Genomic DNA, 57,255 nt, shown 5'->3' on the forward strand with positions numbered 1-57,255 from the left:
CTCCGCATAATTTGGTTATTTATAGGGAGTACAATGACTTAATACAAGTTCATTTTAATGCGTAAGCCCTGGAAGCAAGCGGGCCTTTTCAGGCCCGTTTTTTTATGGGTAAAGCCAGTAAAAATAATGTCTTTTGCCCAATTAATCACCAGAGTGGTTATAAGCCAGACAAATGGACGCTCTCACGCCTTTTTCTCCAAAAAAGGTGTTGACGCAAAACGGTCATATACGCATAATGCGCCCCGCAACGCCGATGAAGGTAGCGCGAAAAAAGAGGGCTACGTAGCTCAGTTGGTTAGAGCACATCACTCATAATGATGGGGTCACAGGTTCGAATCCCGTCGTAGCCACCATCTTTTTTGCGGGAGTGGCGAAATTGGTAGACGCACTAGATTTAGGTTCTAGCGCCGCAAGGTGTGCGAGTTCAAGTCTCGCCTCCCGCACCATTTCATCGAGTCGGCAGCACAGTTGGGGTATCGCCAAGCGGTAAGGCACTGGTTTTTGATACCAGCATTCCCAGGTTCGAATCCTGGTACCCCAGCCATTTTCTTACCTTCGCATCTCTGATGTGAATGTGAGAAAAAACCAATTTGAAGAAGTTGTACTGTTGGGGTATCGCCAAGCGGTAAGGCACTGGTTTTTGATACCAGCATACCCTGGTTCGAATCCAGGTACCCCAGCCATACTTCTTTCTGTATAATTGGTAAGCACTTGAAATTTATTATTAAGTTAGTTAAATTAGTGCTTGAAGTTTTGAAGTAAGTCAGTAGAATTTGGCTACGTAGCTCAGCTGGTTAGAGCACATCACTCATAATGATGGGGTCACAGGTTCAAATCCCGTCGTAGCCACCATTTTACTTGCAGTGCACTGCTCAAAAGGTAGTGAGTTTTAAAATTGGGGTGTCGCCAAGCGGTAAGGCTCTGGTTTCTGATACCAGCATACCCAGGTTCGAATCCTGGCACCCCAGCCACATTAAGAAAGCCCGCCTCGTGCGGGCTTTTTGCTATCTGCCGGTTGAGTCAGACTCAAAAAAAGGGCAAGCCGACATTCATCCGGCCAGCCCCTCTCTCACTTCATTAAATGCCTAATGCGTATTTCAGCGCTTTGGTTTTCAGTGCGCCTGCACGCTGTGCCGTCATCAGTGCCAGATTTCTCAATGCTTTGACGGGCGCCAGATCGTTACTGAACGCGGTATAGAACAAATCCATACCGCTTTGCATCAGCAGATTATCCAGGCGACGCTGACGCTGATAGCGCAGCAGCACTTTCTCGCTGCTCCACGCTTCATCGTGGTCACGCGCTTTTTCCAGCACCGAAAGCAATGCTTCTACGTCGCGATAACCCAGATTCACGCCCTGCCCGGCCAGCGGATTGATCGTATGCGCTGCATCGCCCACCAGCGCCAGCCCCGGCAGGACATAACGCTGCGCATGGCGGCGAACCAGCGGGAACGCGCCCGCTGCTGTTGCATTGATTTTTCCAAGGCGTGGTGGGAAGGCCTGCATAATCTCCGCCGTCAGCTGTTTCATGTTCAGCGTTTTCAGATAACGGATGCGCTGCGGGCTGTCGTACCACACCAGCGATGCCTGATTGCCAAACAACGGCAGAAATGCGCGCGGGCCGGAAGGGAAAAACTGCTGCCAGGTGACATCCTGATCCGGCGTTTCGGTTTCAACGTTAATCAGCATACAGTGCTGGCGATATTCCCAACCATCAACGCCGATGCCCGCCAGCTGGCGTACCAGAGAATTCGCTCCGTCGGCGGCGACGACCAGTTTTGTACGCAGCAGTTCACCGGTGGTCAGCTGAAGTGACCAGGTTTTATCGTCATGTTGCAGAAGATGGCGCAGTTTCGCCGGGCAGAAGCGGGTCAGATTGGAGAAAGCATCAAACTGCTGCCAGAGCGCCAGCTGAAGCACGCGGTTTTCAACCATGAATCCCAGCTCCGGTAATCCGAGTGATTGCGCATCGAATTTGACGTCGGAACCGTCAACTTCCCAGGTTTCCAGGCGGCGATACGGCACCGAGCGCATTTTTTCAACAGCAGGCCACGCCTCTAATTTTTGCAAGAACCGCACCGAAGCGCAGCCAATCGCAGAAATTCGCAGGTCTGCTGCCGCTGATGCGTCAAATTCAGCCGGCTCTTCATTTTCGATCAATGCAACCTGAAGCCCCTGACGGGCCAGCCCGAGAGCTGCCGCAGCGCCTACCATCCCACCACCGACGATCACTGCATCAAATGACTTCTCTGAATTATTCATTTTATTCCAGCTTTCTATTTCAGTTCATTATGCGAAGTGTACCGGATTTTTGTGTCTGCATCAGGGCCTAAGCTGCTTTCCCGCACTGGTCAGCGCTAAGGTGAGGGTTTACAATACCGCCCCTGAACAACGCTATGCACTGCGGCACTGCCGATCTAACGTTCCCCGTACTGAGTACTGACACGCTGATGACTAAAAAACTGCACATAAAAACCTGGGGCTGCCAGATGAATGAATATGATTCATCCAAAATGGCCGATCTTCTCGATAGCACCCACGGTTACCAGCTGACGGATAACGCTGAAGAAGCAGACATTCTGCTGCTGAATACCTGTTCAATCCGGGAAAAAGCCCAGGAGAAAGTGTTCAGCCTGCTGGGACACTGGAAATTATTAAAAAAGAAAAACCCGGATATTATTATCGGCGTCGGCGGCTGTGTGGCATCTCAGGAAGGGGAATTGCTGCGTAAGCGTGCGCCCTGCGTTGATATCGTTTTTGGCCCGCAAACCCTGCATCGCCTGCCAGAAATGGTCAACCATGTTCGCGGCACCAAAAGCCCGGTCGTGGATATCAGCTTCCCGGAAATTGAGAAATTTGACCGTCTGCCGGAACCACGCGCGGATGGCCCGACCGCATTTGTCTCCATCATGGAAGGTTGCAACAAATATTGCAGCTTCTGCGTGGTGCCTTACACGCGCGGCGAAGAAGTCAGCCGCCCGTGTGATGACGTCCTGTTCGAAGTCGCTCAGCTTGCCGCTCAGGGCGTGCGTGAAGTTAACCTGCTGGGGCAAAACGTCAACGCCTACCGCGGCGATTCCGTTGACGGTGGCATCTGCACGTTTGCAGAATTACTGCGTCTGGTGGCGGCCATCGACGGTATTGACCGCATCCGCTTTACCACCAGCCATCCGGTAGAATTTACTGACGATATTATCGAGGTCTATAAAGACACGCCTGAAGTGGTCAGTTTCCTGCATCTGCCTATTCAGAGCGGTTCTGATCGCATTCTGACTATGATGAAGCGCCCTCACACGGTGCTGGAATACAAATCGACTATCCGTAAATTGCGGGCTGCGCGTCCGGATATCCATTTCAGTTCTGACTTCATCATCGGCTTCCCGGGCGAATCCAACGATGATTTCGAACGCACTATGGATTTAATTGCACAGGTCAATTACGACGTCAGCTTCAGTTTTATCTACTCTCCACGCCCGGGAACACCTGCGGCAGACATGGTCGATGACGTCAGCATGGACGAGAAGAAACAGCGTCTGGCGCTGTTACAGGACCGGATCACGCAACAGGTGATGCGGTTTAGCCGCGCCACGCTGGGCACCGTTCAGCGCATTCTGGTGGAAGGGACGTCCCGTAAAGACATTATGGAACTGACCGGACGTACAGAATGCAACCGTGTGGTCAATTTTGAAGGTACGCCTGACATGATTGGCAAATTCGTGGATGTCGAAATTGTCGATGTCTATGCCAACTCCCTGCGTGGCGTAGTCATCCGCACAGAAGAACAAATGGCGCTGCGTCTGCACGAGTCACCACAATCTGTTATTGCCCGCACACGCAAAGAAAATGAATTGGGCGTTGGGCTCTATCAGCCGTAAATCATTGAAGCGAAGAATGACAGAACCTACAGGGCGCTCCGGCGTCCTGTTTCTTTTGAGAATTCAGACGCAACACCGGCTTCCAGGGGTTAATTTTCCAGGAAAGGCCGCATATCCGGATGCAGGTTCATGTAACTGCCTGCAAGCCGCAGCATATTTTGCCAAGGGCATGTATTATTAACTCAGGTATGGTTGACGGCTGAAAGCAGTTTACGGCCGTATGTCTCACTGAACGTACCCTGAAGTATGCAGGGTAAACTGGTCCAGAGTGGCCCAAAGGATAAGTTTGAACGTTGTAACACAAGAGATTTTACTGGAGCCCGAAGACAATCAGCGTCTGCTGAGCCTGTGCGGGCCGTTTGATGACAATATCAAACAACTGGAACGCCGGTTGGGCGTTGAAATCAACCGTCGTGATAACGCATTTAAGCTTGTTGGAAAGAGCCTGCCGGTTGCGGCAGCCGCTGATATTCTGCGCGACTTATACGTAGACACCGCGCCGCTGCGTGGCGAGATTCAGGATATCGACCCTGAAAAAATCCATCTGGCGATTAAAGAAAGCCGCGTTCTTGAGCAAACGGCTGAAAGCGTGCCTGATTTTGGCAAAGCGGTCATCATCAAAACCAAGCGTGGCGTGATCAAACCGCGAACTAAGAATCAGGCGCAGTACGTTGCCAATATTCTGGATCACGACGTCACGTTTGGTATCGGCCCTGCCGGTACGGGTAAAACCTATCTGGCCGTTGCCGCTGCCGTTGATGCGCTGGAACGTCAGGAAGTACGCCGTATTCTGCTGACGCGCCCTGCCGTTGAAGCCGGTGAAAAGCTGGGCTTCCTGCCGGGTGACCTGAGTCAGAAGGTTGATCCGTATCTGCGCCCGCTGTATGACGCGCTGTTCGAAATGCTGGGCTTTGAGAAGGTTGAAAAACTGATTGAGCGCAACGTTATTGAAGTGGCTCCTCTGGCGTATATGCGCGGGCGTACGCTCAATGACGCCTTCATTATTCTCGATGAAAGCCAGAATACTTCCATTGAACAGATGAAGATGTTCCTGACCCGTATTGGTTTTAACTCCAAAGCGGTGATCACCGGTGACGTCACGCAAATCGACTTGCCGCGCCATCAGAAATCAGGCCTGCGCCACGCCATTGAAGTATTGTCTTCGGTTGAAGAACTGAGCTTTAACTTCTTCCACAGCGAGGACGTCGTTCGTCATCCTGTTGTCGCACGAATTGTTGTAGCTTACGAAGCGTGGGAAGAAGAAGACCAGAAACGTCGTGATGCGATTGCCGCAGAGCGTAAACATGAACATCAAAACAGCGCATCCCAGCAGGTTAGTCAATGAACACGGTAATCCTCGATCTACAAATTGCTTGTGAAGAAAACGCAGGCTTACCGTCTGAAAATGACTTTCAAAAATGGCTGGAGGCGGTTCTTCCGCAGTTTCAGGAAGAATCGGAAGTAACGATCCGTCTGGTCGATATTCCCGAAAGCCATGAACTGAATATGACGTATCGTGGCATGGATAAACCGACCAACGTGTTATCCTTCCCGTTCGAAGCTCCTCCGGGCATGGAAATGCCACTGCTCGGCGACCTGATTATTTGTCGTCAGGTGGTTGAGAAGGAAGCCAAAGAGCAGGAAAAAGAACTTTGGGCTCACTGGGCACATATGGTGATTCACGGCAGTTTGCATTTGCTGGGCTATGACCATATCGTTGACGAAGAAGCCGAAGAAATGGAATCAATTGAAACTGAAATCATGCTGGATCTGGGTTATCCGGATCCTTATATTTCAGAGAAAGAAGACGACTGAATTTATCAGTAAACTTGCGCAGCGCCTGCCCGGTGAAGGTTTTTCATCCGCAGGCGTTTCGCCTAATTTTCACTAACACGAGTAAAACAAACCAAACGCCATGAGCGATGACCATTCACAAAATAGTGACAGCCCCAGTCCCAAGAAGGGCTTCTTTTCCCTTATCCTTAACCAGCTCTTTCACGGTGAACCCAAAAACCGTGGCGATTTGGTTGAGCTGATTCGTGACTCAGAACAAAACGATCTGATCGACCCCGATACCCGTGACATGCTGGAAGGCGTGATGGATATCGCCGAGCAGCGCGTCCGGGACATCATGATCCCACGTTCTCAGATGATCACGCTAAAACGCAATCAACCGCTGGAAGAGTGTCTTGATGTCATCATCGAATCCGCACACTCCCGCTTCCCGGTGATCAGCGAAGATAAGGATCACATTGAAGGCATCCTGATGGCCAAAGACTTGCTGCCGTTTATGCGCACAGAGTCCGAACCATTCAGCATTGATAAAGTGCTGAGAACCGCCGTGGTGGTTCCCGAAAGCAAACGTGTTGACCGCATGCTGAAGGAGTTCCGCTCCCAGCGTTACCATATGGCGATTGTTGTCGATGAATTCGGCGGCGTATCAGGCCTGGTCACTATCGAAGATATTCTCGAACTGATTGTCGGCGAGATCGACGATGAGTATGACGAAGCAGAAGATCTGGATATCCGCCAGCTTAGCCGCCATACCTACACCGTCCGCGCGCTGGCACCGATTGAAGATTTTAACGAAGTCTTCCAGACCCATTACAGTGACGACGAAGTCGATACGATTGGCGGTCTGGTGATGCAGTCCTTCGGCCATTTGCCTGCACGAGGCGAAAGCATTGAAATTGACGGTTACCTGTTCAAGGTTGCGATGGCCGACAGCCGACGTATTATTCAGGTTCACGTAAAAATACCGGACGACGCGCCGCAACCGATACTGGAAGAATAATTACTCCATGGCAATTGCCTCTTTATACCAACGCCAGCGGGTTCGCGCCCTGCTGGCGCTCTTATTCGGTGCCTGTGGCACGCTCGCTTTTTCCCCCTATGATTTCTGGCCTGCAGCAATCGTCTCGCTCTGCGGTCTGCTGGCATTAACGCTGGATCGCCGTCCGGCGCAATCCGCGTGGATAGGTTTCTGCTGGGGATTTGGCCTGTTTGGAACAGGCGTCAACTGGGTTTACGTCAGTATCGCCACCTTTGGCGGCATGCCGGAAGCCATCAACCTGTTCCTGGTGATTTTGCTGGCGGCTTATTTGTCGCTGTACACCATGCTGTTTGCCGGTATTTTCAGCAAACTCTGGCCAAAAACCACCTGGTGGAAACTGGCAATTGCCGCGCCGGCGCTGTGGCAAGTTACTGAATTCCTTCGCGGTTGGGTGCTGACCGGCTTTCCGTGGCTTGAATTCGGTTACAGCCAGATCAATGGACCGCTGAAAGGCCTTGCGCCAATCACCGGTGTGAACGGCATTACGCTGTTACTGACTTCCCTGAGCGGTCTGCTGGTGTATGCCATTTACCAGCACCGGAAAGCCCCGGGTATTGTTGCGCTGGCAATGTTGCTGCTGCCATGGCCGCTGCGCTATATCCACTGGTATCAGGAACAGCCTGACAAAACTGTTGATGTTGCACTGGTTCAGGGCAATATTCCGCAGTCCATGAAATGGGATCCGAAGGCGCTGGAAAGCGCGCTGCAAACGTACCTGGATCTCAGCCGTCCCTATCTTGGCAAATCCAGCATGATCATCTGGCCGGAATCCGCGATTTCAGATATTGAGTCCGATCAGCAGGGTTTCCTGAGCATGGTGGATAATATTTACCGTTCTCACGGGACTCAACTGGTCACCGGGATTATCGATGCGCGCCGCAACGAAGAAGGCATGAAGGTGTACAACAGCGCCATTGTGCTGGGCGGTAAACAAACTTATCGTTACCCGGACGACAACCGTTTCAATAAACACCATCTGGTACCCTTTGGTGAATTTGTTCCTCTGGAAAGGCTGCTACGCCCTCTCGCGCCGTTCTTCGATTTGCCAATGTCGGGCCTGACCAGCGGCGATTATGTGCAGAAACCGTTGTTTGTCAGCGGACTCAATCTGACCACTGCCATTTGTTATGAAGTGGTCTTCGGTGAACAGGTGCGCGACAACCTGCGGCCGGACACCAATTTCCTGCTGACCATTTCCAACGATGCCTGGTTCGGCCACTCGATTGGCCCGTGGCAGCATTTCCAGATGGCGCGTATGCGTTCGCTGGAATTAGGCCGCCCGTTGCTGCGAAGCACCAACAACGGCATTACCGCCGTAGTGAATGCTCAGGGCGATGTGACCGCCCAAATTCCGCAGTTTACCCGTCAGGTTCTGAACGTGAACGTCACGCCGACAACCGGTATGACGCCGTATGCGCGCGTTGGCTGGTGGCCGGTGTGGATAGTAACGCTCATCATGGCTGTCGCGGCACTGTGGCTGGGTCGTCGCAAAAACTGAATTTTCGTATTTTCTCTTTAAATCAGGCGTCTTCGGGCGCCTGAACTGTTTTGTCGCATCTTCTTTTTAGCCCCCGTAATCTTTCCCCCCCTTTACCTGCTGCCGTTTGTTATAAACCCGGCATTAAGCGCTGATTATCTGACCGCTGATGAAGTTAAATCAGGCTTTCTGGCATGACTCTTGCTACATCTAATTGAAAGATATCTGATTAGTTACTTTTTATGACGTCGTGCATCATTTTGGAACAAAAAGGCTATTCCTCATGCACCTTCTAAGTGCATAGCCCGTTAATTGCTTTTAATTGGTGCGTGTCTCGTCTCAAAAAAGAAACAATGTGGTTTCATAAAATTCACATTCAGTTATTTTCTAGCTTCATATGACGAGGCATTAGCACTTTCTGATCCGTGATTTGGATCCCTAATGACAGCAAGGAGTTGGACATGCAATTGCGCAAATTGGCGTTATCCGTAGTGTTGGCAAGCGTTGCCGTAAGCAGCTTTGCTCACGCAGAAGAACTGACCGGCACCCTGAAAAAAATCAAAGACAATGGCGTTATCGTGGTAGGTCACCGCGAATCCTCAGTGCCATTCTCTTACTACAATAACGAACAGAAAGTCGTAGGTTATTCACAGGACTATTCCGACGCCATCGTTGACGCGGTTAAGAAAAAACTGAACCTGCCAAACCTGCAGGTCAAAATGATGCCAATCACCTCGCAGAACCGTATTCCGTTGCTGCAAAACGGCACCTATGATTTTGAGTGTGGTTCTACCACCAACAACCTCGAGCGCCAGCAGCAAGCCGCTTTCTCCGACACCATCTTTGTTATCGGCACCCGTCTGTTAGTGAAGAAAGGGTCGGAGATTAAAGACTTCGCTGATCTGAAAGGCAAAACCGTTGTGGTGACTTCCGGGACAACCTCTGAAGTGCTGCTTAATAAGCTGAACGAAGAGAAAAAACTGGATCTGCGCATCATCAGCGCGAAAGACCACGGTGACTCGTTCCGTACTCTGGAAACCGGTCGTGCCGTTGCCTTCATGATGGATGATGCCCTGTTAGCCGGTGAACGTGCGAAAGCCAAAAAACCAGACAACTGGGAAATCATCGGAACTCCACAGTCCAAAGAAGCATATGGCTGCATGATGCGTAAAGATGATGCCGACTTCAAAAAACTGGTCGATGACACCATCGTGAAAGCACAGACTTCCGGTGAGGCGACTAAGTGGTTTGAAACCTGGTTCAAAAAACCGATTCCTCCGAAGAATCTGAACATGAACTTTGAACTGTCTGACGACATGAAAGCCCTGTTCAAAGCGCCAAACGATAAAGCACTGTAAGAAATACCAGACAGACGGGTATAACCAAGAGAAGTGTAATTAAAGAATAAGGCTGGACCACCAGCCTGTGATGATGCAGACCGGATGCGGGGTGGTCGTTCCCCACCCCGCATATCCTCCCAGTCATTTTTCACGCGGACCACGTCATCACTCAGATGGGTAGTTCATTACCCGGTTTACGGAGTTTTTATGTCAATAGATTGGAACTGGGGCATATTTTTGCAACAAGCCCCCTTTGGGAATACCACCTACCTGGGCTGGATTTGGAATGGATTTCAGGTCACTGTCGCACTGTCGGTTTGCGCCTGGATTATCGCGTTCTTCGTCGGTTCACTTTTCGGGATACTGCGTACCGTTCCCAACCGGATCCTTTCCGGTATCGGCACCTGTTACGTTGAACTCTTCCGTAACGTGCCACTCATTGTGCAATTCTTTATCTGGTATCTGGTTGTGCCTGAACTGCTGCCCGAAAATATCGGTATGTGGTTTAAATCAGAGCTGGCGCCAAATGTGCAATTCTTCTCCTCGTCAGTAATCTGTCTCGGTCTGTTCACCGCTGCCCGCGTATGCGAGCAGGTGCGTGCGGCCATTCAGTCACTGCCAAGCGGCCAGCGTAATGCCGGTCTGGCAATGGGCCTGACGCTGCCTCAGACCTATCGTTATGTTCTGTTGCCCAACGCGTACCGCGTGATCGTGCCACCGATGACATCCGAAATGGTTAACCTGGTGAAAAACTCGGCTATTGCCTCCACCATCGGCCTGGTCGATATGGCGGCGCAAGCCGGCAAGCTGCTTGATTACTCCGCACATGCGTATGAATCATTTACTGCGATTACCGTTGCCTACGTCTTTATCAATGCCATCATCATGTTCCTGATGCATTTTGTAGAACGTAAAGTCCGCCTGCCGGGCAACATGGGGGGTAAATAAGAATGCATGAATTTGACTGGAGTTCTATCGGTCCCGGCCTGCCGTACTTGTGGCAGGGCATGGTCGTCACCCTGAAAATCACCTCGCTGGCGATTGTTGTCGGTATCCTCTGGGGTACGCTGCTGGCGGTCATGCGTTTATCGTCTTTCAAACCGGTCAGCTGGTTTGCCTCGGCTTATGTCAACCTGTTCCGCGCCGTGCCGCTGGTGATGGTGTTGTTGTGGTTCTATCTGATTGTGCCCGGCTTCCTGCAAAAAGTGCTCGGTTTATCCCCTAAAACGGATATCCGCCTGATTTCTGCGATGGTGGCGTTCGCCTTGTTTGAAGCAGCCTACTATTCCGAAATCATTCGCGCAGGGATTATCAGTATTGCCCGCGGGCAATCTTCCGCCGCGCTGGCGCTGGGCATGACCCAATGGCAGTCCATGCAACTGGTGATTTTGCCGCAGGCGTTCCGCGCGATGGTGCCGCTGCTGCTGACGCAGGCGATTGTCTTATTCCAGGATACCTCGCTCGTGTATGTTCTGGGCCTCGCCGACTTCTTCCGCAGCGCATCCAACATTGGCGACCGCGACGGTACGCTGGTTGAGATGGTGCTGTTTGCAGGACTTATTTACTTTGTTATCAGCCTTTGTGCTTCCTTGCTGGTGCGTTATTTGAAGAAAAGGACCGTTTCATGATTTCACTGAAGAATGTTTCTAAATGGTACGGGCACTTTCAGGTGCTGACCGGGTGCAGCACCGAAGTTAAAAAAGGTGAAGTTGTGGTGGTTTGCGGGCCTTCCGGGTCGGGTAAATCGACGCTGATCAAAACCGTTAACGGACTTGAGCCGATTCAGAAAGGTGAAATCCTGGTTAACGGCACGCCGGTCAATGACAAAAAAACCAATCTGGCTCAGTTGCGTGCGAAAGTTGGCATGGTGTTCCAGCATTTTGAGCTGTTCCCGCATTTGTCGATCATCGACAACCTGACGCTTGCTCAGGTAAAAGTGCTGAAACGCGATAAAGCAGCTTCGAAAGAAAAAGGCCTGAAACTGCTGGATCGCGTGGGCTTATCTGCTCACGCCAACAAATTCCCCGGTCAGCTTTCCGGCGGGCAACAGCAGCGTGTCGCTATCGCCCGCGCATTATGTATGGATCCTATTGCCATGCTGTTTGATGAACCGACCTCAGCGCTTGATCCGGAAATGATCAACGAAGTGCTGGACGTAATGGTTGAGCTGGCAAATGAAGGCATGACAATGATGGTGGTCACCCACGAAATGGGCTTTGCACGTAAAGTGGCGAACCGCGTGATTTTCATGGATGAAGGTAAAATTGTTGAAGACCGTAATAAAGACGACTTCTTCAATAATCCGGAATCTGATCGTGCCCGCGATTTCCTGGCGAAAATTCTGCACTAAAACCTGAATTGCCTGCTTCCGGATCAGACCGGAAGCAGGCAATTAAACATCACGGTTCAAACGGGCGACGGCTGAATTCGGTATTTCCACATTTAGGACATCGGCTCAGAATCTCTGGCGTGTATACCGCCAGATGGAAATGACAGTTTTCACAGACCAGATTCCCGAGCCCCACCACTTCCCCGCTGTGATAGATGCCATGATGGCTGACGTCTTTAAACACTTCTTTCCATTCCAGCTGCGTTTTGTCGGTCATATCGGCCAGTTCTTTCCACAGGCTTTCTTTAATCACACGCAAAAACACGCTGTCAGTTCCGTCGTCTTCTGCCACCGCACGCTGACTCTCGCCGTAACTGCGCGCGAACTCATGCAGGTCGCGCCTGACGGCAGAGGTTAACTGTTCAATCTGAATTTCTGACAACTTGCCTTCATTTTGCAGACGGACACGGGCATCCTGCACCAGTGCGCTGATATCACGTTCGCCATTTTTTAACCGCTCAGTCAGCGAAGACACTAACTGGCGGTAAGATTGCGTAATATTGCTCATAACTTCCTCTCCTTGAACTGACATGACCGTTTGCCCGGCGGGAGCGTATTGTCTTTATTTTAGACGTAAATCCCTGATACGGCGCGCAGATTATCCCGGGCTAACTCGCAGATTATGAATAATGCGTCAGAAGAAGGCAGAAATCCCCGTTAGCCCTTCAGCGGGTGTTGTTGCACCCTCCGCTTATCGGCTATGCTATGCGGATCTTTTGATTAAAACTTTTTGAGCTACAGGCGTAGCTGTTTTCACTCACAGGACCACCGGCCGCCATGCAAGAGCAATACCGTCCAGAAGACATTGAGTCACACGTTCAGCTTCACTGGCAAGAGAAGCAAACCTTCAAAGTTACCGAACAGCCTGGTAAGGAGAAATATTATTGTCTCTCCATGTTGCCTTATCCGTCAGGTCGCCTCCACATGGGACACGTGCGCAACTACACCATTGGTGACGTGATTTCCCGTTATCAGCGTATGCTCGGCAAAAACGTTCTGCAGCCAATTGGCTGGGATGCTTTCGGCCTGCCTGCTGAAGGTGCTGCGGTAAAAAACAACACTGCGCCTGCGCCGTGGACTTACGGAAACATCGAATATATGAAGAACCAGCTGAAACTGCTGGGCTTCGGCTATGACTGGGATCGCGAAATCGCGACCTGCAAACCGGATTACTACCGTTGGGAACAATGGTTCTTCACCAAGCTGTACGAAAAAGGCATGGTTTATAAGAAGACTTCGGCAGTGAACTGGTGCCCGCATGATCTGACCGTTCTGGCGAACGAACAGGTTATCGACGGCTGCTGCTGGCGTTGTGATACCAAAGTAGAACGCAAAGAAATTCCACAATGGTTCATCAAAATCACCGATTACGCCGATCAGCTGCTTAACGATCTGGATACGCTGGAAAGCTGGCCTGAGCAGGTCAAAACCATGCAGCGTAACTGGATTGGCCGTTCCGAAGGCGTGGAAATCACTTTTGACGTGGCAGACAGCGACGAAAAAGTAACGGTGTACACTACCCGCCCTGACACCTTTATGGGTGCGACCTATGTGGCTGTCGCCGCCGGTCATCCGCTGGCGCAGCTGGGTGCGCAAAATAATCCTACACTGAACGATTTCATCGACGAATGCCGTAACACCAAAGTTGCCGAAGCAGAAATGGCAACGATGGAGAAAAAAGGCATGGCAACCGGTCTGTTTGCTGTTCATCCGCTGTCTGGTGAAAAACTGCCAATCTGGGTCGCTAACTTCGTTCTGATGGAATACGGTACCGGCGCGGTCATGGCCGTTCCAGGTCACGACCAGCGTGACTGGGAATTCGCCACTAAATATAACCTGCAGATCAAACCGGTTATCCTGAACGTTGATGGCAGCCATCCTGAAGTCACCGCAGAAGCGATGACCGAGAAAGGTACGCTGTTTAATTCCGGCGAATTCGATGGTCTGAATCACGAAGAAGGCTTCAACGCTATTGCCGACAAACTGGTTGCTCAGGGTGTTGGTCAGCGAAAAGTTAACTACCGTCTGCGTGACTGGGGTGTTTCCCGTCAGCGTTACTGGGGTGCGCCAATCCCGATGATCACACTGGAAGACGGTACCGTTATTCCTACGCCAGAAGATCAGCTGCCGGTTATCCTGCCGGAAGACGTCGTGATGGATGGGATCACCAGCCCGATCAAAGCCGATCCTGAGTGGGCGAAAACCACTGTGAATGGCATTCCTGGTCTGCGTGAAACCGACACCTTCGATACCTTCATGGAATCTTCCTGGTATTACGCGCGTTATACCTGCCCGCAATATGACGAAGGTATGCTGGATCCGGCTGCGGCCAATTACTGGCTGCCGGTTGATCAGTATGTCGGTGGTATCGAACACGCCATCATGCACCTGATGTATTTCCGCTTCTTCCACAAACTGATGCGTGACGCAGGTCTGGTCGATTCCGACGAACCGGCAAAACGCCTGCTGTGTCAGGGTATGGTGCTGGCTGACGCCTTCTACCACACCGGCAGCAACGGCGAACGTATCTGGGTTTCCCCGACAGATGCCACGGTTGAGCGTGACGAAAAAGGCCGTATTACTAAAGCGACCGATCCGCAAGGTCGCGAGCTGGTTTACGCCGGCATGAGCAAGATGTCCAAGTCCAAAAACAACGGCATCGACCCGCAGGTGATGGTAGACAAATACGGCGCAGACACCGTGCGTCTGTTTATGATGTTCGCTTCTCCGGCAGAAATGACGCTGGAATGGCAGGAGTCTGGCGTTGAAGGCGCAAACCGCTTCCTGAAGCGCGTCTGGAAACTGGCCTACGAACATTCAGAAAAAGGCCTGACCGTTGCCCTTGATGCGGCTTCCCTGAACGAAGCGCAAAAAGATCTGCGTCGTGACCTGCATAAAACTATCGCCAAAGTCACCGACGATATTGGCCGTCGTCAGACCTTCAACACCGCAATCGCCGCGGTGATGGAGCTGATGAACAAGCTGGGCCGCGCACCTCAGGAAACTGAACAGGATCGCGCACTGCTGCAGGAAGCTCTGCTGGCCGTTGTCCGCATGCTTTATCCGTTTACTCCGCACGTTTGCTTCAGCCTCTGGCAGGCGCTGAACGGTGAAGGTGATGTGGATACCGCGCCGTGGCCAAAGGCTGATGAACAGGCCATGGTGGAAGATTCCAAACTGGTCGTTGTGCAGGTGAATGGTAAAGTACGTGCTAAAATCACCGTAGCCGCTGATGCTACCGAGCAACAAGTGCGCGAGCGTGCGGCAGAAGAACATTTGGTCGCAAAATATCTGGATGGGGTTACGGTCCGTAAAGTAATCTACGTCCCGGGCAAACTGCTTAACCTGGTTGTAGGTTGAGTCAAGGAGGATCTGTGCGACATCCTATAATGACGCTGCTGCTGGCCGCAGCAGTGCTGGTGACAGCAGGCTGTGGTTTCCACTTACGTGGAAAAACCAACGTTCCGGACGAACTGAGAACCATCGTTCTGGACAGTGGTGACCCGTATGGTCCGTTGACGCGTGATATCCGATCTCAGTTGCGTCTGAGCAACGTGACCATCGTTGATGATCCAACCAAAGAACAGCGTAAGGGCATCCCTTCGCTGCGCATTGGTGCAGAATCGACAGGCAGAAGTACTGCGTCAATCTTCCAGGACGGTAAAACGGCTGAGTACCAGATGCAACTGGACGTCAATGCAACGGTCCTGATGCCGGGCAAAGACTTGTATCCGATCCATGTGAGAGTGTTCCGTTCCTTCTTTGACAACCCGTTAACGGCGCTGGCGAAAGATAACGAGCAGGACATTATTTTGGAAGAGATGCGCCAGCAGGCGGCTCAGCAGCTGATTCGTAAGTTACTGGCGGTTCATGCGTCAGAACTGCGTAAAGCCGATGAAGTGAATGGTCAGGTAGAAGTGATTTCAACCCGGTCATCTGCCAGCAAGTCGTATGATACCTCTGAAGTATCGACCCCGGCTCCGGCCAGCACTTCCGCAAAATGATCCGAATTTACCCGGAACAACTTGCCGCGCAGCTTCGTGAGGGGCTGCGCGCCTGTTATCTGCTATGTGGTAACGATCCTCTGCTTTTGCAGGAGAGTCAGGACAGTATCCGTAAAACGGCTCAGCTTTCTGATTTTCAGGAACACTACACTTTTGCCCTCGACACCCACACCGAATGGGAGTCAATTTTCAGTATCTGTCAGGCGCTGAGCCTGTTCGCCAGCCGTCAGACCCTGATGCTGATCCTGCCTGATAATGGCCCGACTGCGCCGATGGCAGAACAATTACTCAAGCTGACTACCCTTTTGCATGACGACATCTTACTGTTGCTGCGCGGAACCAAACTGACCAAAGCGCAGGAAAACAGCGCATGGTTTAAAGCGCTGAGTGATAAAGGCGTGTTTGTCAGCTGTCAGACGCCGGAACAGGCGCAGCTTCCCCGCTGGGTCACCCGCCGCGCTCAGGCGTTATCGCTTGAACTGGATGAACCGGCAAACCAGCTTTTATGTTATTGCTATGAAGGCAATCTGCTGGCGTTAGCTCAGTCCCTCGAGCGGCTTTCCCTGCTTTATCCTGACGGAAAACTCACGCTGCCACGCGTTGAAACGGCCGTCAACGACGCCGCGCACTTTACGCCCTATCACTGGCTCGACGCACTGCTGGCAGGCAAAAGCAAACGTGCCTGGCACATCTTGCGTCAGCTACAGCAGGAAGACAGCGAACCGGTTATTTTGCTGCGAACCGTGCAACGCGAACTTCTGATGTTGCTTAACCTGAAGCGTAAAATGGATTCGACGCCATTGCGCACGCTCTTTGATCAGCAAAAGGTCTGGCAAAACCGCCGGACGCTGGTGACGCAGGCGTTACAACGTTTATCACTCGAACATCTGACGCAGGCTGTCCGTTTGCTGACTCAAATGGAAATCACCCTGAAACAGGATTATGGTCAGTCTGTCTGGTCAGAACTGGAAAGCCTTTCCATGTTATTGTGTGGAAAACCCCTGCCTGTTGATTACGTGGGTTCGGGTTCGTATTGAAGCAGGACACAAGTATGTCACTCACCACCTCACATTCTTCCTCACGCCCGGCACCCTTACTGGCTTTCTTCGGCGGAACCTTCGACCCGATTCATTACGGGCACCTGAAGCCCGTGACCAACCTGGCCGGACAGGCCGGATTTGATCAGGTCATTTTGTTGCCTAACAACGTGCCGCCTCATCGCCCGCAACCGGAAGCCAGCTCGCAACAGCGTCTGCACATGGTTGAACTGGCTGTTGCGGGTAACCCGTTGTTTTCCGTGGACTCACGTGAGCTGAATGTCGATACGCCGTCCTACACCATTGAGACACTTGCAACGTTACGTAAAGAACATGGCGATGATTGCCCGCTGGCGTTTATCATTGGCCAGGATTCATTGCTGACCTTGCACAAGTGGCACCGCTGGGAATCGCTGCTCGATTTTTGTCATCTGGTGGTGATGGCGCGTCCGGGATATCAGGAACAGCTCGATACGCCGGCGCTCCAGCGCTGGTACGACGCACACCGGGTGGTCGATGCGGAGAAACTCAAACAGAAACCCGCCGGATTCATTTATCAGGCCAATACACCGCTGATAGATATTTCAGCAACGGAAATCCGTGAACGGCGTCATGCGGGGCTTGATTGCTCAGATTTGCTGCCATCTGCCGTTGAGCGCTATATAGAATCACAGGGCTTGTACCGCGAGTAGCTAACGCGTGGTATACTGCGCCGCTTAATTTCGGCTCTCGATAACGCTGCGTGATTAACCAATACAATGTATTGATTGTTAAACGTTTTCAGTTGTTTTCCTGATAACCGCTATGTGTATCCATCATGAGACAGGCGTTTGCTTCGGTGATTCACCGGCGGCTGTCTTGTGAGGTCAATTGTTTCAAACATCCCCAGGGGGAACCTTTGCAAGGTAAAGCGCTCCAAGATTTTGTTGTCGATAAAGTCGACGACCTGAAAGCACAAGACATCATTGCCATTGATGTTAAAGGTAAATCCAGTATTACTGATTGCATGATTATTTGTACCGGTACATCCAGCCGCCATGTAGTGGCTATCGCCGGACATCTGGTTGAAGAAGTGAAAGCGGCCGGTATGGACGCGATGGGCGTGAAAGGCATCAACGAAGCCGACTGGGTTGTTGTCGATCTGGGCGAAGTCATCGTTCACGTCATGCAGGAAGAAAGCCGTCAGCTTTATGAGCTCGAGAAACTCTGGGGTTAATGCGTGAAACTGCAACTTGTCGCCGTCGGCACAAAAATGCCTGACTGGGTACAAACCGGTTTTAACGATTACCTGCACCGTTTTCCGAAAGATATGCCGTTTGAACTGACTGAAGTTCCGGCAGGGAAACGCGGTAAGAACGCTGATATCAAACGCATTCTTGAAAAAGAAGGCGAACAGATGCTGGCTGCTGTCGGTAAAGGTAATCGCATTGTGACCCTGGATATTCCGGGCACACCGTGGGAAACCCCGCAACTGGCACAACAACTGGAACGCTGGAAACAGGACGGACGAAATGTCAGCCTGTTAATCGGCGGCCCGGAAGGGTTGGCACCGGCCTGTAAAGCCGCAGCGGAACAGAGCTGGTCGCTCTCTCCGTTGACACTTCCTCACCCGCTGGTTCGGGTTCTGGTCGCGGAAAGCCTTTACCGCGCCTGGAGTATTACCACTAATCATCCATACCACCGCGAATAACGGGTGGTGAATGTCAGCAACATGAATTAAGTAGTGGGATGAAAATAGATCGTAACCCTTTTCGCGACTATACGGCTGAATCAGCCCTCTTTGTGCGCCGTGCACTGGTGGCGTTCATCGGCATTCTGCTACTTAGTGGTATCCTGGCTTTCAATTTGTATAACCTGCAGATTGTCCGTTTTCAGGATTATCAGACCCGTTCCAATGATAACCGTATCAAGCTGGTGCCGATTGCGCCAAGCCGCGGCATTATCTATGACCGCAACGGAACCCCGCTGGCGTTAAACCGCACTATTTATCAGCTCGAACTTGTGCCCGAAAAAGTCGATGATCTTCAGGCCACGCTCGAAGGGCTGAAACCTATCGTCGATTTAACCCCGGACGATATCGAGAACTTCAAAAAAGAGCGCCAGCGTTCGCGACGCTTTACGTCTATCGCAGTGAAAACGGCACTGACCGAAGTTCAGGTCGCGCGTTTCTCCGTGAACCAGTTCCATTTCCCCGGCGTTGAAGTCAAAGGCTATCAGCGCCGCTATTATCCGTATGGCTCAGCCCTCACGCATGTTATCGGCTACGTTTCGAAAATTAACGATCGTGACGTTGAGCGTCTGGATAAAGACGGCATTCTGGCAAACTACGCCGCAACGCACGATATTGGCAAACTCGGCATAGAACGCTTTTACGAAGACACGCTTCACGGCAAAACCGGCTATGAAGAAGTGGAAGTTAACAACCGTGGCCGCGTGATCCGTCAGTTGCATGAGGAGCCGCCTCAGGCCGGGAAAGATATTTATCTGACCATCGACCTGCCGCTTCAACAATATATTGAAGTCCTGCTGACCGGCAGCCGCGCCGCCGTGGTGGTCACTGATCCGCGTGATGGTGCAATCCGCGCGCTGGTGTCTAACCCAAGCTATGATCCGAATTTGTTCGTCGACGGGATTTCCAGCAAAGACTACAGTTCGTTGTTAAACGATCCGAACAAACCACTGATCAACCGTACCACGCAAGGCGTTTACCCGCCGGCGTCAACCGTGAAACCGTATATTTCCGTATCAGCGCTGACGACCGGTGTGATCAACAAAAACACCTCTCTGTTCGACCCCGGCTGGTGGCAGTTACCCGGCTCAGACAAGCGCTATCGTGACTGGAAACACTGGGGTCATGGCCGCCTGAATGTGACCAAAGCCCTTGAGGAATCCGCGGATACCTTCTTCTACCAGGTTGCGTACGATATGGGGATTGACCGTCTTTCTGAATGGATGGGGAAATTCGGCTATGGTCAGTACAGCGGTATCGACTTATCCGAAGAGCGCAGCGGCAATATGCCAAACCGCGACTGGAAATTTAAACGCTTTAAAAAACCGTGGTATCAGGGTGACACTATTCCTGTCGGTATAGGCCAGGGTTACTGGACCGCAACGCCGGTGCAAATCATGAAAGCCATGACCACGCTGATTAATGACGGCAATGTCAAAACGCCGCACCTGTTGCTGAGCACGAAAGTGGATGGCAAGCAGGTGCCGTATCAGCAGCAGGAAACCACGCAGATTGGCGATATCCATTCCGGCTATTGGGAAATTGCGAAAGACGGGATGTATGGTGTTGCCAACCGTCCGAACGGCACGGCCCGTAAATATTTCGCCGACGCGCCATACAAAGCGGCCGCAAAATCCGGGACAGCACAAGTTTACGGTTTGAAAGCCAATGAAATCTATAATGCGCATAAGATTGCTGAACATCTGCGTGACCACAAACTGATGACCTCTTTCGCGCCGTATGACAAACCAACCGTCGCCGTTGCTGTAGTGCTGGAAAACGGTGGTGCGGGCCCGGCGGTAGGGACAATTTCGCGGCAGATACTCGACCATATTTTACTGGGCGATAACACGACACAACTGCCGGCTGACGCACCCGCGCCACCGGGAACTGAAGGTGATTAACCGGCAATGACTGAGAACCAACAAAAAAGATCATTGTGGTCGAAAATGCACATCGACCTGACCATGTTGCTGATCATACTTGCGCTGCTGACGTACAGTGCGTTCGTGATGTGGAGCGCCAGCGGTCAGGACATGGGCATGATGGAACGTAAAATCGGCCAGATCCTGATGGGTCTGGTGATTATGCTGGTGATGGCACAAATCCCCCCGCGCGTTTATGAAAGCTGGGCACCTTATCTCTATATATTCTGCGTTTTCCTGCTGGTGCTGGTCGATGCATTTGGCAGTATCAGTAAAGGCGCGCAACGCTGGCTGGATTTAGGGATTATAAAATTCCAGCCGTCAGAGCTGGCGAAAATAGCCGTTCCGCTGATGGTCGCCCGCTTTATCAACCGCGACGTTTGCCCGCCGTCGTTGAAAAATACGGCGATTGCGCTGGCGCTGATTTTCATCCCTACCCTGCTGGTTGCTGCGCAGCCGGATCTGGGGACGTCAATTCTGATTGCCGCATCCGGCCTGTTTGTCCTGTTCCTGTCGGGCATGAGCTGGAAACTGATTGCGGTCGCCGCCATTCTGGTCGCCGCCTTTATTCCGATATTGTGGTTCTTCCTGATGCACGATTATCAGCGAGACCGCGTCATGATGCTGCTTGATCCGGAGAGCGATCCGCTCGGGGCGGGCTATCATATTATTCAGTCGAAGATTGCGATTGGCTCCGGCGGTCTCTCCGGCAAAGGCTGGTTGCACGGAACGCAGTCACAGCTGGAATTTTTGCCAGAGCGTCATACCGACTTTATCTTTGCCGTACTGGCCGAAGAACTGGGCCTTATCGGCGTGCTGGTTCTGCTCGGGCTTTACCTGTGCCTTATCATGCGCGGGCTGGTGATCGCGGCCAATGCACAGACCACATTTGGGCGCGTAATGTCCGGTGGTTTGATGTTGATTCTGTTCGTTTATGTGTTTGTTAACATCGGTATGGTCAGTGGTATTGTCCCGGTAGTTGGGGTACCTTTGCCTCTGGTCAGCTATGGCGGGTCGGCACTCATCGTGCTAATGGCAGGGTTTGGTATCGTCATGTCGATACATACTCATCGAAAAATGTTGTCAAAAAATTTATAGAGGTGAGCAATGCGTAAGGAGTGGCTTGGAGCTGTCATTATCGGTTTGCTGTTAAGTGGCTGCGCCACTGATGATACTCAGCAACAACAACCGGCACCGCAACAAGCCTACAACGGCCCTGTGGTGGAAATCGGCGGGGCTGATCCGCGTTACGAACCTTATAATCAGGGCACGATGCAGGATTATACCGTCAACGGTAAAACCTATAAAATCGTCAAAGATCCGTCAAACTTCTCACAAGTCGGTCAGGCAGCCTGGTACGGTCAGGAAAACGGCGGCAATACCACGGCAATTGGTGAAGAATTCGACCCGACAGCCATGACGGCGGCGCATCCTACCCTGCCAATTCCAAGCTATGTGCGCGTTACCAATATGGCAACCGGACGTATGCTGGTGGTGCGTGTAAATGACCGCGGCCCGTATGTTCCGGGCAAAATTATTGATTTGTCTCAGGCTGCGGCAGATCGTCTGAACCTGACTAACAGCACCAAAGTCCGCGTTGATTTCATTAACGTTGCGCCGGACGGTACGATGTCTGGCCCGGGCACCATCGGTACCACTGTGGCCAAGCAATCCTATGCCCTGCCATCGCGCCCGAGCCTGGGTGCCAGCAGCATGGGAACGCCGACGCTGTCCTCAGAACCGGTGAACACTTCTGATGTGCGCCCGATCAGCAACAGTACGCTGAGCAACCCGAACGCAGCACCGCTGACCAATGACGAAGACAGCAGCAACGCAAATGTGCCTGCTGCTACCACAATGTCCGGCAACAGCGGCGGTGGGGGTTTTCTGAGTGCGCCAACGCCATTGCGCGCGGGTGTACTTGAAGGCAGCGAACCTGTCGCGCCGGTGGTAACAGCCAGCGCAGCACCGGTTATCGCGGCCTCTGCCGCGCCGGTTGCCGCCGCACCAGCGCATACTACTGCCATTCCGAGTTCTGGTTATATGGTACAGGTCGGTGCGCTGAGTAATCCTCAGAATGCACAGTTATGGCAGAAAAGCCTGAGCCAGCGCTTCAACGTTCCGGGCAAAGTGCAGGCCAATGGCAGTACTTACCGCGTTCAGCTTGGGCCCTTCAGCACGCGCCAGCAGGCGGTTCAACTGCAACAGCGGCTCGCCAGCGAAGCCCAACAGCAATCTTTTGTCACTGCCAGCATGTAATACCCCTCCGGGGCTCAGGCCCCGGACTTATAAGTCCCTTTTCTTATAAGTAAAAGTCAGTAAGCGCCGGTAATCGAAGATGTCTGACTTATGACTCTTCTGCTATAGTGGCGCACGTTTATCACTTACCTCCACGGATGTTGTTGTCCCGATCATGAAACTTGTAAACACTTCACGTTTAGTCAAAAGCCTCGCATTTGGCACCGTTATCACTTTCAGTGCAGCGTCCGCCTATGCCGACGATGTTAATTTAAAAACAATGATCCCTGGCGTTCCGCAAATTGATGCAGAAGCCTACGTCCTGATCGACTACAACTCCGGCAAAGTTCTGGCGGAAATGAATGCTGATGCGCGCCGTGACCCCGCCAGCCTGACCAAAATGATGACCAGCTATGTCATCGGTCAGTCCATCAAAGCCGGCAAAATCTCTCCGACCGACATCGTCACCGTGGGGCCGGACGCCTGGGCAACCGGTAATCCGGTGTTCAAAGGTTCTTCCCTGATGTTCCTCAAACCCGGCGATCGCGTGCCAGTTTCTGAACTCAACCGCGGCATTATTCTGCAATCAGGCAACGATGCCTGTGTGGCAATGGCCGATCACGTCGCCGGAAGTCAGGATGCGTTCGTTGCCATCATGAACAACTACGTGAACGCGCTGGGCCTGAAAAACACCCATTTCGGTACCGTCCATGGTCTGGATGCCGCCGGTCAGTACAGTTCTGCTCGCGACATGGCGTTGATTGGTCAGGCGCTGATCCGCGATGTACCGGAAGAGTACGCAACCTATAAAGAAAAAGAATTCACCTTCAACAATATCCGCCAGATGAACCGTAACGGCTTGCTGTGGGATAACAGCCTGAACGTTGACGGCATCAAAACCGGCCATACCGATTCCGCGGGTTATAACCTGGTGGCATCCGCAACAGAAGGCCAGATGCGTCTGATTTCTGCTGTCATGGGCGGGCATACTTATAAAGGCCGTGAAGTTGAAAGCAAAAAACTGCTGACCTGGGGCTTCCGTTTCTTCGAAACTGTATCTCCGTTGAAAGCAGGTAAAGAATTCGCCTCTGAGCCAGTCTGGTTTGGTGATACCGATCGCGTTGCGCTGGGCGTTGAGAAAGATGCTTATCTGACCATCCCGCGTGGCCGCATGAAAGATTTGAAAGCCAGCTATGTGCTGAACACACCTGAACTGCACGCGCCATTGCAGAAAAATCAGGTCGTGGGTTCAATCAATTTCCAGCTTGATGGTAAAACCATTGATGAACGTCCGCTGGTCGTGATGAACGAAGTGAAAGAAGGCGGTTTCTTCGGCCGCATCGTCGATTATATCAAGCTGATGTTCCACCACTGGTTTGGCTAAGTTGCCCGCTTGAAAAAGTTTGAAACAATCCCCATATAATCGGTATAGATTATGGCTCCCGCTTCGGCGGGAGTTATACTTTCAGAGATAATACTTAATACGCTGGAGTGCACATGAAAACCAAACTGAACGAACTGCTCGAATTCCCTTGCTCCTTTACCTACAAAGTAATGGGCCTGGCACAACCCGAGCTGGTGGACCAGGTTGTGGAAGTCGTGCAACGCCATGCGCCTGGCGACTACAATCCTCAGGTAAAACCGAGCAGTAAAGGGAATTACCACTCCGTTTCAATTACGATCACCGCCACCCACATCGATCAGGTCGAAACCCTGTATTCTGAGTTGGGTAATATCGAAATTGTCCGCATGGTGCTGTAAGCCCTTTCTGACCGACCCGCGCGAGAGAAATTCTGTCGCGCGTTTCCCTCCTCCTACTGACGATAACTGCCGTGCAATCACATAATCCGCAAGAACGTATCGTACTGCGCCAGCTTGGCCTTCAGCCGTATGAGCCTGTCTCTCTGGCCATGCACCATTTCACTGAGCACCGGAACGCCGACTCGCTGGACGAAATCTGGCTGGTTCAGCATCCGCGCGTCTTCACTCAGGGTCAGGCAGGAAAGGCAGAGCATGTTTTAATGCCCGGCGATATTCCGGTGATCCAAAGCGATCGCGGCGGTCAGGTCACCTATCACGGACCGGGCCAGCAGGTGATGTATGTGATGGTCGATTTGAAACGGAAAAAACTGGGCGTCCGTCAGTTAGTCACGGCTATCGAACAAACCGTAGTGGATACACTGGCGCACTTTTCTATCGATGCCTACCCGCGTGCCGATGCGCCCGGCGTTTATGTCGATGGCAAAAAGATTTGTTCCCTCGGCCTGCGCATTCGAAAAGGATGTTCATTGCACGGTCTGGCATTGAATATTGATATGGATCTCGAGCCGTTTCACCGGATTAATCCGTGCGGGTATGCAGGTCTGGAAATGACGCAGGCCAGCCTGGAAAAACCGGGACTGACCGTTGACCAGGTTATGCCGGTTCTGGTGAAATCCTTTAATCATCGTCTTGATTATCAGCAAGTTGATTATCTGCCCTGGCAAATTGAGCAGTACGCGACTTCGCCGCTCTGATTCCTGTGCTTTACCATCAGACTTATCAACGTTTTAGCAGTTTTACTTCGCATTCTGGTTTACTATCACCCGCTGAACTTCTTAGCATTTTATCGCTTACGGATAAGCATACTTCCCGGCTAATAACCGGGACAGTCCTTCACACTGCCGGGAAATATTTATGGATGATAACGATATTAGTGCCAGCCTGAATAAGCTTCATAACCTTGATCTCAATTTGCTCACCGTTTTCGAAGCGGTATATCTGCATAAAGGCATTGTTCACGCCGCTAAAGCGCTGAACCTGACGCCTTCTTCAGTCAGCCAGTCCATTCAGAAATTACGCAATACCTTTCCCGATCCGCTGTTTATCCGTAACGGACAAGGTATCAGCCCGACGGCGTATGCCATTAATTTGCATCAGCACATCAGTCAGGGTTTGAGTTCGATTCTCACCGGTCTGGACTTTACGCACGATAACGACAAATCCCGCGTACTGACCATCAGTTGTTACCCGTATGTCGCACTACAAACGTTTCCGCTGATCCTCAAAGAGCTGATGAAAATCAACAGCAACTACACGCTGAAACACCTGCCGCTCAGCGATCCGGAAGATACGCTGATCCAACATCGTGCGGATTTAGTGATTGATACCAGCCCGCTGTTTAACAAGTCACTGAAAGGCATCCGGCTGATGTCAGATACCGCGGTATTTGTGTGCAGAAAGAATCACCCGACGCTGGATAAAACCATTACGCTCCAACAGGCTCTGGCCATGCCGCAGACCACCGTGGTGACAAACGCCAGCGATCTCAAGCGTATACAATTTGAAATCAGCGGTTTCCTGCCAGATCGCCCTATAGTGTTTACCAGTTATAACGCAATAAACTCTCTCTCGATGGTTTCCAACACCGATTTGCTGGGGATATTGCCGAGAAAAATGGTCGAACTGCTGCAAAAAAGTTTTCCGGTCGATATCCTCGAATCGGATATTCCAGCGGTGTCATTTGATATCATCATGTATTACAACAAAACGGCAAAAAGCGATAAAACGCTGAGCATGATTATTGATGCGATCAAACTGGCTTTCTCACAGGATGAATCGCTGACGTCTTCCGGCTAAATTTTCGGAATCGGCGAAAATATTTACACACCATTAACACCAGAAGAAGATCACGAGAGTCGCACTTAAAAAATTATATATATCAAAAAATTAAGTGATAAATAAGAATAGTTTTTTAAGGAAAAAATCTTCTTCAGGTTAAAAAAATGCAGCGTTTAGCACTTCAGGCTATGTGTAAAGGCTGAATCCGGTGATGCTTCAATGATATAATTTCCGCATTATTTCTACTTTTTTTGATGAATCAGCCAGTTCATTGAATGTCCTGAAAAAACTCGAGTTACGAGAGACGAACCTGGAAGCTGCAAGATTATGAGTAAACCGATTCAGATGGAACGCGGCGTCAAATACCGCGATGCAGATAAGATGGCGTTAATCCCGGTGAAAACCGTGGTCAGTGACCGGCAGGAAATGTTACGTAAGCCGGCATGGATGAAAATCAAGTTGCCTGCGGACTCAACGAAAATTCAGGGCATTAAATCCGCACTGCGCAAGAATGGCCTTCACTCCGTTTGTGAAGAGGCCGCATGCCCAAACCTTTCAGAGTGCTTTAACCACGGCACCGCGACCTTCATGATCCTCGGCGCAATTTGTACCCGCCGCTGCCCGTTCTGCGACGTGGCACACGGTCGTCCAACCGCGCCGGATACCAATGAGCCGGAAAAACTGGCACAAACCATCGCGGATATGGGATTGCGTTATGTCGTGATCACCTCGGTTGACCGTGATGATTTACGTGACGGCGGCGCGCAGCACTTTGCCGACTGTATCACGGCGATCCGCGCTAAAAACCCGACCATCAAAATCGAGACACTGGTACCCGATTTCCGTGGCCGTATGGATCGCGCTCTGGATATTCTCAACGCCAGCCCGCCGGATGTGTTTAACCACAACCTGGAAAACGTGCCGCGCGTTTACCGTCAGGTTCGTCCGGGCGCTAACTACGAATGGTCACTGACGCTGCTCCAACGTTTCAAAGAAGCGCATCCGGAAATCCCAACCAAATCAGGCCTGATGGTCGGTTTGGGTGAGACAAACGAAGAAATCATCGAAGTGATGCGTGACCTGCGCCGCCACGGCGTCACCATGCTGACGCTGGGTCAGTATCTGCAACCCAGCCGTCATCACCTGCCGGTGCAGCGTTACGTCAGCCCGGAAGAGTTTGACCAGATGAAAGAAGCGGCAATGGAAATGGGCTTCACGCACGCCGCCTGTGGCCCGTTCGTGCGTTCGTCTTATCACGCCGATCTGCAAGCCAAAGGGTTAGAAGTGAAGTAATATCTCGTTACTTCTTGATGCCCAAAACGCAAAAAAGGTTGTTCATAAGAACAACCTTTTTTAATGCCCGAAATTTGTAACCGGAATTAATTCCGTAAAAACTCAGTCTTTGTGTTCGACACGCTCGGCTGGTTTTTCTTCGGCAGTGGTTTTTTCAGCAGGCGCCGGATCATCATTCATGGCTTTCTTGAAGCCACGCAGTGCTGCACCCAGATCACCGCCCAGAGAACGCAGTTTGCTGGTACCGAACAACAGAACGATCAGCACGCCGACCACCAACAATTTAGTAATACTTAGACCTTCCATACATACCTTCTTTACACTGAGTGCTGGAATACAGCAGTGACAATTTGCCGTTATTAACGGCCATTCGCGACGTTAATACAACCCGAAAATGTAACAGAACGGATCCAGAACTGTGCGCATTGTGACCAGAGTAAGCTATTATGAGCTTGAATAGCACGCTCATAAAGTCTTTCAGTTTTTAAAATCTGTAAAACACCTTCAAATTTGATTTCGACCAGATTATTAACCCGGGTTAACTGACCCTGTAATGAGAACCGATGCCGAAAAAGCTTCATACGACTCTGGTTAACGATACTCATCATTCCGGAATACGTTTTGCCAAAAGGACTTATTTGCCCCGCATCGTCGGGCTGGGAACGGGCAGTTTTTGTGTCGGCTCGGTGATGATTGAGCACACAACGCCCGTCTGGCTCTGGCTGTTGCTGTTTTTAAACGGATTCATCTGGCCGCACATTGCCTACTGGAAAGCAAAGCGTTCGGCAAGCCCGTTTAACAGTGAAATCAATAACCTGAAAGCCGACGCCATTTTCGGCGGCATATGGATTGCAATGATGGGCTTCAACGCCCTGCCCTCTGCCACCATATTTGCCATGATGGGCATGAATAATATCTCCGCAGGCGGCCAGCGGTTATTCTTCCGGTGCGTTATCGCGCAAATCACGGTTGCCATTGCGCTACTGCTTGTCGCCGATATCCCCTTCATGCCCGAAACCACGCCGTTCCAGCTTTATCTCTGCCTGCCAATGATCATGATTTACCCGATTTTTCTCGGCAACGTCACCTACCGCACATCCCGAAAACTGGCCGAACATAAACAGGCCATCATGCAAATCAGTGTGCGCGACGGACTGACCGGGCTGTACAACCGTCGCCACTGGGAATCGCTGCTTAACACCGAGCTGGAAAGCTTCCGCCGCTACCGGCATAAAACCACGCTGGTGCTGATCGACATCGATCACTTTAAGGCCATCAACGACAATTACGGGCACAGCGTCGGTGATCAGGCCATTATTCTGCTGGCGCAGGACCTACAGCATACGATGCGCGCCGCCGATATTATCGGCCGGTTTGGGGGTGATGAGTTCGCCGCTATTTTGCCGCACAGCACGGAGCTACAGGCCCGGCGCGCGATAGAACGTTTGCAAAGCCGGCTGGATAACAGCCTGTTTCCGCAACATCCTGACCTGAGAATCCACATCAGCGCGGGTATTGCTGAATGTGATGACGTTCAGGAAACCGCGACACACTGGCTGAATGCCGCTGACCACGCATTGTATGAAGCCAAAAAAAACGGGCGGAACCGGGTGGAAACGGCAAGTTAATCTTGCCCGGTTCCCGGTTTCAGCCCGCATGGTTTTCCTGCTGTAAACGTCAAATAAAGCGACTGAGAAACGCCTGCGTACGCGGATGCTGCGGATTGACCAGCACTTCATCCGCAGCACCCTGCTCGACCACATAACCGCGATCCATAAAGACCACCCGGTCAGCCGCTTCTTTTGCAAACCCAATCTCATGCGTGACCACAATCATGGTCAGTCCTTGCTGCGCCAGATCACGCATCGTCGCCAGCACTTCACCCACCAGTTCAGGGTCGAGCGCCGATGTCGGCTCATCAAACAACATCAGTTTCGGTTTCACCGCCAGCGCGCGGGCAATCGCTACTCGTTGCTGCTGACCACCGGAAAGATGACGCGGATAAGCATCGGCTTTGTCGCTCAGCCCGACTTTCTGCAACAACTCACGGGCATATTTTTCGGCCTCATGGCGGCTCTCCTTATGCACACCGACCGGCGCTTCAATAATATTTTGCAAAACGGTCATGTGCGGATACAGGTTAAATTGCTGGAATACCATCCCGATATCACGGCGCTGGCGCGCAATCGCCCGTTCGGATAATTTATGCAACCTGTCGCCACGCAGCTCGTAACCGATTTGCTCGCCACCCACCATGATTGAGCCACGGTCGATATCTTCCAGATGGTTAATACAACGCAGGAACGTGGATTTCCCGGACCCGGAAGGCCCCAAAATCACCACCACCTCGCTGGGTTTGACATCCAGATCAATGCCTTTGAGCACTTCGTTATCGCCATAGCTTTTATGCACATTACGGGCTACAACCAGAGATGCCGTTTCGGATGACTGCGCGTCGGCAGAAAGTTGACTCATAAGTCCTCCTTGCGGGCCAGGCCCGGTGGATTCATAACAGGAACCCCTTTTTCTTCCGCATTTTCCTGACGACGCTTGGCGCTCGCCACCGTGCGACGTGTGCCACGGGAATAATAACGTTCAATCGCCGACTGGCCGAGGTTCAGCACTGAGGTGATCAGCAGATACCAGACCACCGCCACCATCAACATCGGCACCACTTCAAAGGTGCGGTTGTAAATGGTTTGCACCGAGTACAGTAAATCGCCCATTGCGATCACACTGACCAGCGATGTCGCTTTGATCATACTGATCAGCTGGTTACCTGTTGGCGGAATAATCGAACGCATCGCCTGTGGAATGATAATCCGGCGCAGCGCACGGCCACGGCTCATCCCGAAGGCCTGCGCCGTTTCGGCCTGACCATTATCAACCGACAGCAAACCGGCACGAATGATTTCCGCCATATACGCCGCTTCATTCAGCGCCAGACCGGCAATCGCCGCCGTCAGCGGGGTGATCAGATCATTGGTATTCCAGCTCATGTATTCCGGCCCAAACGGGATGCCGATCGCTACGCGGGGGAACAGCGTCGACATGTTGTACCAGAATAAAAGCTGTACCAGCAGCGGTGTGCCACGGAAAAACCATATGTATAAACCGGCCAGTTTGCGCAGCAACAGGCTGTCAGACAAACGGGCGATCGCCAGCATCAGGCCGATGAACACCCCGATCAACATGGACACCACGGTCAGGCCGAGCGTAACGCCCAGGCCTTTGATGATCGTCGCTTCTGTGAACCACTGCGCGACCACATGCCATTCGAAATTCGGGTTATGCGAAACGGCCCAAATCACATCGGCGGCAATCAGCAGCGCGACAATCCACGCAATCCAGCGGCCAATGTTGCGTGGCGCGTGGGAGAATTCAACGTTACGTCGTGGATCCTGCGTATAGTCGTCCTTGACTGCCGGCTTTGAACTATACGTTTTATCAGTCATTTAGGTTGTGCCTTTGCCAGATTGATCCCCGGCGCCTGGATCATGTTGCCTTCCAGACCCCATTTTTTCATGATGATGGCGTAAGTCCCGTTATCGAACAGTTTCTGATATCCCGCCAGAATAGCGTCACGTACAGGAGAATCCTTCGCGACCACCGTTCCCTGGAAAATATCGCCAAAACCGTTGGATTTGCCGGTGCCGGTCAGTTCCAGCTGGCCATTCGCTTTCTCAACGAAATAGGTCAGCGGTGCCTGAGAAGAGAAGAACGCGTCCGAACGGTTAGAACGCACGGCCAGAATCGAGGTGGGCTGGTCAGAGAAAGATTGCACGGTAACCGCCGGTTTACCGTCTTTCACGCACACTTCAGACTGCTTACGGATCACCTGTTCGGCAGATCCGCCCGCCATGACGGCGATGCGTTTACCGCAGGTATCATCCAGAGAATTGATGTTTTCCGGGTTGCCTTTACGCACGCCGAACACCACGAACTCCTTCACAAAATCAATAAAATCATTTTTCGCCTGACGATCCGGGTAATCACCAATCGGGCCGATACCCATCTGATAACGCCCTGCAGCCATTCCGCTGAGGATGCCGGATAAACCGCTTACGGAAGCGTGCTCAATTTTCACACCCAGCACTTCTGCCAGTGCATGCGCCAGATCCGCACTCGCGCCATCCAGACCATTCGCCCCGGTCACGATTTCGTACGGAGGAAACGAGCCGTTGTTCACAGAGGTCATCACACCGGATTTTTGAATATCCGCAGGTAATTTGGCGTGAATTGCCGGATCCATCGTCTGAGCCGGGATCGCCACCGTTTCAGCAGCAAAGGCATTCATGGACGTTACGGAAAGTAATGCAGCGGTCAGTGCAGCAGCCTGACGTAATTGTTTTGCCATCATTTTCTTATTCCTCTGTGTAAAAAGTCGGTCTGTGAGTTTATGAATGTTGTGTATTTATAATGAAAACCTTCCCTGGCTCAGATCGTGTTTAAGTCTTATGAAAAACGAGTTCCCTGGTGAGGCGCTCGGTACGGCTTTATTCACCGGACGGTGCAACCGTTGAGGACCGGCTGCAGTCAGGTTCAGTCATTGCGCAGTTGCGGCAAACCGAAGCGGCGGTTCGCCAGCACAGGCAATACTTTACGGGCATGCGCCAGACGATCTTTGTCCAGCTCAGCAAAAACCAGTGCGGGGGCTTCAGCCGCGCGGGCAATCGCCACGCCCAGCGGATCGACCACCATACTGTTACCGATATTACGTTCACCGCATTCGCCGACAGCGACCATATACGTGGTGTTTTCCAGCGCACGGGCTGTGACCAGCACTTCCCAATGCATTTCTTTCAGCGGACCTTTGACCCACGCAGCCGGCAAGACCAGGACGTCAGCGCCATCAAGTACCAGACGACGCGCCAGCTCAGGGAAACGCACGTCGTAACAGGTCATCAGGCCGACATTAAACCCGGCAACCTCAACCAGTGGTGGTACATCGCTGCCCGGCGTGACGTTTTTAGATTCCTGCGAGGAGAACGCATCGTAAAGATGCAGCTTACGGTATTCTGAAATGATTTCACCATTCCTGATAGAAATCAGTACGTTCCATGCGCGACCATCGGGTGCAGGCGTATGAACGCTCATCATGGTCGTCATCTGATTGCTGCGGCTGGCGGCCACCAGCTGGCTGACGAACGGACCATCCAGCGGTTGTGCGGCTTTCAGAACCAGATCAGGATCAGTGATGTCGCGCGCCAGAATACCTTCCGGCAGCACCAGTAAATCCACGCCTGCTTCCAGAGATTTCGCCATCAGCGAAAGGCAGGTTTCAACGTTGGCTTCCCATTCGCGGGAAACAGCAAACTGACCTAATGCAACTTTCATTTTTACTCTCCCGTCACTTTTGTGTGGCGAACTGAGGGAACAAATCAGCCGGTGTGAGGCGCTGCGCCGTCAGCTTCTGGGCATATAATTCATGTGCAAAATCGTCGATCATTTTTTCATTGGCGGCGAAACCGTTTGCGTTCCAGTCCGCAGGTAAATCAACCACTGTACGACGCAAGTCGTCCAGCAACCACGGTGTGGTATCAGCATATTTTGCGCGTTTATCCATCCAGACCTGATAAGAACGGTCGATGATTTCACTCAACGCCTGCGGCAGCCACGGATGTTCTTCGGCCAGGGCAGGTTTAATCGCCAGCAGGTGAATGCCGGGGATGTAACCCACGCGGTTGAAATAGGCCAGCTCTGCCGCACGGAAATCAGGCTGGAACTGACGGAAACCGGAATCAGGCTTGAAGAAACCGTCAGGCATGAATGGCGTGAATACGGCGTCCAGCCAGCCTTCCTGCAACAGTTCCATCATCGGGCGCTCTTCCGGCACCGCTTCAATGCGCCCTTCGCGACCAAACCCGGCCAGACGATCGACAACCGGATGCGATTCCGTCAGACGTCCAACGTACCAGTTTGCGTCTTCAATACCGACGCCTTCCAGCGCCAGCAGCGTGCGGGTCCAGGTGTTGCCGGAATCCTGCCAGCCGGTCAGGCCAATGCGCTTGCCTGCCAGCTGAGAAAGTTCGGTCAGCGGGCTGTCTTCACGGGTGATGATGCAGCGCTGGCGGAAACCACGCATCAGAAAGTGTGGGATCGCCAGCAGATCAGATTCACCGCGAGCCCGCCCCTGCGCATAACGGCTGAAAGAGACTTCACCCGCGTCATATTTATCACTGGTCGCCAGGTTATCCACCAGCGTTCCCACGCGATCTATCTCGAGATTAAACCCTTCAGGTTTAAGGTCGCCCAACGCCAGCGGCGTAAAATAATCCCAGTCACGAACAGCCAGCCTGATGGTAATCGTCACATCTATCCCCTTAAGTGTCAGCATGGTTGATATGCAGAAAGACAACTGTGCGTTTACAAACCTTATCGGAAACGCACCAAATTCTTTTACGAAGGAGATCATGTTCAGCGTAATGTGATTATTTTATCGCCTCCGTTGGCTAAGTTTGATACTAATGGCATAAATTAATATGTACAATAGAATCTTTGTTACTGAACAAAAGGCAAAAACATGGCAGATAAACCCCTCGAAAAAACGCTGGATGCAGAATGGTTAGCGACACAATTACAGGATCGTTCGATGCGGGGCATTGCAATTGAAACAGCGGCGATGATCCGGTCCGGCGTCATCGAGATCGGAACGCATCTGCCCGCTGTCCGCGAACTGGCACAGGCGCTGGGCGTCAGCCCGGCCACGGTATCTGCCGCCTGGGGTCAGCTCCGTCGCCAAAAAGTGATTGCCGGGCGAGGCCGCAACGGCGTCTGGGTGTGCGGTGACATGCTGTCGCCGCGCCCGGCAAGGTTTGAAAAAATCGGTAACTTTGGCGAGCATATTATTGCGGATCTCGCGCTGTCATCGCCCGATCCGGCGCTTTTGCCTGATTTGCGAGAAGCCATGCAGCACGGCGTTGGCGCAGATAACCTGAATAGCTATCAGCGCGAAGCCATCGCGCCTTCGCTGCTGGAAGCCGCACGTCAGGACTGGCCTTACGACGCACCGGCGTTCATGTCTGCCGACGGCGGATTTGACGGCATGAACCTCACGCTACAAACCCTGCTGATGCAAGGTTCCGTCGTGGCGATTGAAGACCCGACCGCCACGCGTTTGCTCGATATGCTGGATAATCTCGGCGCGCAGGTGATCCCGGTAAAATGCGATGAGTTCGGCCCGACGCCGGAATCTCTGAGTCTGGCGTTGTCCAAAAATCCGTCCGCGTTTATTTACCAGCCGCGCACCCATTCGCACTGCGGTCACGCCATGAATGCGGAGCGTTACGCGGAGCTGGCCGAAATTCTCCGCCACACCAATACGCTGATTATTGAGGATGACGGCATCGGGCAGTTATCCCGCTACGCGCCCGTCAGCATGGGCAGCGTATTGCCGGATCGCACGGTACATGTCCGTTCGTATTCCAAAGCTTACGGGCCGGATTTACGGCTGGCGGTGATTTCCGGTTCGACGGATTTGATCAAACAAATCAAATCATTCCGGAACTTCGGAGCGGGATGGTCGAGCCGAATTTTGCAGGAAGCTCTGGCGTGGCTGATCAAGGATTCTAAAACGCAGGAAAGCATTGCCCGTGCGAAAGCGGTTTACGCTCAGCGCCGCAAAGCGATGTCTGACGCGCTGCGCATTCGCGGAGTAAATATCCCGGAACGCGACGGGCTGGCAATGTGGATCCCCGTTCCGTCGGAACAGTTTGCGCTGGTCACGCTGGCGGCACGCGGCATTGCTGTTCTGCCCGGCGAGCGCAGCCGCATTGGGCCGGGGCAGTTTATCCGTATCAGCACCAGCCAGATTAAACCTGAGAAAGTGGACCTGATTGCCGACGCCATCGTTCTGGCGCTGGGCGCATGATGGTCAGCGGGGCGTCAGCTTTTTCATCAGATACTTAGGCGATTCCTCATATTCCGCGCGGGCGTAAAACACGTGCGCGCGGACACGGCGCGTATGGCTGTGAACTTCCATCCGGTCACAGCCACGGTCGCCGGCCAGCCTTTCAGCCTCATCGAGCAATTGTTGCCCGATACCTTCGCCACGCGATTCACTGCTCACGCACAAATAACTGATCCGGCAGAATTCACCGGCGAGGGCGATTTGCGGGATAAAATGTAGCGAAATAAAACCGACGGCGCGCCCTTCGCTCTCGGCTACCAGCAAACGGCTGTCCGGATTGGCGGCCATTACGACAATCCGCTCAGCGATCGCTTCCGGCGTATTGGGATAATCCAAATCGCCGAGTAATCCCGCCAGAACCTGTGCGTCGTTTACATCACCTTCTCTGATTAACATGACTATTTCCTTGTTAAAATCTGTTTCTCATTCGCGGCTACACAATCGCTATCACACACGGTAAACTTACTGTCTGCAATATGGAGATGACATTCCTCCCAAACCGCCTTTACCGGCTGATGATGTCTACGCAATCTCGTGAGAGGTTCGTAGCGTCGTGCCCGGGCCTTTCTGAATTTCACTTTTTTTTAAGGTTTTTTTTTATGTTCAGTACCTTTCTTGCTGTGTTGATTGGTGGTGCGGTTGGCAGTGTCGCTCGCTGGTATCTCGGGCTCAAAATGAATGTGATCACGCCTGTGGTGCCTCTCGGTACGCTGGCCGTCAATCTCATCGGCGCATTTATTATTGGCCTGGCCATCGCGATTTTTGGCCGCATGAACAGCGTCGATCCGGTGGTTAAAGCGCTCATTACGACCGGTTTCTGCGGCGGGCTGACCACCTTTTCCACGTTTTCCCTGGAAGTTGTTACGCTGTTGCAAATGGGCCGTTTTGGCGATGCCCTGCTCAATATCGCGCTTAATCTTTTCGGCTCGATTGCCCTGACGTTGCTCGGCTTCATGCTGGTCAGCTGGTACACGGCGCACTGATCCTACCTTCCGGCGATGCCTTTTTTATGACAACGGGCATCGCTGTAACAAATTTGTGACACAGCTTCACCTCTTCTCTGCGTTTCTTAATGTTTCCTTCATGTTATCTGCAGATAATGGCAAAACCCGCTCAGGTTTATAAATTGAGGTATGCCATGTTTTCTGTTCCAAAAACGTCTTCTGAATTTCTGGTTGTTGCCCTCTGCATTCTTACTGTAGTGGCTTTTTTACAGGCATATTTTAGTTAGACAGATGCGCCCTGCGCGCCCGTAGTGCACCCTTTTCCGCCGACGGCGCATTCCTGATGGATGCGCCGTCGGCCTTTCTGAATCCGTGAAAACACACTGAAACGAAGCGTCACTTTTCATTCCCTTCATAATACAAATATTTACCTGTTCCTCCTTATTGCCTATAATTGAGAATGATCGTTCACACTCATTTTCAACAGAGGTGCCAGGTATCCATGCTTCACCCACAACTTTGCAGTAAAGACGCGCGCATCAGTGCGCGACGCGACCAGATCATTGCCGCCGCCCGGCTGTGTTTTCGCAAACACGGTTTTCATGGTGCAGGCATGGCCGAAATCGCCAAAACGTCGCAGCTCAGTGTGGGGCAGATCTACCGGTATTTCGCCAATAAAGACGCCATCATCGAAGAAATTGTTCGTCGCATCGTGATGAAGAAAATCCGCCTGATGACCGGCAACGCGCATAACTTGCAGCAGGTTGCTCATAACCTGGCACACCGCCGGATTGGCAATTTAAGCGCGCCTTATAAAGAGGATCAGTGTATCGAACAAAAAGAACAGGCAGAGATTGACCACGCGCTGATGCTTGAGGTTGCCGCAGAAGCGACCCGCAATCCTATCGTGGAAAAAATCTGGCGCGATTCAGAAAAACAACTGTTCAGCGAAGCAAAATCCCTTCTCAGTGCAACTTTCCCGCAATTTTCAGAGGCTGAAATGACGGCAAAAGTCGAATCTCTGGCGGTGATCTGTGAAGGCACCGCATTCCGACGTATGACTACCGTTCACGCCGACGCAGAGCATCTGGAAGCTTTATACAATCGCTACTTCCAGGATCTCTTTGACACGGATTTAACCACCAGCAAACTGGAATAAACTTTTACCATGAGCGCTCATCTGCAAGAAAAACGCCTCGGTTACGCCCTGGTTCTCGGCTCGCTTGCCGCCCTCGGCCCGCTATGTACAGATTTATATTTGCCTGCATTGCCTGAAATGGCCGGCGATCTCAACACTTCCACCGCCAGCGCTCAGCTGAGCCTGACCGCGGGTTTACTCGGCCTCGGTTTCGGCCAGCTATTATTTGGCCCGCTCAGCGATCGTTATGGCCGTATGCGCCCTTTGCTGTGGTCGCTGGCGTTACTGCTCGCGGCATCGGTCTGGTGCGCCGTCGCGCAGGACATCAATCAGCTGATTGTCGCCCGGCTGTTACAGGGCATTGCGGGCGCAGGCGGCGCTGTGCTTTCACGCGCCGTCGCCAGAGATTTGTATAACGGCCATGAACTCACACGGTTCTTCGCGCTGCTGATGCTGGTAAACGGACTGGCGCCGATTATCGCGCCGGTGCTGGGTGGCGCCATGCTCAGCTGGATGAACTGGCGGGGAATTTTCGCTGTGCTGGCCTTTATTGCCATCCTGCTGTTCAGCTTCTCATCCCTGAAACTGCATGAAACCTTGCAGCCGGAACGCCGTGCGCAAGGCGGTATTTTCAGCATGCTCGGTTCCGTTTTCAGCCTGCTGGGACACCGTCCGTTTATGGGGTTGTGCCTGACGCAAGGTTTTATCATGGCGGGGATGTTCGCCTACATCGGCGCTTCGCCTTTCGTACTGCAACAGATTTACCATCTTAGCCCGCAGATGTTCAGCCTGTGTTTTGCCATTAACGGTATCGGGCTGGTGATTTCTGCGCAGGTTTCCACGCGCCTCAGCCGCCGTTTCGGTGAAATGGCGCTCGTTAAAGCCGGGTTAGTGATAGCGGCCGTGGCATCTGTTGCGCTGGTGATGGCTGCCAGCCTGAATGCGCCGCTGGTGACGCTGCTGATTCCGCTGTTCTTCTCGGTGATGGTGATAGGGATTATCGGGCCGAACGCCGGGTCGCTGGCGATGCAAAGTCAGGGGAAAAATGCGGGGAGCGCGTCGGCGCTGCTTGGCGTGTGTATGTTTGCGCTGGGTGCGATTGCCGTACCGGTCACCGGTTTTGGCAGCATGCCTGCGTTGTCCATGGGCCTGACGATTTTAGGCTGTTACGCGATCGCTATTTTGATGTTCGTGACGCTGGTGCGCAAAACCGCGTAAGGGTTTACCGTTATACGCACTAATGTCCAGGCAAAAAAAAACCCGCTTCGGCGGTTTTTTTAAGAAATCGGCTAAAGTCAGATAGCGATAACGTTAGCAGCCGACGGGCCTTTGGCACCATTGGTGATTTCGAACTCTACGCGTTGGCCTTCAGCAAGGGTCTTGAAACCATTGCTGGAAATAGCAGAGAAATGAACGAAAACATCTTTGCTGCCATCTTCAGGGGTAATGAAACCAAAACCTTTAGATTCATTGAACCACTTAACGCTACCTTTAATCTTAGACATCAAACTTACCTTTACGTGAATGTTGGACACAAAACGTGTGTCAAATACAGTACAGCAACAGATTTAACTTTTGTCCAGAATTCTGATGGCAATAAGCGATAAAGCTCTCACTCTTCACTTTCTGCCGCCGTTTTCTGCTGTCAGAACGGCCTTTAATAGCCTTCTGACATCAAGCGGTTAGAAAAACGAATCATCGTCGTTGCTATAATCGTCGGAATCAAAGTCGTCAGAACCAAACCCTAAATCCGAATTATCGTTACGCAACGAGGCATCTTCCCAGGACGGTATATTGCTGTCGAAACCCTGTGAGTTGTCGAGGAAACTGCTGTCGGCAGGATTCAGATCCTGCACGGGCGGCTCTTCAATGATATTGACGATTTCCTGCGGCTGACTGTGATGGAACATTCCGGTCAGCATATCTGCCAGCACAACCCCACCCGCAACACCGGCGGCAGTCCGCAATGCGCTGCCCAGAAAGCCCGGTGCCTGTGGCGCGGCCTGAGCCGGAGCCTGCTGTTGTGGCGCGTATTGTTGCTGCTGAGGCTGTGCGCCCCAGGCTTGCGTACCCGGGATTGGCTGGCTGCCTTGTGAAGACTGACGCGCGGGTTCAGGCTGTGCCGAACCACCGCCAAACAGCCCGGCGAGGAAACCGGTACTTTGCGGTTTCGCGTTCTGTGCCTGCTGTTGCAACTGTTCGTTTTGCTGTTGCAGTTCCTTCACCTGAGCATTCAGCTTGGTCAGCGCCGCTTCCTGAATAATCATCGCCTGCGCCATGTAATAAGGGGCTGACGGTTGCTGGCGGATATGGGCCTGAATCACACGTTCAGCTTCCGCATCGCGCGGTGCCGTATTGGACTCAGCCTGTTGTAAACGACTAAAAAGCCCGTCAATTAAACGCTGTTCTTCAGATTGCATAAATTCACCTTGTTGATGTGTCGTACTACGCCAGTCGGCGTTATGCAGATACAGTAATACAGTTATATTTTTGTATGAATTAACGGAGTGTCAACAAATGTGACGGAGGTAAAGTTTGTGCAGAAGCGCCGTGACGGGGTTGAAAACCCGCCTGCGAGACCACAGGCGGGGAGGCTCAAAGACTTATTTCTTCGGTGACCAGCCCAGAATGAAATCCTGATCCGGCAGATTGGTGTAGTTACGCACCAGGTCGTGGTAGGTTTTTGCCGGATCCAGATTTTTAAACTGTTCCGGATAAATGAATTTCGCCAGATATTCCATCCCGACGATATTGTACGGGTGGTTGTAGAACTGGTGGTAAACGCCGTAAACGTGCTGGCTGCTGACCGCCGGGATCTGCGCCACACCGGTGCGGGAAAGCAGAACTTTCGCTTCCTTGTCGATGCTGGCCTCATTCGCGCCATAACCGAACGGCAGAATGTGGGTCACGGAACCGTTTTTACTCGGGCGCGCGGAACCGGTCATGATGTAAACATCCGGCTTCATGCTGATCACCTGCTCCAGAGAAACCGTGCCTGATGCGCCCGGCAGCAATTTGGTGCCGATATTATTGGCGTCTACCGCCTGAATCAGTTTGCCCCAGCCCGCGTCGCCGTGAGTAAAGCAGCAGGAATCATCGCGACCGGCAATCGGCTCGATGAACACGTTTGGTCTGTTTTTAATAGCAGCAACGGCTTTCTGAATGCTCTGGAAGTGCTCGTTATAGAACGCGGTGTACGCGCGGGCATTGTCTTCCTTATTCACAATTTTACCCAGCAGCTCAATGCTCGGTGCCGTGTCTTTCGCCGGATCCGCTTCGTAGTCAACGAAAACAACCGGGATGTGCAGCGCGGCAAGTTTATCCAGAACACCCGCCTGTGCCAGAGAATTCTTCGCACGTACCTGCGCAATCATCAGGTCAGGTTTTTTGGAAATCACGGTTTCCAGATCAACCTGCCCTTTGTCCGTGAATCCCATATCCAGGATTTTGGACGACTCAGGCCATTTACTTTTCAGCATGTCCCAGGTGCCGCTGTCGGTGGTCTTCAGCAGATTGTTCCACGCCACGACGCGCTTAAACGGATCGGCTTTATCCAGCACGGCAAGCGCAAGAATATCGCGGCCATCCTGCAAGATGATGCGCTGCGGGGCTTTGTCGAGCGTCACTTTCTGCCCGCTAAGATCGGTAACAGTTAGCGGATAGGTGGTAGCAAAAGCGGAAAATGAAGCGGCCATCAGACCTGCGACAGACAGCACGCGAGCGGTATTCTTTAACATGCAAATCCCCGAAAATGAGAATGAATAAGAAATGATTTTGATAATTGTTATCAAATGAAGCGAAAATAATAAACAAGGAATGAAGGGCGAGGCAACGCTTTTGGAAGGGAAAAAGCCTGATAAAACATGTCGAAATATGACTGAGTGGGAAATTTTCCCCGCCCAGTCATGTAACGCCGTGCGCGGAAGTTACGGTTTACGCCCGATGAAATGCAGCAGGAACTCGCTCACCAGAGCACGTTTAAATGCCGACTGCGTTTTGTCCGCCGCCGCGCTGTGCCCGCCCTCGGTGTTCTCGTAGAAATACACGTCAGGAATACCCAGTGCCTGCATCTTCGCGGCCATTTTTCGTGCATGATCCGGCCCGACGCGGTCATCGCTGGTCGCGGTCGAGAACAATACCGGCGGATATTTTTTCTGCGGGTCGATATTGTGATATGGCGAGAATTCGCGGATAAACGCCCACTCTTCCGGCTTTTGCGGGTCGCCGTATTCGGCAATCCACGACGCCCCCGCGGAAATCTGCGTGTAGCGCTGCATATCCAGCAGAGGCACTTCGCAGACTATCGCGCCGAACAGTTCCGGATAGCGTGTCAGCATATTGCCCACCAGCAGGCCTCCGTTACTGCCGCCCTGCGCCGCCAGATGCGCCGGTGACGTGATTTTGCTGGCAATCAGCGCCTTCGCCACTGAAGCAAAATCTTCATACGCACGCAGGCGCTTTTCTTTCAGCGCGGCTTTATGCCACTCAGGCCCGTACTCGCCACCGCCACGGATATTCGCGACCACGAAAACACCGCCGCGATCAAGCCACGACACGCCGCTCACGCCCAGATAATACGGCTCCAGCGACACTTCAAAACCGCCATAACCGTATAACAGCGTCGGATTTTTGCCATCATAAACCACATTTTTGCGGCTGATCACGAAATAAGGCACGCGCGTCCCGTCGTCAGATTGCGCAAAGTGCTGGCTGACCTGATAGCGGGAGGCGTCAAAATGCGACGGATCCTGTTTCAGCAATTCGGCTTCGGCGTTAGCGCCGTTGTCCAGATTGCCCAGCGAGAGGCTGGCGGGTTGCAGGAAACCGCTGACGCTCATGAAGTATTCGTTGGTTTTATCATCCACGCCCCAGGCGCTGATTTTACTCAGCTCCGGCACATGCCCGAACGGTTCACGCTGCCATTCGCCATTCTTTGGTGTCAGCACTTCAAGGCGATTTACCACATCACGGGTCAGGCTGAGAATGATGTGATCACGGGTATGTGAGTAACCGTTGAGCTGATCGCGGGTTTGCGTCACGCCGCTGAGCGCGGAACCGGTATCAGGAACAAACAGCGGTTTCAGCGTGCGCTCACCTGCCATAAAGGCGTCAAAATTCATCGTCAGCAATGAACCTGACGGCCAGCGCTGGCCATTCACCTGCCATTCGCTGGACGGTTCGATAAGGATCCATTCCTGCCAGGTGGTGAATTTGGCATCGTCCGGAATGTCGATTTTGACCAGCGAGCGGGTCTCGTCCACCAGAAAAACTTCGCGATGATAGAAGTCGATAACCCGCACCACGTAATTGCGTTTAATGTCCCCGTCAGATCCCTGATAACCCGCAGCCATCATGTCTTTTTGCCCGGCGCTGTAAACCGTCACCGCTTCGCTGAGCGGCGTTCCGCGTTGCCAGATTTTCACGATACGCGGATAGCCGGAATCGGTCATCGAACCTTCGCCAAAATCGGTGGCGACAAACATATGGTCGACATCAATCCAGCTGATGCGGCTTTTGGCTACCGGCAGATAAAAACCGCCGGTGACAAATTCTTTGGTTTTCAAATCAAATTCGCGGACTTCGCAGGCATCACCGCCGTCCGGAGAAAGCACAACGAAAGCGCGCTCAAAGCCCGGTTTCAGGTTCAAGAAGCCCGAGAAAACCCATTCAATATTTTCGGCTTTACCCAGCGCATCGACGTCGAGCACCGTTTCCCAGCGCGGTTCGGCTTTGCGGAATTCATCGAGCGTGGTTTTGCGCAGTAATCCTTTTGGATTTTTCGCATCCTGCCAGAAGTTGTACCAGTCGTTATCGCATTTCCAGACACCCGGAATTTGCTCGGGGGAATTCAGCCCCTGAAGCACTTTTTCGCGGATCGGGTCAAAATCTTTTCCGTGCGTGAAAGCAGAAAGTGTGACCGAATTTTGCTCATGTGCCCAGGCCAGCGCTTTTTCATTGCGCAATCCTTCCAGCCAGATAAATTCGTCCTGCCCGATTTCTGACACTGTTTTGCGTAAATCTGATTCGCGTGAATCTGTGGTCATATTGTTGCGTCCTTCCCGTCCTGAGAAATAAATTAAAAGTCAGACTTGGGGTTTAGATAACTGTTTTGCTCACGTCATTTCAAGCGTTTTTCAAACACAGATGATTCACCATCTTTCCGAAAAATCCGAATATGCGATCCCGAAGGGTTCTCTTGCCTTCTTTTTGTGAGTCAGTTCAAGCATTCAAATTATCTGAACGCCTATAAAGAAATCATTACCTTGTGATGACAAAAAATGACGTGGATCTGAGGTAGAAAAGGGGACACAGAAATCAGGCAGCAACAGGAAAGGAGCGAGAATATGGAATGGAAAATCATAGATATCCTGAGTATCCCACAGACCGGACTGAAATATATCTGCATTCAGGCATTCAAAAACCTGAAGCTTATCCTGTCTGTCGATAACGACTTTACACTGCAAACCGGCGACACTTTAGAGATTACGCCGGAGGGTTATTCCCTGAACCGCCACCAGGCGCAAAGCCTGAAAATTCATCGCATGATGCCGTATTGTCAGCAACGCTGGCAGTCACTGGGTATCCAGTAAGCGCATCTTCAATTTCATGAATGAATCCAAAAAAGCCGGTTTTTACACCGGCTTTTTGTTGGCTTCTCTTCTCGAATCTGAAAAACCGTCGTGGCTACCCAGTTCCTGTTCAGGCACATCCAGCCAGCGGTCTTTACGCGTTGCTTCATATTCCTGATTGAGCGGATAATGAATGCGGTTTTCCGGCTTATTCGCTTCGCCAACGACCAGCAAACGTACTTCTTCTTCACTGTTATTGATGAACGTATGGCAGATGCCGGTGCCGTGGGGAAACGCCACCGCGTCGCCAGGTTTAAGCCGGTGCAGGTGGCCATTTATCCACGCGTCAGGCTGGCCTTCCAGCACATAAACAAACTCATCTTCAGAACTTTCAGCATGCGCGTAACAGGTACGTCGCCCCGGCAGCAGACGTTCGTGATGAATGCCGATACGCGTCAGCCCCAGCGCTTTGCCGAGCGGTGCACCAATCGACATCAGTTCATCATCACCCGGATAACTGCTGTCGTCCGGGCCTTCGAGCTCACGCCAGTTGGCGATAAAGTCGGGTCTTTCCTTGCTCATCGTTGACTCCGTTTCCCGCCGGTCGCTGCATCCGTTTTACACAGCCGGCCTCAGTACAGCGACGGGGATTTTTGTTGAATTGAGTAAGTGTTTTGATTTGAATACGTGCTTTGCGTCGCCGGTTTCGGCAGACATGCAAATCTTATGTGTACCCGGTCGCCGTCATTGCTTTCACCCAGCGTCTGGAATTTCCCTGTACAAAAATCGAAGATCTTTTTATAGGTATCCGCGCGGCGCTGACGTTCCAGAATGGAAAACACGGAAGACTCATAGCTTGCCTGCCTCTGTACAAAAGACGCATCAAAGTTTGCAGGCCGGTAGACTTCCGCGCCAACGGGTTCATCAATCGATGAGCATCCTGCCAATAAAGTTGCTGCTGCCACCGCTGCTACCATCATTATTTTGATATTTTTCATTATTTATCCCGAGACATCTTCCATTCTATTCAGTGTAGATGAACAACGGCCTAAGCCCTGCCCGCGCTGCCAATACTGTTTTTTCCATTCTTTTTCACGCTTATCAATGCCCGTTCGGCGGCGGCCAGCCACTGATTGTAATTCTCATGATTTCTGGATGTCGCCACGCCAATGCTCATCGAGCACTGAAAACCAGAATCCTGCGACAGACGAATTTCCGAGGTTTTCAGCAACAACCGGTATCCGACCGCATACGCTTCTTCTTCGGAAATGCCCGGCAGTATCACCACAAATTCGTCACCGCCCAGTATGGCTGGAAAATCGTGCTCAGCCGTTTCCTTACGCAAAATAGTTGATACCGATCGTAAAACATAATCGCCCGCTTCGCGTCCGAACAGGTCATTCACCATTTTCAAATCATCGACGCCCAGCACCATCAGGCAGGCCAGATCCTGCTTTGAACGTTCAAATTCCAGCATCAGGCGGCGATCGAGCAAACGCCGGTTAGGCAGGCCAAGAAAGGGATCCATCAGCGCCGATTTTTCCAGTTCGTGCTGCTTATCGCGCAGTTTGCGGGAAATCGAATAATTGGCGGCGCTGAACGCAATAATGTAAATCGTGGAAAGCGGCAGCGTCAGCCATAACGTCCGGTCGCTCACTTCGGTATAGAGGCTCATCCCGGAAAGCGGCCAGCACAGAATAAATCCGGCGCAGTAAAACAGCGCAGCACGGCGCAGTAATTGCCAGCCACCGGCAGAAAACCGGTCGGCAACCAGAATAGACGTAATGATCGCAGATGGCAGCGGACACACGCCCATCAGCGCGACCCATGCGCCACCGGCAATGGCGTCGAACGCCAGGTTTCTGAATTCAGCCTGATTAGGATGCCTGGAACGGCGGGAAATCAGCATTGCAACGTGCGGCCAGACAAACGCGTTCAGCACCAGAAAACCCATCGGGATCCAGGAAGCTTCGCGTTCTAAAAGCACCGAGGCAATGGGGAAAAAACAGAGAAAAGTGCCAAGTATGCGCATTAAATACATTCGTCGTAAGAAACGATCAGAACGCTCACGAACGAGACTTTCATCTGTAGAAAAATATGCCATACCCGAGAAGACTCAATGATTGATTTTTATTTATAGTAGTCGAGTTGGATATCACAGAGCTACTGAAAGCACCGGTTTTAATGGGCCGAACATCGGGGTTTTTTAGGCTTAAATAAAACGGGTCAACGAATAAGCAGGTAATTTAGGATAAAAAGTCGAAAAGCTAAATCAGACGTGCAGAATTTATCGTGAGGGAGATTACGGGCAGCTTATTTGCCGCCCGCCCGGAATTGCCTGCGAAGTTAAAATTCGAACGTCGAGGAAAGAAGTAACGTTCTTGGCATCCCGACCGCCAGCTGGCCGCTGCCTGCCGCGCTCCAGTAACGTTTGTCGGTGACATTATTCACGGTTGCCTGGAATGTGGCCCTGGTTCCCGCCAGTTTAGTGGTATAACTCGCGCCCAGATTGTACGTCGTATAGCCCGCCACAAACGCCTGATTCTGGGCATTCACCGGCCGTGAGCCGACATAATACGCGCCACCATTAACCGCCAGACCGTCAATGAAATCCAGCTTGTGGTTGATAAAGATGTTCGCCACTTTTTTCGGCGTATTTTCCGGCGTTTTCCCCAGCAGCTTTTCATTGGTGGTTGAGGTGACTTCCGCACTCAGCAACATGACAGAACCCATCACCGACGTATTTTCCGTGACGTCGCCCTGAAGCGAGAATTCCCCGCCGCGAAATCGTGCTTCGCCGTTAAGGGAATAAATCAGATCATCGCCGGTACTGGCAGACGGTTGTTTCAGCTCGAAATAAGCCGCCGACGCATAAAGTTCACCGTAAACCCGTGTGCGGATCCCCAATTCTTTCTGTTTGCTGACCGCCGCTTTCAGGGATTCCCCGGCGTTAGCGGCGGTTGATGGTGCCGTTCCCGCCGACTCCAGACCTTCCACATAACTGGCGTACAGGCTGATATCCGGCGTGACTTTATAAAGCACGCTGACGGCTGGCGTAACCGCGTGAACATCTTCGGAAGCCGCATCAAGCTGCTGGCTGGTATAGCGCCCGTAACGCACAGCGCCGGTCACCTGCCACTGATCGTTGAGCGTGATCCAATCTTGCAGGAACAGGCCGCCGTCGCGGATAGTCTGTTCTTTAAAGCTGCGGTCAGTCAGCGTTTTTTTACTGTTTTTAGCCGCACGCGTCAGCGATGTAATGGTCACCGGGTCATACATATTCTGCGCAGCAGAATACATGTAGGTTTCAAAACTCGGCTGGTAAAGACGGTTCTGACTGCCGCCAAATAACAATTCATGCTCAACGGAACCGGTATCAAACGTGCCTTTAATTTCCGCCCGGACGTTCTGGTTCAGATAATCCTGGCCAGGCTGATCGGCACCATAAACCGTTCCCTCGCCGGTCTGCGCATTGTAATTATCAAAGACCCACAACCAGCGGTCACGCTTGGTACGCGATTGCCCCGCGCTGACTTTACCCGTCCAGTTATCGGTCAGGGCATATTCAGCCTGAAGTAAGTGCGTTTCTGCCGAGGAATGCGTGTCTTTCCCTTTCATCGATAACAGCTTTTTCGGATCAGGTATTGAAGGAATGGTCATGACGCCATTAACGGCGGTCGGCGTGGCGATTGCCGCCTGCTCAGTAATACGTGCGCGGATTGACTCATAGTCATATTTGAGCAAAAGCCGATCCGTCGCCTGCCAGTCCAATGCTGCGCTGAACATCCGGCGGTTACCATTATCGCCGTCTATCGGCGTATGGATATTATTGGTGACGGCATTGATGCGGACGCCAAAATTTTTCTCTTCACCAAAGCGGTCAGCCAGATCGACGTGCGCGAGGGACGAGCCATTATCATCGGTCGAAAACGTCACCGTTCTGACAGGCTGCTGCCCCGCCCGTTTGGTCACCATATTCACCACGCCACCGGGCGCGACAAAGCCATAATAAAGTGCCGATGCGCCTTTCAGCACTTCCATCCGCTCCTTATCTTCCATCGGAATCGGCAGGTTATTATCAAAAGGCAGAACGCCGTTAAACATATAACTTGAGCGGTTATCCAGATTAATACCGCGAACGGAAAGCTGGTCGTAAGCAATTCCGCTTTGTTGCTGGCGAACAATACCCGCCACATTTCGCAAAGCGTCAAATAAGCCCGTGCCCTGCTGCGCCTGAATAATATCTTTGGAAACGACGCTGACTGAGGCGGGAACATCCATCATATCGCGTCCCTGATAAGCCCCCACGTCGGCATAGCCGGGAATATATCCCGAAGGTTCGCTGTAAGAGCTTCCGTTAACTTCAATGGTGTCATCTTTTTGCAGATTTGTATTATCACTACTTTGATCAGGGTATTTAACGCTATTTTCGCCGGAACGCGTTTCAGCCAGACTTTCCCTGACAGGCAATAAAACAGGAAAGCTGGCAATTAACAGCGACAGCGCGTTTTTTTTCATTTTGTTGAAGTTCATACAATCCCCAAAAACATCCGTAAAAGTATTTAAATCAAAATTAATTTCAGGCCGGCTTTTATTATTTTTTTCAGCATATCCGTGCCGACTTTCTCAGGAAGAAAACCTGATTACTGACTCGCTTATTGCGCGAAACACCGGGCGCCGCTGGCCAGTTCCTGCTCAATCTTACAGGAATCAAAGGGCTCACTAAATTAGAATGATTATCATTCCATCACATAGGGCTGTAGTAGTAAACGTCAGGCAATGAAGTGTAAAAAAGAGAAGCCCGGCGGAGTAAAAACCGGGATTTCATTTTTTATATCCCTCTGAAATTGAATATATTATTTTCGTAATCTGTTCTGCAAAACTCACCCGGAATAGCCCTGATATCCCGACACACCTTCGTAGCGTTGACTACTACAGTTACGTACTTCATCATGATTCTTAAAGGATAATGATAATTCTTCTCATGCATCACTGAGATGAGTTATGCATGATCGCGCAAGTTTTAAAGACTCAGCCAGAAGGAATAACAGATTGAACCCGGACAGCCCCCTGCCCGCTCCAGCGCAGTACCCCTCTGAAAAGAAAAGCGTTATCAGGATTACCGTAAAGCCAGAACTTGTGCCGTTGGTTGAAAAAATCATTGCGGCATTCCGTCGCGTTCACCCTGATATTCCGGTCGCCGCCACTTTTTGCCATGACGATGCCGCGTTTGCCTTTCTGATTAACCGTCGTTCCACGATGGCGCTGATTGAAAGAGAAATTACGCCCACGGAATCCGTGCCGTATAAAAAGCAGCGCGGCTCGGCACCGTTTTCTGTGAAGCTGGCGGTCAGTCCGGCAACGCCAGCCGTGTACGTGCATCACAGTAATCCGCTGACTGAAATTTCGGTGACGCAACTTTCACAGATTTTCACGCGCGGAAATGCACAGGGTGATTTTTCGAACTGGGGACAACTCCTTTCGTCTTCTCACGATGCCAGTATTCTGCCGCTGAGCCTGCCGGAAGACAGCGCCCTTCAGGTGTTTTTACAAAAGCATTTATTTGCCGGACGTGAGCTGACTGCGCGGACTGAATATGTGCCGGATTCGGCCACGCTTCTGGCGCGGCTTGAGAATATGCCAGACGGCATTGGCATTGCTGACTCCGCCGGAGAACATCCGCTATTACGTAAAATGACGCTGACGGGCCAGGCGCGCGACCCGCTTACCCGTTTTCTGTCTCTTTATCTGCCCGCCAGTGAAGGCCACGACGCACATAGACTGGCCGGTTTCCTGCTCTCCGATGACGGTCAGACAATAATCGCAGAAACAACCTGTCTGCCTCTGGAACCTGCTGAGCTCGCTCAGCAGCGTGCAATATTCGCGGTGCATTCATGAATTCAAACACAGTAAATCTCCCGCTGCCGATTGTCGGAAATGACGGCATGGCCTCTCTGATCCTTCCGTGGTGCGCACTTTTCCGCGAAGCGAATCCGGAAATTTCTTTCGACTGCACGCTGGAAGGCTCGTCAACAGCGATTATGGCACTGGCGGCTGATGCCAGCTGGCTGGCACCGATGTCGCGCGCGCCGTGGCCTCATGAACTGGCGGCTTTTGAGCGCGTAAAAGGTTACCGGCCGACGGAAATCCATGTCGGATATACCGGCCACGGACCGCGACCGGAAGCCAAAAGTCCGCCTGCGATTTATGTTCACCGTGATAACCCTTTGGCGGGACTGACGATGGCGCAGCTGGCCTCGGTTTTCTCTTCAGGGCAAAGCTGCGGAGATATCACTAACTGGCAGCAACTGGGGCTCGAAGGCAAATGGCATAAACGGCGCATTCATCTTTATGGCCTGCGAGATAACGGGAAATACGCCACCGCATTCCGGCATGCGCATCTGGCCGGGCGCCATTATCCTGCCCATTATGAAGGCCTCGCCGATCGCCGCGCCGTGATTGAAGCCGTGGCTCAAGACCCGTTCGGGGCGGGCTGTCTGGGCTGGTGTAACGCGGCACTGTTCTCTGACGACGTGCGTATTTTGCCGCTGGCCTCAGAAGCAAACACCGCATTTTATTCGCCGGATTTAGTCAATGTGGCGCAGGGGAACTATCCGCTTTCAAGCTATGTTTCGCTCTGCTTTGACCTGCCGCCGGGAGCCACGCTGGATCCGCTGGTTAAAGCCTGGCTGGAAATGACGCTGTCTGATGAAGGGCAAACTATTGTGGCTGATCAGACCCACAGCCCGGAAGGATACGTGCCGCTGGAACCGTCGATGCTGGCTTATCAGCGGCAAAGACTGGCAAACCTGTAAGTCGCTCCCGAAGTACACTGTAAAAAAATGGCAGCAATGTGAATGAACAGGCGTAACTGTGAAAAACCCGAAAACTAAACCCAACCGCTCCGGCCCGGATCTCTACGGCGAACGTTTCCGCCTGCGTAAAAACCAGTTATCGCCACGCTTGTTTGCTGTCGCGCAGTATATTCATACTCACCGTGGCGCAGTGCTGGATAAAACCGCCATGGAAATCGCAGCGGATACCCAAAGCTCAGATGCTACGGTCGTGCGTGCCATTCAGGCGCTGGGATTTTCCGGCCTGCGCGACCTTAAAAATGTGCTGGCCAGTTATCTCGGGGAGACGCTGACGTCGTCGGCAAAAATGGCAACTACGGTGAATTCCCTGACTCCGGATACCAATTCCAGCATTGATTTCGTGCTCGACGGCTATCTTTATACCTGCCAGATGCTGTCGGAGGAGAAGAACCGGCTGGCACTTTCGCGTGCCAACGCGTTGTTGAAAACCGCCGACCGGATAGCCATTTTTGGCATCGGAGCTTCCTCTCTGCTGGCGGAATATACCGCCCGTCTGTTCAACCGTAACGGGACGCCCGCGTATGTGCTTAACCGTACCGGCGCGTCGCTGAGTGAGCAACTGATCGGCATGCGTCCTGGCGATGTGCTGATTATGATGGCGCAACGAAGCGCCCATCGGGAAGGTGTCACAACGCTGGCAGAAGCCAAACGCCTGGGGATTTCAACTATTTTACTGACCGGCTCGGCCGAATCCGTTTTTATCAAAGAAGCGGACTGCGTGGTGTTTATTCCTCGCAGCGCTGATGCGGAAAAAATCCCCGTCCACGGCACGCCTGTCATTTGCCTCGAAATTCTGGTGCTGGCGCTGGCCGCCTCTTCACCAAAAGTCCCGCTTCAGACCATGAACCGGCTTTATGAGCTGAGTAATTCCATGACCAAGCCCCGCAAAAATCCGCGCGGATGATAAGACGCAGAAACCCCGTCCGGCACAACCGGACAGGATCGCGCTCATTTCTGATCCCCAAAATCACATCTGGTATTGAGCGTCGGTCACTTTTTCCAGCCACTCCACCGGGCTGCCGTTAAGAGATTCGGCAATCGCAATGTGAGTCATGGCATTTTCCGGCGTAGCGCCGTGCCAGTGTTTAACCCCTTCAGGGATCCACACGATATCGCCGACATTCATTTCACGAATTTCACCGCCCTCTTCCTGCAACCAGCCACGGCCGTGAGTGATGATCAGCGTCTGGCCCAGCGGATGCGTGTGCCATGCGGTGCGCGCGCCCGGTTCAAACGTCACGGTTGCACCCCCGACGCGCGCAGATTCAGTACCGCTGAACGGCGTATCGATGCGCACCTTGCCGGTAAAATAGCTTTCCGGGCCATTCTGTGAAGGAACAGAACCGCTTTTGGTAATTCTCATTTTGTCAGACATTTTATTCTCCGTTTTCTCGTTCTGATAAAAGGTACAGACATTCCGTTTAAACGACTAGATGACAAAATATGAAAGGAGCTATGAGCGGGATTCATAAATAAAACACAAAGCACGGCAGCTTCAATATTAGAAAAATTGATAATTTATTGATTTTTATTAGAATTTCATTCATCCTTTGCGAACTTTAAGAAATATTGTATTTTTCGCATTTGCGGCCCGCCTGGAGCGGGCTTTTTTATGTTTTTAACACTGAAATTTGACTTAGGAATTTATTTAACACAATTAATCTACCCGACGAACCGCCCGGCACGGATTACCACAGGCAACAACGCCCTTTGGAATAGAACGAGTCACTACGCTGCCAGCACCAATTGTACTTCCCGCTCCGATGGTGACGCCTGGGAGAACGATGCACCCTCCGCCAATCCAGACATCATCACCGATTGTGACCGGTTGCGCGCTCCCGATATGTTCCCTGCGTAAATCACAATCCAGCGGATGTTGAGCGGTATAAATTTGCACATCTGGCCCGATAAAAACGTTATTCCCAATACACACCGGCGCGCAATCGAGCAGGACAAAATTGAAATTGATGAAAACGTTGTCCCCAAACGTTGTGTTAATACCGTAATCGATGCGCATGCCTTTTTCAAAATGCACGTTGTGCCCAACCTGACCGAATATTTTTCTGATGAGGCTGTCTTTCTCAGCCACCTGACGCGCACCCAGTGCATTAAACTCGTCCACTTTGTCCCGGGTCTGGTAGCGGATTTCAATAAGTTCTTCATCATTAATCGGATAATCCAGACCGTTAACCATGCTTGTCAGCGCAGACATAATCTTCTCCCTGTTCAAAAAATTTTCAACCGGCTTACTGCCCGATATCCCGCAGTTTTTTCCCTGCCATCAGATTTCTTTCAATCTGTTCAAGCGTTACGTTTTTCGTTTCAGGAATGAGAATAAAAGTAATCACAACAAAAGCGAGATTCAGTGCGGTGTACAGCCAGAATGTTTCTGCGGCGCCAATATTGTCCATCAGCGTCAGGAAAGTCGCACCGATAATCATGTTGGAAATCCAGTTGGTGGTCGTTGAGCAGGTGATCCCAAAGTCGCGGCTTTTGAGGGGCTGAATTTCAGAACACAGGATCCACACCACCGGTGCAGCGCTCATGGCATACCCGGCGATACACATCATCGTCATCCCCACCGACAACCAGGAAAGCCCGGCTCCCGCCGTTCCGTGATTAAACTGCTGAAGGCAATATCCCAACACCAGCGTCCCGAGCGCTATCACGCTGAAACCTATTTTCAGCGCAGGTTTACGCCCCGCTTTATCAACCATGCCGATAGCAATGAAAGTCGCCATCACAAACGTCAGGCCGACAATAATCGTGGCAATCATCTGTTCCTGTGTGCTGGTAAATCCGGCCAGATTAAAAATTTTCGGCGCGTAATACATGATGATATTCATGCCGGTAAATTGCTGCATGGCCTGCAATAACATGCCGAGATACACCGCCCGACGCACATTGCTGTTGGCTTTAAATAAATTCCACCCGCCCTGTTTTAACTTCAAACTTTCACGAATTTCATTCAGTTCCTGACGGGCCTTTTCAGAGGTATCGCGCAGCATCCGCAGCACACGTTCCGCTTCAATATGTTGTCCTTTCGCCGCCAGCCAGCGCGGGCTGTTGGGTAAAAAGCAGACCGCGAGCATCAGAACTAATGCAGGGATCGCCAGAACCCCCAGCATGGCGCGCCAGTCGCCGCTTGCGCTGAACGCCGTATCAGACAAAAAGGCCAGCAAAATACCGAAAGTCACCATCAGCTGATACATCGCGATCATTTTGCCGCGGATAGTTTCTGACGCCATTTCAGAGAGATACAGAGGCGCAGTATAAGAGGCGATGCCAACTGCAAATCCGAGGATCAGACGAGAAACCATCAGAATTTCAACACCTGAAGCAAACGCTGAGCCAAGCGAACCGAGAACAAACAATAATGCTGCGGCCATCAGGCTGTATTTGCGCCCCAGCCGGAAAGAGAGCCAGCCATTGGCAAGCGCCCCGAATGCCGCGCCGAGCATCATAATGCTGACGACCCATTCCTGCTGCCGGCTGGTAAGGACGAAATGGTCAGTAATAAAGGGAAGCGCACCCGAAATCACACCGATATCAAGGCCGAACAACAGCCCGGCCATCGCCGCCGCGAAAGACACAAAGAGGTTCATCACTTTGGTATTTTTCAGTGGATTTTCAGTCAGTTTTGCTACATCAGATGACGACATTTTTTTTCTCCGGATAGAAGGAAACACAGCGACGGACATCAGAAAAAAATAAATCCGGTCTTCACGATAAGCACAACGCACCCCGGCAGTGAGAGCAGGACGGGTACATATATAAACAATCGTGCTGCGCCGGATTTTTTGTGATCAAGATCACCAGTCCGCAGCAATCACATTAAGTAAACGTGTCAGCCGAACCCTCACGATTTGCGAGACACTTTCCAAATCTGAATTAAAAATACTGTAAATACATACAGTCTGTTTCTTTATTTCTCGGTCAGGAATAGAGTCAACCCGGTAAAGGCGGCCCGGAAAGCTGCTTCAATTTTACTGACTCGGGATAAACATCATGATGAATTTCGAAAGCGGCACAGCATTTCAGCAAAACTCAGTCACCGTTTTTCGCTCACTGGTTGCCGGGCTGGATCTGGGGAATTTTAACGAGGGGCAGCTTTACGACCTGAGCGCACTGGCGTCAGAATCCGCCGAAGGTTTGTGCCAAGGTTTACTGTGCCTGAGTGAAGGGCTGGAGAACGGAGAATTGTTGCCGCCCGAAGGCATTTTGCAGGTCAGCGCCTACCTGAAAGCCTCAGCGCATATCTTGCCGGTCCTGTTTGAGTTGTCGGAAAAAGCCAGCGATAAGCTGGGGAAAGTGAAGAAAAAGATAACTTACCCGATGATGTGACCATCACTAGCAGGCGTGCCGGGTTATGGGATTAATTGCTGCATAAAATATTCAAAGAAGGATGAAACCACGGTAGCGGCGGGCCTTATGGGTAAACGGAGTAAATGCATGGGTCTGGATACCGGCGCGTAATCGGGTAATACGCGGTTCAGCCGTCCGGCCTCTATATCATCTTGCAGCGTGACGCAGGAATGCATAACTACGCCCAGACCAGATAACGCGGCCTGACGGATAGCTTCACCGGAATCCACGGTAAGGCGCGGGACGATATCTACATCAATCTGACCGTCCGGCCCCAGGAGTTGCCAGCGATGAGCAGAGCGCCACTGGCTGAAACTGACACAATGGTGGCGGGCTAAATCAGCGGGCGTTGCCGGTGTTCCGTGAGTCTCCAGATACGACGGTGAGGCTGCAAGCACCATCTCATAAGGCGGTAAAGGAACGGCGACATATCCTTCGTCCTGAAGATTACCAATGCGTATCGCTATCTGAAAACGCTCTTCAATCATATCCACACGGCGGTCGCTCAGAACCAGATCGGCGTTGACGGCGGGATAGCGTTGCAGAAATTTCGACAATATTGGCGTGAGGATACGCTGACCAAACGCAACCGGCGCGCTGATACGCAGCATGCCCGTCACCTGTTCGTTAAGATGACGCGCCAGAGAATCGGCATCTTCAATCGTTGCGAGGATCTGCACTCCGTAAAGATAAAAACGGTGCCCTGCTTCCGTCAGCCCCTGACGCCGGGTGGTCCGGTTAATCAACACGCAGCCCGTGCGGGTCTCCAGCATCTGGATGTGCTTACCGACCATAGCAGGCGTGATACCCAGCTTATCGGCGGCGGCCGTAAAACTTCCGGATTCTGTCGCGGTGATGAACGATTCGACACACTTCAGGTAATCCATTGCTCTGCTCCGTGAGGGTAAAATGAAGCATTATAAATTTTTATTATCGAATAAATAAAGCAGACCGCTGTTTATCTCCTGCGACCGCTTCACGATAATCGCCGCAATATTCACAAAGATTAAGTTAAGGAAAGGCAATGAAAGCACTGGTTTTTGAAAATCCGGGTTCGGCCGATGTATTACATTTGCATGAGGCGGCCGATCCTGTTCCGTCTTCAGGAGAATTACTGGTTGCGGTCACCGCAGCCGGGCTAAATTTTGCTGACATTTACCGCCGTCAGGGCCGTTATCCGCTGGCAGGAAGCTCGCCGTATATCGCAGGTTATGAAGGGGCTGGCCGGGTCATTGCTGTTGGTGAAAATGTGACCGACTGGAAAACTGGCGATCGCGTTGGTTTTGCCGATGTCCCGCTGGCGCACGCCAGCCATATCCGGGTGCCGGTCGACCACGCAATCCGCTTACCGGAATGGCTGTCTGAAACTGATGCCGCCGCAGTTTTGCTGCAAGGCCTGACTGCCGATTATCTGCTTCACGATGTGCTGCCTTTACGTGCCGGAATGCACGTCGCAGTACTGGCTGCCGCGGGTGGCGTCGGGCGTTTATTGCTTCAGATGCTAAAACATCAGGACATCCACGCCTTTGCTGTTGCATCGAGCCTGGAAAAGCAGAAATCTTGTCTGGAGCTTGGCGCTGATGCTGCTGCAAATTATGACACCTGGCCTGAGCAGGTACGTTTGTGGCAGAGCGCAGGTTGCGATGGGCTTTGTTGAATAAATCGAACTTTTTGCCGTAATCAGGATCAGATCACCACATTCTCGATCCTGTAGC

General features: G+C 52.0%; 55 protein-coding genes, 6 tRNA genes and 1 riboswitch. Of the genes, 40 read left to right on the forward strand and 21 right to left on the reverse strand.

All coding sequences use genetic code 11. The features are described from left to right. Positions 1-276: 276 nt before the first annotated feature. The 6 genes from J8X26_RS22575 to J8X26_RS22600 all read left to right on the forward strand — a co-directional run bounded on the left by J8X26_RS22575 (position 277) and on the right by J8X26_RS22600 (position 971). A tRNA-Met gene (locus tag J8X26_RS22575) sits at positions 277-353 on the forward strand. Between the two features lie 8 nt (positions 354-361). Beyond that, positions 362-446, forward strand: a tRNA-Leu gene (locus tag J8X26_RS22580). Positions 447-469: 23 nt separating this feature from the next. Continuing rightward, positions 470-544, forward strand: a tRNA-Gln gene (locus J8X26_RS22585). Between the two features lie 64 nt (positions 545-608). Further along, positions 609-683: transfer RNA gene (locus J8X26_RS22590), tRNA-Gln, on the forward strand. A gap of 92 nt (positions 684-775) precedes the next feature. Continuing rightward, positions 776-852 (forward strand) — tRNA-Met (locus tag J8X26_RS22595). 44 nt (positions 853-896) lie between these two features. Continuing rightward, a tRNA-Gln gene (locus tag J8X26_RS22600) sits at positions 897-971 on the forward strand. A gap of 106 nt (positions 972-1,077) precedes the next feature. Here J8X26_RS22600 and ubiF read toward each other — a convergent pair. Continuing rightward, positions 1,078-2,262 (reverse strand): 3-demethoxyubiquinol 3-hydroxylase, encoded by a 1,185-nt coding sequence (ubiF, locus tag J8X26_RS22605; protein WP_208952020.1) that lies wholly within the window; start codon positions 2,260-2,262, stop codon positions 1,078-1,080. Between the two features lie 188 nt (positions 2,263-2,450). Here ubiF and miaB point away from each other — a divergent pair, with 188 nt between their 5' ends. The 9 genes from miaB to J8X26_RS22650 all read left to right on the forward strand — a co-directional run bounded on the left by miaB (position 2,451) and on the right by J8X26_RS22650 (position 11,875). Beyond that, positions 2,451-3,875 (forward strand): tRNA (N6-isopentenyl adenosine(37)-C2)-methylthiotransferase MiaB, encoded by a 1,425-nt coding sequence (miaB, locus tag J8X26_RS22610; protein ID WP_208952021.1) that lies wholly within the window; start codon positions 2,451-2,453, stop codon positions 3,873-3,875. Positions 3,876-4,143: 268 nt separating this feature from the next. After that, positions 4,144-5,220 carry a PhoH family protein gene (locus J8X26_RS22615; RefSeq protein ID WP_152326448.1) on the forward strand — a complete coding sequence of 359 codons (1,077 nt, stop codon included), beginning with the start codon at positions 4,144-4,146 and terminating at the stop codon, positions 5,218-5,220. Beyond that, positions 5,217-5,690 carry an rRNA maturation RNase YbeY gene (gene ybeY / locus J8X26_RS22620; protein ID WP_152326447.1) on the forward strand — a complete coding sequence of 158 codons (474 nt, stop codon included), beginning with the start codon at positions 5,217-5,219 and terminating at the stop codon, positions 5,688-5,690. The genes J8X26_RS22615 and ybeY overlap by 4 nt, the downstream gene beginning before the upstream one ends. A gap of 100 nt (positions 5,691-5,790) precedes the next feature. After that, positions 5,791-6,669 carry a CNNM family magnesium/cobalt transport protein CorC gene (gene corC, locus J8X26_RS22625; protein ID WP_101075684.1) on the forward strand — a complete coding sequence of 293 codons (879 nt, stop codon included), beginning with the start codon at positions 5,791-5,793 and terminating at the stop codon, positions 6,667-6,669. Between the two features lie 7 nt (positions 6,670-6,676). Further along, positions 6,677-8,206: an apolipoprotein N-acyltransferase gene (gene lnt / locus J8X26_RS22630; RefSeq protein WP_208952022.1), complete on the forward strand. Its 1,530-nt coding sequence runs from the start codon at positions 6,677-6,679 to the stop codon at positions 8,204-8,206. 440 nt (positions 8,207-8,646) lie between these two features. Next, positions 8,647-9,543, forward strand: coding sequence for an amino acid ABC transporter substrate-binding protein (locus tag J8X26_RS22635; protein ID WP_165059420.1), 897 nt, complete (start codon positions 8,647-8,649; stop codon positions 9,541-9,543). A gap of 189 nt (positions 9,544-9,732) precedes the next feature. Beyond that, the gene (locus J8X26_RS22640; protein ID WP_208952023.1) at positions 9,733-10,473 is read left to right on the forward strand and encodes an amino acid ABC transporter permease; all 741 of its coding nucleotides are present in this window, start codon (positions 9,733-9,735) and stop codon (positions 10,471-10,473) included. A 2-nt stretch (positions 10,474-10,475) separates the two neighbouring features. Continuing rightward, complete coding sequence (gltK, locus tag J8X26_RS22645; RefSeq protein ID WP_152326443.1) at positions 10,476-11,153, forward strand: glutamate/aspartate ABC transporter permease GltK; 678 nt, start codon at positions 10,476-10,478, stop codon at positions 11,151-11,153. Then, positions 11,150-11,875, forward strand: coding sequence for an amino acid ABC transporter ATP-binding protein (locus tag J8X26_RS22650; RefSeq protein ID WP_152326442.1), 726 nt, complete (start codon positions 11,150-11,152; stop codon positions 11,873-11,875). Before gltK ends, J8X26_RS22650 begins: the two co-directional genes overlap by 4 nt. A 49-nt stretch (positions 11,876-11,924) precedes the next feature. On the opposite strand, the gene J8X26_RS22655 is transcribed toward J8X26_RS22650, so the two are convergent. Beyond that, complete coding sequence (locus J8X26_RS22655; protein ID WP_152326441.1) at positions 11,925-12,422, reverse strand: zinc ribbon-containing protein; 498 nt, start codon at positions 12,420-12,422, stop codon at positions 11,925-11,927. Positions 12,423-12,691: 269 nt separating this feature from the next. On the opposite strand from J8X26_RS22655, the gene leuS reads away from it, so the two are divergent. The 14 genes from leuS (at position 12,692) to lipA (ending at position 27,740) form a co-directional block, all read left to right on the forward strand. After that, positions 12,692-15,274 carry a leucine--tRNA ligase gene (gene leuS / locus J8X26_RS22660; RefSeq protein ID WP_208952024.1) on the forward strand — a complete coding sequence of 861 codons (2,583 nt, stop codon included), beginning with the start codon at positions 12,692-12,694 and terminating at the stop codon, positions 15,272-15,274. 14 nt (positions 15,275-15,288) lie between these two features. Continuing rightward, positions 15,289-15,918, forward strand: a complete 630-nt coding sequence (gene lptE, locus J8X26_RS22665; protein WP_152326439.1) for an LPS assembly lipoprotein LptE — start codon at positions 15,289-15,291, stop codon at positions 15,916-15,918. Continuing rightward, positions 15,915-16,955, forward strand: a complete 1,041-nt coding sequence (gene holA / locus J8X26_RS22670; RefSeq protein WP_152326438.1) for a DNA polymerase III subunit delta — start codon at positions 15,915-15,917, stop codon at positions 16,953-16,955. Before lptE ends, holA begins: the two co-directional genes overlap by 4 nt. Before the next feature lie 14 nt (positions 16,956-16,969). Then, positions 16,970-17,647 carry a nicotinate-nucleotide adenylyltransferase gene (gene nadD, locus J8X26_RS22675; protein ID WP_208952025.1) on the forward strand — a complete coding sequence of 226 codons (678 nt, stop codon included), beginning with the start codon at positions 16,970-16,972 and terminating at the stop codon, positions 17,645-17,647. A gap of 206 nt (positions 17,648-17,853) precedes the next feature. Then, a complete protein-coding gene (rsfS, locus tag J8X26_RS22680; RefSeq protein ID WP_152326436.1) occupies positions 17,854-18,171 on the forward strand; it encodes a ribosome silencing factor in 318 nt (105 codons plus the stop codon). Positions 18,172-18,174: 3 nt separating this feature from the next. Beyond that, the gene (rlmH, locus tag J8X26_RS22685) at positions 18,175-18,645 is read left to right on the forward strand and encodes a 23S rRNA (pseudouridine(1915)-N(3))-methyltransferase RlmH (RefSeq protein ID WP_013576495.1); all 471 of its coding nucleotides are present in this window, start codon (positions 18,175-18,177) and stop codon (positions 18,643-18,645) included. A gap of 38 nt (positions 18,646-18,683) precedes the next feature. Further along, positions 18,684-20,588 (forward strand): peptidoglycan DD-transpeptidase MrdA, encoded by a 1,905-nt coding sequence (mrdA, locus tag J8X26_RS22690; protein ID WP_152326435.1) that lies wholly within the window; start codon positions 18,684-18,686, stop codon positions 20,586-20,588. 6 nt (positions 20,589-20,594) lie between these two features. Beyond that, complete coding sequence (gene mrdB / locus J8X26_RS22695; protein WP_112287630.1) at positions 20,595-21,707, forward strand: peptidoglycan glycosyltransferase MrdB; 1,113 nt, start codon at positions 20,595-20,597, stop codon at positions 21,705-21,707. Between the two features lie 9 nt (positions 21,708-21,716). Then, on the forward strand, positions 21,717-22,868 hold the full coding sequence (gene rlpA, locus J8X26_RS22700; protein ID WP_152326434.1) for an endolytic peptidoglycan transglycosylase RlpA: 1,152 nt from the start codon (positions 21,717-21,719) through the stop codon (positions 22,866-22,868). Positions 22,869-23,022: 154 nt separating this feature from the next. Further along, a complete protein-coding gene (gene dacA / locus J8X26_RS22705) occupies positions 23,023-24,231 on the forward strand; it encodes a D-alanyl-D-alanine carboxypeptidase DacA (RefSeq protein ID WP_101075658.1) in 1,209 nt (402 codons plus the stop codon). Between the two features lie 113 nt (positions 24,232-24,344). After that, positions 24,345-24,608, forward strand: a complete 264-nt coding sequence (ybeD, locus tag J8X26_RS22710) for a DUF493 family protein YbeD (RefSeq protein ID WP_101075657.1) — start codon at positions 24,345-24,347, stop codon at positions 24,606-24,608. 71 nt (positions 24,609-24,679) lie between these two features. Beyond that, positions 24,680-25,363 carry a lipoyl(octanoyl) transferase LipB gene (lipB, locus tag J8X26_RS22715; protein ID WP_152326433.1) on the forward strand — a complete coding sequence of 228 codons (684 nt, stop codon included), beginning with the start codon at positions 24,680-24,682 and terminating at the stop codon, positions 25,361-25,363. 160 nt (positions 25,364-25,523) lie between these two features. Next, positions 25,524-26,465: a YbeF family transcriptional regulator gene (locus J8X26_RS22720; RefSeq protein ID WP_152326432.1), complete on the forward strand. Its 942-nt coding sequence runs from the start codon at positions 25,524-25,526 to the stop codon at positions 26,463-26,465. A 309-nt stretch (positions 26,466-26,774) separates the two neighbouring features. After that, a complete protein-coding gene (gene lipA, locus J8X26_RS22725) occupies positions 26,775-27,740 on the forward strand; it encodes a lipoyl synthase (RefSeq protein ID WP_152326431.1) in 966 nt (321 codons plus the stop codon). A 102-nt stretch (positions 27,741-27,842) separates the two neighbouring features. Here lipA and tatE read toward each other — a convergent pair whose 3' ends face one another. After that, positions 27,843-28,046, reverse strand: coding sequence for a twin-arginine translocase subunit TatE (gene tatE, locus J8X26_RS22730; protein ID WP_095921144.1), 204 nt, complete (start codon positions 28,044-28,046; stop codon positions 27,843-27,845). Between the two features lie 257 nt (positions 28,047-28,303). Here tatE and J8X26_RS22735 point away from each other — a divergent pair, with 257 nt between their 5' ends. After that, on the forward strand, positions 28,304-29,368 hold the full coding sequence (locus J8X26_RS22735) for a diguanylate cyclase (protein WP_208952026.1): 1,065 nt from the start codon (positions 28,304-28,306) through the stop codon (positions 29,366-29,368). 49 nt (positions 29,369-29,417) lie between these two features. Here the strand turns inward: J8X26_RS22735 and J8X26_RS22740 are convergent, their stop codons facing one another. The 5 genes from J8X26_RS22740 to J8X26_RS22760 form a co-directional block, all read right to left on the reverse strand. Next, positions 29,418-30,215, reverse strand: a complete 798-nt coding sequence (locus J8X26_RS22740) for an amino acid ABC transporter ATP-binding protein (RefSeq protein WP_152326429.1) — start codon at positions 30,213-30,215, stop codon at positions 29,418-29,420. Beyond that, positions 30,212-31,195: an amino acid ABC transporter permease gene (locus tag J8X26_RS22745; protein WP_208952027.1), complete on the reverse strand. Its 984-nt coding sequence runs from the start codon at positions 31,193-31,195 to the stop codon at positions 30,212-30,214. Before J8X26_RS22745 ends, J8X26_RS22740 begins: the two co-directional genes overlap by 4 nt. After that, entirely contained in the window at positions 31,192-32,100 is a 909-nt protein-coding gene (locus J8X26_RS22750) for an ABC transporter substrate-binding protein (protein WP_152326427.1), read from the reverse strand. The genes J8X26_RS22745 and J8X26_RS22750 overlap by 4 nt, the downstream gene beginning before the upstream one ends. A 182-nt stretch (positions 32,101-32,282) precedes the next feature. Next, complete coding sequence (locus J8X26_RS22755; RefSeq protein ID WP_165059409.1) at positions 32,283-33,077, reverse strand: deaminated glutathione amidase; 795 nt, start codon at positions 33,075-33,077, stop codon at positions 32,283-32,285. 13 nt (positions 33,078-33,090) lie between these two features. Next, on the reverse strand, positions 33,091-34,053 hold the full coding sequence (locus J8X26_RS22760) for a nitrate ABC transporter substrate-binding protein (RefSeq protein ID WP_165059407.1): 963 nt from the start codon (positions 34,051-34,053) through the stop codon (positions 33,091-33,093). A gap of 210 nt (positions 34,054-34,263) precedes the next feature. Between J8X26_RS22760 and J8X26_RS22765 the strand changes: the two genes are divergently transcribed. Then, the gene (locus J8X26_RS22765) at positions 34,264-35,610 is read left to right on the forward strand and encodes an aminotransferase class I/II-fold pyridoxal phosphate-dependent enzyme (RefSeq protein ID WP_208952028.1); all 1,347 of its coding nucleotides are present in this window, start codon (positions 34,264-34,266) and stop codon (positions 35,608-35,610) included. Between the two features lie 3 nt (positions 35,611-35,613). Here J8X26_RS22765 and J8X26_RS22770 read toward each other — a convergent pair whose 3' ends face one another. Beyond that, entirely contained in the window at positions 35,614-36,045 is a 432-nt protein-coding gene (locus tag J8X26_RS22770; RefSeq protein WP_208952029.1) for a GNAT family N-acetyltransferase, read from the reverse strand. 73 nt (positions 36,046-36,118) lie between these two features. After that, positions 36,119-36,181, forward strand: a riboswitch (Fluoride riboswitch). Between the two features lie 67 nt (positions 36,182-36,248). On the opposite strand from J8X26_RS22770, the gene crcB reads away from it, so the two are divergent. The 3 genes from crcB to J8X26_RS22785 all read left to right on the forward strand — a co-directional run bounded on the left by crcB (position 36,249) and on the right by J8X26_RS22785 (position 38,949). Beyond that, positions 36,249-36,632: a fluoride efflux transporter CrcB gene (crcB, locus tag J8X26_RS22775; RefSeq protein ID WP_104922959.1), complete on the forward strand. Its 384-nt coding sequence runs from the start codon at positions 36,249-36,251 to the stop codon at positions 36,630-36,632. Between the two features lie 463 nt (positions 36,633-37,095). Continuing rightward, positions 37,096-37,752, forward strand: a complete 657-nt coding sequence (locus tag J8X26_RS22780; protein WP_208952030.1) for a TetR family transcriptional regulator — start codon at positions 37,096-37,098, stop codon at positions 37,750-37,752. A 9-nt stretch (positions 37,753-37,761) separates the two neighbouring features. Further along, entirely contained in the window at positions 37,762-38,949 is a 1,188-nt protein-coding gene (locus J8X26_RS22785) for a multidrug effflux MFS transporter (protein ID WP_152326421.1), read from the forward strand. Between the two features lie 77 nt (positions 38,950-39,026). Here J8X26_RS22785 and cspE read toward each other — a convergent pair whose 3' ends face one another. The 4 genes from cspE to J8X26_RS22805 all read right to left on the reverse strand — a co-directional run bounded on the left by cspE (position 39,027) and on the right by J8X26_RS22805 (position 43,775). Then, positions 39,027-39,236, reverse strand: a complete 210-nt coding sequence (gene cspE, locus J8X26_RS22790; protein ID WP_009636912.1) for a transcription antiterminator/RNA stability regulator CspE — start codon at positions 39,234-39,236, stop codon at positions 39,027-39,029. Positions 39,237-39,413: 177 nt separating this feature from the next. Beyond that, on the reverse strand, positions 39,414-40,151 hold the full coding sequence (locus J8X26_RS22795; RefSeq protein ID WP_165059403.1) for a DUF2076 domain-containing protein: 738 nt from the start codon (positions 40,149-40,151) through the stop codon (positions 39,414-39,416). Between the two features lie 183 nt (positions 40,152-40,334). Next, positions 40,335-41,468: an ABC transporter substrate-binding protein gene (locus J8X26_RS22800; protein WP_208952031.1), complete on the reverse strand. Its 1,134-nt coding sequence runs from the start codon at positions 41,466-41,468 to the stop codon at positions 40,335-40,337. 189 nt (positions 41,469-41,657) lie between these two features. Next, the gene (locus tag J8X26_RS22805) at positions 41,658-43,775 is read right to left on the reverse strand and encodes a prolyl oligopeptidase family protein (RefSeq protein ID WP_208952032.1); all 2,118 of its coding nucleotides are present in this window, start codon (positions 43,773-43,775) and stop codon (positions 41,658-41,660) included. 300 nt (positions 43,776-44,075) lie between these two features. Here J8X26_RS22805 and J8X26_RS22810 point away from each other — a divergent pair, with 300 nt between their 5' ends. Continuing rightward, positions 44,076-44,321: a hypothetical protein gene (locus J8X26_RS22810; protein WP_104922965.1), complete on the forward strand. Its 246-nt coding sequence runs from the start codon at positions 44,076-44,078 to the stop codon at positions 44,319-44,321. Positions 44,322-44,363: 42 nt separating this feature from the next. Here J8X26_RS22810 and J8X26_RS22815 read toward each other — a convergent pair whose 3' ends face one another. The 4 genes from J8X26_RS22815 to J8X26_RS22830 form a co-directional block, all read right to left on the reverse strand. Continuing rightward, on the reverse strand, positions 44,364-44,882 hold the full coding sequence (locus J8X26_RS22815) for a cupin domain-containing protein (RefSeq protein WP_152326417.1): 519 nt from the start codon (positions 44,880-44,882) through the stop codon (positions 44,364-44,366). Between the two features lie 50 nt (positions 44,883-44,932). After that, positions 44,933-45,298, reverse strand: a complete 366-nt coding sequence (locus J8X26_RS22820) for a hypothetical protein (RefSeq protein ID WP_208952033.1) — start codon at positions 45,296-45,298, stop codon at positions 44,933-44,935. 50 nt (positions 45,299-45,348) lie between these two features. Then, complete coding sequence (locus tag J8X26_RS22825) at positions 45,349-46,332, reverse strand: diguanylate cyclase (protein ID WP_235937368.1); 984 nt, start codon at positions 46,330-46,332, stop codon at positions 45,349-45,351. A gap of 314 nt (positions 46,333-46,646) precedes the next feature. Continuing rightward, positions 46,647-48,833 (reverse strand): TonB-dependent siderophore receptor, encoded by a 2,187-nt coding sequence (locus tag J8X26_RS22830; RefSeq protein ID WP_208952034.1) that lies wholly within the window; start codon positions 48,831-48,833, stop codon positions 46,647-46,649. A gap of 471 nt (positions 48,834-49,304) precedes the next feature. Here J8X26_RS22830 and J8X26_RS22835 point away from each other — a divergent pair, with 471 nt between their 5' ends. The 3 genes from J8X26_RS22835 to J8X26_RS22845 are packed head-to-tail and all read left to right on the forward strand — an operon-like array spanning position 49,305 to position 52,079. Next, positions 49,305-50,198, forward strand: a complete 894-nt coding sequence (locus J8X26_RS22835) for a substrate-binding domain-containing protein (RefSeq protein ID WP_280118843.1) — start codon at positions 49,305-49,307, stop codon at positions 50,196-50,198. Continuing rightward, on the forward strand, positions 50,195-51,115 hold the full coding sequence (locus tag J8X26_RS22840; protein ID WP_208952036.1) for a PstS family phosphate ABC transporter substrate-binding protein: 921 nt from the start codon (positions 50,195-50,197) through the stop codon (positions 51,113-51,115). Before J8X26_RS22835 ends, J8X26_RS22840 begins: the two co-directional genes overlap by 4 nt. A gap of 58 nt (positions 51,116-51,173) precedes the next feature. Next, the gene (locus tag J8X26_RS22845; protein WP_152326411.1) at positions 51,174-52,079 is read left to right on the forward strand and encodes a MurR/RpiR family transcriptional regulator; all 906 of its coding nucleotides are present in this window, start codon (positions 51,174-51,176) and stop codon (positions 52,077-52,079) included. 63 nt (positions 52,080-52,142) lie between these two features. On the opposite strand, the gene J8X26_RS22850 is transcribed toward J8X26_RS22845, so the two are convergent. From J8X26_RS22850 to J8X26_RS22860, 3 genes are all read right to left on the reverse strand, one after another. Beyond that, positions 52,143-52,538 carry a cupin domain-containing protein gene (locus tag J8X26_RS22850; RefSeq protein WP_152326502.1) on the reverse strand — a complete coding sequence of 132 codons (396 nt, stop codon included), beginning with the start codon at positions 52,536-52,538 and terminating at the stop codon, positions 52,143-52,145. A 294-nt stretch (positions 52,539-52,832) separates the two neighbouring features. After that, positions 52,833-53,387, reverse strand: coding sequence for a sugar O-acetyltransferase (locus tag J8X26_RS22855; RefSeq protein ID WP_193333150.1), 555 nt, complete (start codon positions 53,385-53,387; stop codon positions 52,833-52,835). Between the two features lie 34 nt (positions 53,388-53,421). Continuing rightward, on the reverse strand, positions 53,422-54,837 hold the full coding sequence (locus J8X26_RS22860; protein ID WP_152326410.1) for a sugar porter family MFS transporter: 1,416 nt from the start codon (positions 54,835-54,837) through the stop codon (positions 53,422-53,424). 346 nt (positions 54,838-55,183) lie between these two features. Between J8X26_RS22860 and J8X26_RS22865 the strand changes: the two genes are divergently transcribed. After that, on the forward strand, positions 55,184-55,519 hold the full coding sequence (locus tag J8X26_RS22865; protein ID WP_152326409.1) for a hypothetical protein: 336 nt from the start codon (positions 55,184-55,186) through the stop codon (positions 55,517-55,519). A gap of 23 nt (positions 55,520-55,542) precedes the next feature. Here J8X26_RS22865 and J8X26_RS22870 read toward each other — a convergent pair whose 3' ends face one another. After that, positions 55,543-56,427, reverse strand: a complete 885-nt coding sequence (locus tag J8X26_RS22870; RefSeq protein ID WP_152326408.1) for a LysR family transcriptional regulator — start codon at positions 56,425-56,427, stop codon at positions 55,543-55,545. A gap of 137 nt (positions 56,428-56,564) precedes the next feature. On the opposite strand from J8X26_RS22870, the gene J8X26_RS22875 reads away from it, so the two are divergent. Further along, positions 56,565-57,197, forward strand: coding sequence for an alcohol dehydrogenase catalytic domain-containing protein (locus tag J8X26_RS22875; protein WP_208952037.1), 633 nt, complete (start codon positions 56,565-56,567; stop codon positions 57,195-57,197). Positions 57,198-57,255: the final 58 nt, after the last annotated feature.

The sequence above is a fragment of the Rahnella sp. ChDrAdgB13 genome (genome assembly GCF_017655185.1).
GTDB classification, from domain to species: domain Bacteria; phylum Pseudomonadota; class Gammaproteobacteria; order Enterobacterales; family Enterobacteriaceae; genus Rahnella; species Rahnella contaminans.

Coding starts and splice junctions, on each gene's coding strand:
- J8X26_RS22860 (WP_152326410.1), bottom strand. CDS start 54,837: ATGTCGTCATCTGATGTAGCAAAACTGACTGAAAATCCACTGAAAAAT.
- J8X26_RS22830 (WP_208952034.1), bottom strand. CDS start 48,833: ATGAACTTCAACAAAATGAAAAAAAACGCGCTGTCGCTGTTAATTGCC.
- J8X26_RS22800 (WP_208952031.1), bottom strand. CDS start 41,468: ATGTTAAAGAATACCGCTCGCGTGCTGTCTGTCGCAGGTCTGATGGCC.
- lnt (WP_208952022.1), top strand. CDS start 6,677: ATGGCAATTGCCTCTTTATACCAACGCCAGCGGGTTCGCGCCCTGCTG.
- nadD (WP_208952025.1), top strand. CDS start 16,970: ATGTCACTCACCACCTCACATTCTTCCTCACGCCCGGCACCCTTACTG.
- J8X26_RS22875 (WP_208952037.1), top strand. CDS start 56,565: ATGAAAGCACTGGTTTTTGAAAATCCGGGTTCGGCCGATGTATTACAT.
- dacA (WP_101075658.1), top strand. CDS start 23,023: ATGAAACTTGTAAACACTTCACGTTTAGTCAAAAGCCTCGCATTTGGC.
- J8X26_RS22870 (WP_152326408.1), bottom strand. CDS start 56,427: ATGGATTACCTGAAGTGTGTCGAATCGTTCATCACCGCGACAGAATCC.
- holA (WP_152326438.1), top strand. CDS start 15,915: ATGATCCGAATTTACCCGGAACAACTTGCCGCGCAGCTTCGTGAGGGG.
- J8X26_RS22640 (WP_208952023.1), top strand. CDS start 9,733: ATGTCAATAGATTGGAACTGGGGCATATTTTTGCAACAAGCCCCCTTT.
- miaB (WP_208952021.1), top strand. CDS start 2,451: ATGACTAAAAAACTGCACATAAAAACCTGGGGCTGCCAGATGAATGAA.
- J8X26_RS22780 (WP_208952030.1), top strand. CDS start 37,096: ATGCTTCACCCACAACTTTGCAGTAAAGACGCGCGCATCAGTGCGCGA.
- J8X26_RS22755 (WP_165059409.1), bottom strand. CDS start 33,077: ATGAAAGTTGCATTAGGTCAGTTTGCTGTTTCCCGCGAATGGGAAGCC.
- J8X26_RS22825 (WP_235937368.1), bottom strand. CDS start 46,332: ATGCGCATACTTGGCACTTTTCTCTGTTTTTTCCCCATTGCCTCGGTG.
- J8X26_RS22840 (WP_208952036.1), top strand. CDS start 50,195: ATGAATTCAAACACAGTAAATCTCCCGCTGCCGATTGTCGGAAATGAC.
- gltK (WP_152326443.1), top strand. CDS start 10,476: ATGCATGAATTTGACTGGAGTTCTATCGGTCCCGGCCTGCCGTACTTG.
- J8X26_RS22820 (WP_208952033.1), bottom strand. CDS start 45,298: ATGAAAAATATCAAAATAATGATGGTAGCAGCGGTGGCAGCAGCAACT.
- J8X26_RS22855 (WP_193333150.1), bottom strand. CDS start 53,387: ATGTCTGCGCTGACAAGCATGGTTAACGGTCTGGATTATCCGATTAAT.
- J8X26_RS22805 (WP_208952032.1), bottom strand. CDS start 43,775: ATGACCACAGATTCACGCGAATCAGATTTACGCAAAACAGTGTCAGAA.
- J8X26_RS22740 (WP_152326429.1), bottom strand. CDS start 30,215: ATGAGTCAACTTTCTGCCGACGCGCAGTCATCCGAAACGGCATCTCTG.
- J8X26_RS22650 (WP_152326442.1), top strand. CDS start 11,150: ATGATTTCACTGAAGAATGTTTCTAAATGGTACGGGCACTTTCAGGTG.
- J8X26_RS22810 (WP_104922965.1), top strand. CDS start 44,076: ATGGAATGGAAAATCATAGATATCCTGAGTATCCCACAGACCGGACTG.
- J8X26_RS22795 (WP_165059403.1), bottom strand. CDS start 40,151: ATGCAATCTGAAGAACAGCGTTTAATTGACGGGCTTTTTAGTCGTTTA.
- crcB (WP_104922959.1), top strand. CDS start 36,249: ATGTTCAGTACCTTTCTTGCTGTGTTGATTGGTGGTGCGGTTGGCAGT.
- J8X26_RS22655 (WP_152326441.1), bottom strand. CDS start 12,422: ATGAGCAATATTACGCAATCTTACCGCCAGTTAGTGTCTTCGCTGACT.
- J8X26_RS22785 (WP_152326421.1), top strand. CDS start 37,762: ATGAGCGCTCATCTGCAAGAAAAACGCCTCGGTTACGCCCTGGTTCTC.
- J8X26_RS22835 (WP_280118843.1), top strand. CDS start 49,305: ATGCATGATCGCGCAAGTTTTAAAGACTCAGCCAGAAGGAATAACAGA.
- ybeY (WP_152326447.1), top strand. CDS start 5,217: ATGAACACGGTAATCCTCGATCTACAAATTGCTTGTGAAGAAAACGCA.
- J8X26_RS22720 (WP_152326432.1), top strand. CDS start 25,524: ATGGATGATAACGATATTAGTGCCAGCCTGAATAAGCTTCATAACCTT.
- leuS (WP_208952024.1), top strand. CDS start 12,692: ATGCAAGAGCAATACCGTCCAGAAGACATTGAGTCACACGTTCAGCTT.
- J8X26_RS22865 (WP_152326409.1), top strand. CDS start 55,184: ATGATGAATTTCGAAAGCGGCACAGCATTTCAGCAAAACTCAGTCACC.
- mrdB (WP_112287630.1), top strand. CDS start 20,595: ATGACTGAGAACCAACAAAAAAGATCATTGTGGTCGAAAATGCACATC.
- tatE (WP_095921144.1), bottom strand. CDS start 28,046: ATGGAAGGTCTAAGTATTACTAAATTGTTGGTGGTCGGCGTGCTGATC.
- cspE (WP_009636912.1), bottom strand. CDS start 39,236: ATGTCTAAGATTAAAGGTAGCGTTAAGTGGTTCAATGAATCTAAAGGT.
- J8X26_RS22735 (WP_208952026.1), top strand. CDS start 28,304: ATGCCGAAAAAGCTTCATACGACTCTGGTTAACGATACTCATCATTCC.
- mrdA (WP_152326435.1), top strand. CDS start 18,684: ATGAAAATAGATCGTAACCCTTTTCGCGACTATACGGCTGAATCAGCC.
- J8X26_RS22770 (WP_208952029.1), bottom strand. CDS start 36,045: ATGTTAATCAGAGAAGGTGATGTAAACGACGCACAGGTTCTGGCGGGA.
- ybeD (WP_101075657.1), top strand. CDS start 24,345: ATGAAAACCAAACTGAACGAACTGCTCGAATTCCCTTGCTCCTTTACC.
- J8X26_RS22745 (WP_208952027.1), bottom strand. CDS start 31,195: ATGACTGATAAAACGTATAGTTCAAAGCCGGCAGTCAAGGACGACTAT.
- corC (WP_101075684.1), top strand. CDS start 5,791: ATGAGCGATGACCATTCACAAAATAGTGACAGCCCCAGTCCCAAGAAG.
- J8X26_RS22850 (WP_152326502.1), bottom strand. CDS start 52,538: ATGAGAATTACCAAAAGCGGTTCTGTTCCTTCACAGAATGGCCCGGAA.
- J8X26_RS22750 (WP_152326427.1), bottom strand. CDS start 32,100: ATGATGGCAAAACAATTACGTCAGGCTGCTGCACTGACCGCTGCATTA.
- ubiF (WP_208952020.1), bottom strand. CDS start 2,262: ATGAATAATTCAGAGAAGTCATTTGATGCAGTGATCGTCGGTGGTGGG.
- J8X26_RS22635 (WP_165059420.1), top strand. CDS start 8,647: ATGCAATTGCGCAAATTGGCGTTATCCGTAGTGTTGGCAAGCGTTGCC.
- J8X26_RS22815 (WP_152326417.1), bottom strand. CDS start 44,882: ATGAGCAAGGAAAGACCCGACTTTATCGCCAACTGGCGTGAGCTCGAA.
- J8X26_RS22765 (WP_208952028.1), top strand. CDS start 34,264: ATGGCAGATAAACCCCTCGAAAAAACGCTGGATGCAGAATGGTTAGCG.
- lipA (WP_152326431.1), top strand. CDS start 26,775: ATGAGTAAACCGATTCAGATGGAACGCGGCGTCAAATACCGCGATGCA.
- rlpA (WP_152326434.1), top strand. CDS start 21,717: ATGCGTAAGGAGTGGCTTGGAGCTGTCATTATCGGTTTGCTGTTAAGT.